Origin of the sequence: Billgrantia desiderata (genome assembly GCF_900108215.1) — a bacterium.
GTDB lineage: Bacteria > Pseudomonadota > Gammaproteobacteria > Pseudomonadales > Halomonadaceae > Halomonas > Halomonas desiderata.
Map to the genome: position 1 here is coordinate 1 of NZ_FNVC01000032.1, position 53045 is coordinate 53045.

General features: G+C 66.0%; 52 protein-coding genes, 1 tRNA gene and 1 rRNA gene. 26 read left to right on the forward strand and 28 right to left on the reverse strand.

Annotation, left to right across the window (positions count from 1 at the left end):
* From C4S71_RS20335 to C4S71_RS20355, 5 genes are all read left to right on the forward strand, one after another.
* Nucleotides 1-296: transposase (locus C4S71_RS20335; RefSeq protein ID WP_200825256.1), on the forward strand; the 296-nt coding region annotated here is incomplete at its 5' end.
* Between the two features lie 100 nt (nucleotides 297-396).
* Nucleotides 397-1980: a peptide ABC transporter substrate-binding protein gene (locus C4S71_RS20340; protein WP_103970392.1), complete on the forward strand. Its 1584-nt coding sequence runs from the start codon at nucleotides 397-399 to the stop codon at nucleotides 1978-1980.
* 51 nt (nucleotides 1981-2031) lie between these two features.
* Nucleotides 2032-2958: an oligopeptide ABC transporter permease OppB gene (gene oppB / locus C4S71_RS20345; RefSeq protein ID WP_086508995.1), complete on the forward strand. Its 927-nt coding sequence runs from the start codon at nucleotides 2032-2034 to the stop codon at nucleotides 2956-2958.
* Nucleotides 2948-3844, forward strand: a complete 897-nt coding sequence (locus C4S71_RS20350) for an ABC transporter permease (protein ID WP_086508994.1) — start codon at nucleotides 2948-2950, stop codon at nucleotides 3842-3844. Before oppB ends, C4S71_RS20350 begins: the two co-directional genes overlap by 11 nt.
* Nucleotides 3845-3856: 12 nt before the next feature.
* Nucleotides 3857-5467 (forward strand): ABC transporter ATP-binding protein, encoded by a 1611-nt coding sequence (locus C4S71_RS20355; RefSeq protein WP_103970364.1) that lies wholly within the window; start codon nucleotides 3857-3859, stop codon nucleotides 5465-5467.
* A gap of 78 nt (nucleotides 5468-5545) precedes the next feature.
* Here C4S71_RS20355 and C4S71_RS20360 read toward each other — a convergent pair whose 3' ends face one another.
* On the reverse strand, nucleotides 5546-6883 hold the full coding sequence (locus C4S71_RS20360) for an OmpP1/FadL family transporter (RefSeq protein ID WP_103970365.1): 1338 nt from the start codon (nucleotides 6881-6883) through the stop codon (nucleotides 5546-5548).
* A gap of 302 nt (nucleotides 6884-7185) precedes the next feature.
* Between C4S71_RS20360 and C4S71_RS20365 the strand changes: the two genes are divergently transcribed.
* From C4S71_RS20365 to C4S71_RS20375, 3 genes are all read left to right on the forward strand, one after another.
* Complete coding sequence (locus tag C4S71_RS20365) at nucleotides 7186-7632, forward strand: MerR family transcriptional regulator (RefSeq protein ID WP_103970366.1); 447 nt, start codon at nucleotides 7186-7188, stop codon at nucleotides 7630-7632.
* Nucleotides 7629-10202, forward strand: coding sequence for a heavy metal translocating P-type ATPase (locus C4S71_RS20370; protein WP_103970367.1), 2574 nt, complete (start codon nucleotides 7629-7631; stop codon nucleotides 10200-10202). The genes C4S71_RS20365 and C4S71_RS20370 overlap by 4 nt, the downstream gene beginning before the upstream one ends.
* Nucleotides 10203-10333: 131 nt before the next feature.
* Nucleotides 10334-10753, forward strand: coding sequence for a VOC family protein (locus C4S71_RS20375; RefSeq protein WP_200825339.1), 420 nt, complete (start codon nucleotides 10334-10336; stop codon nucleotides 10751-10753).
* 137 nt (nucleotides 10754-10890) lie between these two features.
* Here the strand turns inward: C4S71_RS20375 and C4S71_RS20380 are convergent, their stop codons facing one another.
* From C4S71_RS20380 to ffh, 11 genes are all read right to left on the reverse strand, one after another.
* Complete coding sequence (locus tag C4S71_RS20380) at nucleotides 10891-11508, reverse strand: YitT family protein (RefSeq protein WP_086508988.1); 618 nt, start codon at nucleotides 11506-11508, stop codon at nucleotides 10891-10893.
* A 103-nt stretch (nucleotides 11509-11611) separates the two neighbouring features.
* Nucleotides 11612-13417 carry a single-stranded-DNA-specific exonuclease RecJ gene (locus C4S71_RS20385; RefSeq protein WP_235014718.1) on the reverse strand — a complete coding sequence of 602 codons (1806 nt, stop codon included), beginning with the start codon at nucleotides 13415-13417 and terminating at the stop codon, nucleotides 11612-11614.
* A gap of 335 nt (nucleotides 13418-13752) precedes the next feature.
* Nucleotides 13753-15141: a threonine synthase gene (gene thrC / locus C4S71_RS20390; RefSeq protein ID WP_103970370.1), complete on the reverse strand. Its 1389-nt coding sequence runs from the start codon at nucleotides 15139-15141 to the stop codon at nucleotides 13753-13755.
* A 4-nt stretch (nucleotides 15142-15145) separates the two neighbouring features.
* Nucleotides 15146-16462 (reverse strand): homoserine dehydrogenase, encoded by a 1317-nt coding sequence (locus tag C4S71_RS20395; RefSeq protein WP_086508980.1) that lies wholly within the window; start codon nucleotides 16460-16462, stop codon nucleotides 15146-15148.
* Between the two features lie 65 nt (nucleotides 16463-16527).
* Nucleotides 16528-17283: a DsbC family protein gene (locus tag C4S71_RS20400; RefSeq protein ID WP_086508979.1), complete on the reverse strand. Its 756-nt coding sequence runs from the start codon at nucleotides 17281-17283 to the stop codon at nucleotides 16528-16530.
* A 3-nt stretch (nucleotides 17284-17286) separates the two neighbouring features.
* Nucleotides 17287-18189, reverse strand: coding sequence for a site-specific tyrosine recombinase XerD (gene xerD, locus C4S71_RS20405; protein WP_422666863.1), 903 nt, complete (start codon nucleotides 18187-18189; stop codon nucleotides 17287-17289).
* A 166-nt stretch (nucleotides 18190-18355) separates the two neighbouring features.
* Complete coding sequence (gene rplS, locus C4S71_RS20410; protein ID WP_086508978.1) at nucleotides 18356-18712, reverse strand: 50S ribosomal protein L19; 357 nt, start codon at nucleotides 18710-18712, stop codon at nucleotides 18356-18358.
* Nucleotides 18713-18846: 134 nt separating this feature from the next.
* The gene (gene trmD / locus C4S71_RS20415; protein WP_103970372.1) at nucleotides 18847-19635 is read right to left on the reverse strand and encodes a tRNA (guanosine(37)-N1)-methyltransferase TrmD; all 789 of its coding nucleotides are present in this window, start codon (nucleotides 19633-19635) and stop codon (nucleotides 18847-18849) included.
* A gap of 38 nt (nucleotides 19636-19673) precedes the next feature.
* Nucleotides 19674-20231: a ribosome maturation factor RimM gene (gene rimM / locus C4S71_RS20420; protein WP_103970373.1), complete on the reverse strand. Its 558-nt coding sequence runs from the start codon at nucleotides 20229-20231 to the stop codon at nucleotides 19674-19676.
* A 21-nt stretch (nucleotides 20232-20252) separates the two neighbouring features.
* Nucleotides 20253-20501: a 30S ribosomal protein S16 gene (rpsP, locus tag C4S71_RS20425; RefSeq protein ID WP_086508976.1), complete on the reverse strand. Its 249-nt coding sequence runs from the start codon at nucleotides 20499-20501 to the stop codon at nucleotides 20253-20255.
* A gap of 287 nt (nucleotides 20502-20788) precedes the next feature.
* Nucleotides 20789-22198, reverse strand: coding sequence for a signal recognition particle protein (gene ffh / locus C4S71_RS20430; protein ID WP_103970374.1), 1410 nt, complete (start codon nucleotides 22196-22198; stop codon nucleotides 20789-20791).
* Nucleotides 22199-22491: 293 nt separating this feature from the next.
* Between ffh and C4S71_RS20435 the strand changes: the two genes are divergently transcribed.
* A complete protein-coding gene (locus tag C4S71_RS20435) occupies nucleotides 22492-23292 on the forward strand; it encodes a cytochrome C assembly family protein (protein WP_086508974.1) in 801 nt (266 codons plus the stop codon).
* A 75-nt stretch (nucleotides 23293-23367) separates the two neighbouring features.
* Nucleotides 23368-24654 (forward strand): HlyC/CorC family transporter, encoded by a 1287-nt coding sequence (locus tag C4S71_RS20440; RefSeq protein WP_086508973.1) that lies wholly within the window; start codon nucleotides 23368-23370, stop codon nucleotides 24652-24654.
* On the opposite strand, the gene C4S71_RS20445 is transcribed toward C4S71_RS20440, so the two are convergent.
* Nucleotides 24655-25374, reverse strand: a complete 720-nt coding sequence (locus C4S71_RS20445; RefSeq protein WP_086508972.1) for a 1-acyl-sn-glycerol-3-phosphate acyltransferase — start codon at nucleotides 25372-25374, stop codon at nucleotides 24655-24657.
* Nucleotides 25371-25988 (reverse strand): TetR/AcrR family transcriptional regulator, encoded by a 618-nt coding sequence (locus tag C4S71_RS20450; RefSeq protein WP_010630220.1) that lies wholly within the window; start codon nucleotides 25986-25988, stop codon nucleotides 25371-25373. The genes C4S71_RS20445 and C4S71_RS20450 overlap by 4 nt, the downstream gene beginning before the upstream one ends.
* Nucleotides 25989-26149: 161 nt before the next feature.
* Here C4S71_RS20450 and C4S71_RS20455 point away from each other — a divergent pair, with 161 nt between their 5' ends.
* Both C4S71_RS20455 and C4S71_RS20460 read left to right on the forward strand, forming a co-directional pair.
* The gene (locus tag C4S71_RS20455) at nucleotides 26150-26833 is read left to right on the forward strand and encodes an SOS response-associated peptidase (RefSeq protein WP_086508971.1); all 684 of its coding nucleotides are present in this window, start codon (nucleotides 26150-26152) and stop codon (nucleotides 26831-26833) included.
* Nucleotides 26830-29709, forward strand: coding sequence for an insulinase family protein (locus C4S71_RS20460; RefSeq protein WP_103970375.1), 2880 nt, complete (start codon nucleotides 26830-26832; stop codon nucleotides 29707-29709). Before C4S71_RS20455 ends, C4S71_RS20460 begins: the two co-directional genes overlap by 4 nt.
* A gap of 66 nt (nucleotides 29710-29775) precedes the next feature.
* On the opposite strand, the gene sbcB is transcribed toward C4S71_RS20460, so the two are convergent.
* The 4 genes from sbcB to minC form a co-directional block, all read right to left on the reverse strand.
* On the reverse strand, nucleotides 29776-31266 hold the full coding sequence (gene sbcB, locus C4S71_RS20465; RefSeq protein ID WP_103970376.1) for an exodeoxyribonuclease I: 1491 nt from the start codon (nucleotides 31264-31266) through the stop codon (nucleotides 29776-29778).
* 130 nt (nucleotides 31267-31396) lie between these two features.
* Nucleotides 31397-31648, reverse strand: a complete 252-nt coding sequence (gene minE / locus C4S71_RS20470) for a cell division topological specificity factor MinE (protein ID WP_010630224.1) — start codon at nucleotides 31646-31648, stop codon at nucleotides 31397-31399.
* On the reverse strand, nucleotides 31645-32463 hold the full coding sequence (gene minD, locus C4S71_RS20475; RefSeq protein ID WP_010630225.1) for a septum site-determining protein MinD: 819 nt from the start codon (nucleotides 32461-32463) through the stop codon (nucleotides 31645-31647). Before minD ends, minE begins: the two co-directional genes overlap by 4 nt.
* Nucleotides 32464-32516: 53 nt before the next feature.
* Nucleotides 32517-33251, reverse strand: a complete 735-nt coding sequence (gene minC / locus C4S71_RS20480; protein ID WP_086508968.1) for a septum site-determining protein MinC — start codon at nucleotides 33249-33251, stop codon at nucleotides 32517-32519.
* A gap of 278 nt (nucleotides 33252-33529) precedes the next feature.
* Here minC and C4S71_RS20485 point away from each other — a divergent pair, with 278 nt between their 5' ends.
* A complete protein-coding gene (locus C4S71_RS20485; RefSeq protein ID WP_103970377.1) occupies nucleotides 33530-36313 on the forward strand; it encodes a DUF349 domain-containing protein in 2784 nt (927 codons plus the stop codon).
* A gap of 59 nt (nucleotides 36314-36372) precedes the next feature.
* Here the strand turns inward: C4S71_RS20485 and phbB are convergent, their stop codons facing one another.
* Nucleotides 36373-37119: an acetoacetyl-CoA reductase gene (phbB, locus tag C4S71_RS20490; RefSeq protein ID WP_086508966.1), complete on the reverse strand. Its 747-nt coding sequence runs from the start codon at nucleotides 37117-37119 to the stop codon at nucleotides 36373-36375.
* 200 nt (nucleotides 37120-37319) lie between these two features.
* On the opposite strand from phbB, the gene C4S71_RS20495 reads away from it, so the two are divergent.
* Nucleotides 37320-37396, forward strand: a tRNA-Met gene (locus C4S71_RS20495).
* 395 nt (nucleotides 37397-37791) lie between these two features.
* Here C4S71_RS20495 and C4S71_RS20500 read toward each other — a convergent pair.
* The 3 genes from C4S71_RS20500 to C4S71_RS20510 form a co-directional block, all read right to left on the reverse strand.
* Entirely contained in the window at nucleotides 37792-38613 is an 822-nt protein-coding gene (locus C4S71_RS20500; RefSeq protein WP_160113420.1) for a protein phosphatase 2C domain-containing protein, read from the reverse strand.
* 49 nt (nucleotides 38614-38662) lie between these two features.
* Entirely contained in the window at nucleotides 38663-39643 is a 981-nt protein-coding gene (locus tag C4S71_RS20505; protein WP_103970393.1) for a kinase, read from the reverse strand.
* Nucleotides 39644-39759: 116 nt separating this feature from the next.
* Nucleotides 39760-40428, reverse strand: a complete 669-nt coding sequence (locus C4S71_RS20510) for a vWA domain-containing protein (protein ID WP_010630231.1) — start codon at nucleotides 40426-40428, stop codon at nucleotides 39760-39762.
* 198 nt (nucleotides 40429-40626) lie between these two features.
* Between C4S71_RS20510 and C4S71_RS20515 the strand changes: the two genes are divergently transcribed.
* The gene (locus tag C4S71_RS20515; RefSeq protein WP_086508983.1) at nucleotides 40627-41559 is read left to right on the forward strand and encodes a tetratricopeptide repeat protein; all 933 of its coding nucleotides are present in this window, start codon (nucleotides 40627-40629) and stop codon (nucleotides 41557-41559) included.
* Between the two features lie 36 nt (nucleotides 41560-41595).
* Here C4S71_RS20515 and C4S71_RS20520 read toward each other — a convergent pair whose 3' ends face one another.
* Nucleotides 41596-42774 carry a MalY/PatB family protein gene (locus C4S71_RS20520; protein WP_103970379.1) on the reverse strand — a complete coding sequence of 393 codons (1179 nt, stop codon included), beginning with the start codon at nucleotides 42772-42774 and terminating at the stop codon, nucleotides 41596-41598.
* Nucleotides 42775-42807: 33 nt separating this feature from the next.
* Here C4S71_RS20520 and C4S71_RS20525 point away from each other — a divergent pair, with 33 nt between their 5' ends.
* The 8 genes from C4S71_RS20525 to C4S71_RS20560 all read left to right on the forward strand — a co-directional run bounded on the left by C4S71_RS20525 (nucleotide 42808) and on the right by C4S71_RS20560 (nucleotide 47563).
* A complete protein-coding gene (locus C4S71_RS20525) occupies nucleotides 42808-43242 on the forward strand; it encodes a hypothetical protein (RefSeq protein WP_086508982.1) in 435 nt (144 codons plus the stop codon).
* A gap of 20 nt (nucleotides 43243-43262) precedes the next feature.
* Nucleotides 43263-44078, forward strand: coding sequence for a hypothetical protein (locus C4S71_RS20530; RefSeq protein ID WP_103970380.1), 816 nt, complete (start codon nucleotides 43263-43265; stop codon nucleotides 44076-44078).
* A gap of 79 nt (nucleotides 44079-44157) precedes the next feature.
* The gene (locus tag C4S71_RS20535; RefSeq protein ID WP_086508961.1) at nucleotides 44158-44571 is read left to right on the forward strand and encodes an acyl-CoA thioesterase; all 414 of its coding nucleotides are present in this window, start codon (nucleotides 44158-44160) and stop codon (nucleotides 44569-44571) included.
* Nucleotides 44568-45038 (forward strand): Cys-tRNA(Pro) deacylase, encoded by a 471-nt coding sequence (gene ybaK / locus C4S71_RS20540; RefSeq protein ID WP_103970381.1) that lies wholly within the window; start codon nucleotides 44568-44570, stop codon nucleotides 45036-45038. Before C4S71_RS20535 ends, ybaK begins: the two co-directional genes overlap by 4 nt.
* Before the next feature lie 84 nt (nucleotides 45039-45122).
* Nucleotides 45123-45452: a hypothetical protein gene (locus tag C4S71_RS20545; protein ID WP_086508959.1), complete on the forward strand. Its 330-nt coding sequence runs from the start codon at nucleotides 45123-45125 to the stop codon at nucleotides 45450-45452.
* The gene (locus C4S71_RS20550) at nucleotides 45424-45945 is read left to right on the forward strand and encodes a DUF501 domain-containing protein (protein WP_103970382.1); all 522 of its coding nucleotides are present in this window, start codon (nucleotides 45424-45426) and stop codon (nucleotides 45943-45945) included. The genes C4S71_RS20545 and C4S71_RS20550 overlap by 29 nt, the downstream gene beginning before the upstream one ends.
* Nucleotides 45946-46023: 78 nt before the next feature.
* Nucleotides 46024-46581, forward strand: coding sequence for an LOG family protein (locus C4S71_RS20555; RefSeq protein WP_103970383.1), 558 nt, complete (start codon nucleotides 46024-46026; stop codon nucleotides 46579-46581).
* Between the two features lie 10 nt (nucleotides 46582-46591).
* A complete protein-coding gene (locus C4S71_RS20560; RefSeq protein WP_103970384.1) occupies nucleotides 46592-47563 on the forward strand; it encodes an NAD(P)H-quinone oxidoreductase in 972 nt (323 codons plus the stop codon).
* Here the strand turns inward: C4S71_RS20560 and C4S71_RS20565 are convergent.
* Both C4S71_RS20565 and C4S71_RS20570 read right to left on the reverse strand, forming a co-directional pair.
* Nucleotides 47547-48068: a 3'-5' exonuclease gene (locus C4S71_RS20565; protein ID WP_103970385.1), complete on the reverse strand. Its 522-nt coding sequence runs from the start codon at nucleotides 48066-48068 to the stop codon at nucleotides 47547-47549. The two genes, C4S71_RS20560 and C4S71_RS20565, sit on opposite strands and share 17 nt — an antisense overlap.
* Before the next feature lie 55 nt (nucleotides 48069-48123).
* Nucleotides 48124-48642 carry a tetratricopeptide repeat protein gene (locus tag C4S71_RS20570; RefSeq protein WP_103970386.1) on the reverse strand — a complete coding sequence of 173 codons (519 nt, stop codon included), beginning with the start codon at nucleotides 48640-48642 and terminating at the stop codon, nucleotides 48124-48126.
* A gap of 241 nt (nucleotides 48643-48883) precedes the next feature.
* Here C4S71_RS20570 and C4S71_RS20575 point away from each other — a divergent pair, with 241 nt between their 5' ends.
* Both C4S71_RS20575 and yaaA read left to right on the forward strand, forming a co-directional pair.
* Nucleotides 48884-49915: an NADP(H)-dependent aldo-keto reductase gene (locus C4S71_RS20575; RefSeq protein WP_103970387.1), complete on the forward strand. Its 1032-nt coding sequence runs from the start codon at nucleotides 48884-48886 to the stop codon at nucleotides 49913-49915.
* 111 nt (nucleotides 49916-50026) lie between these two features.
* On the forward strand, nucleotides 50027-50806 hold the full coding sequence (gene yaaA, locus C4S71_RS20580) for a peroxide stress protein YaaA (protein WP_103970388.1): 780 nt from the start codon (nucleotides 50027-50029) through the stop codon (nucleotides 50804-50806).
* Between the two features lie 19 nt (nucleotides 50807-50825).
* On the opposite strand, the gene C4S71_RS20585 is transcribed toward yaaA, so the two are convergent.
* On the reverse strand, nucleotides 50826-51401 hold the full coding sequence (locus C4S71_RS20585; RefSeq protein WP_103970389.1) for an isochorismatase family protein: 576 nt from the start codon (nucleotides 51399-51401) through the stop codon (nucleotides 50826-50828).
* Nucleotides 51402-51497: 96 nt separating this feature from the next.
* Between C4S71_RS20585 and C4S71_RS20590 the strand changes: the two genes are divergently transcribed.
* Nucleotides 51498-52310 carry a Tim44 domain-containing protein gene (locus tag C4S71_RS20590; RefSeq protein ID WP_103970390.1) on the forward strand — a complete coding sequence of 271 codons (813 nt, stop codon included), beginning with the start codon at nucleotides 51498-51500 and terminating at the stop codon, nucleotides 52308-52310.
* A gap of 125 nt (nucleotides 52311-52435) precedes the next feature.
* On the opposite strand, the gene C4S71_RS20595 is transcribed toward C4S71_RS20590, so the two are convergent.
* Complete coding sequence (locus C4S71_RS20595; protein ID WP_176342790.1) at nucleotides 52436-52609, reverse strand: hypothetical protein; 174 nt, start codon at nucleotides 52607-52609, stop codon at nucleotides 52436-52438.
* A gap of 283 nt (nucleotides 52610-52892) precedes the next feature.
* Nucleotides 52893-53008: ribosomal RNA gene (gene rrf, locus C4S71_RS20600) — 5S ribosomal RNA — on the reverse strand.
* Nucleotides 53009-53045: the final 37 nt, after the last annotated feature.

Consider the following 53045-nt stretch of genomic DNA (forward strand, 5'->3'; position numbering starts at 1 on the left):
CCAAGGATCGGGAGGAGCTGCTGGCGTTCTATGACTACCCGGCAGAACACTGGGTGCATATCCGCACCACCAACCCGATCGAATCGACCTTCGCCACGGTCCGCCTGCGGAGCAAGCGCAGCCGGAACTGCGGCTCCAGAGCGACGACCCTGGCGATGGTCTTCAAGCTGCTTCAGAGCGCCCAGAAGCGCTGGAAGCGGATCAAGGGGTTCAACAAGCTGGAGCTGGTCGTGAACAACGTCCAGTTCAAGGACGGCGAACCCTTGACCGATCAGTCAGACAGGACTGCCGCCTGACCTGCCATACACAGGATTTGACAATAACTCTACTAGGGTTAAGCGAGTTGGCAGTGGATTAGCCATTCAATAACAAGATACAAGGAGAAACATACTAATGATGTCCAAGCTACGCTTCCCTCTGTCCCTTCCCGTCCTGACGCTGACGGCAAGCCTGACCGCCCTGCCGCTGCAGGCCGACACGCTGCGCATCGCCATCATGGGCGAGCCGGCCTCCCTCGACCCTCACAAGATCAGCGGCACCTGGGAGAACGACGTGGTAGGCGACCTCTTCGAAGGCCTGATCACCGAAGCCGCCGACGGCGAGCGCATTCCCGGCGTGGCCGAGTCGTGGGAGATCTCCGAAGACGGCACCGTGTATACGTTTCAACTTCGTCAGGACGCTCGCTGGTCCGACGGCGAGCCGGTGACCGCCGAAGACTTCGTCTTCGCCTTCCGGCGTATCCTTACCCCGGCGACGGCCGCCGACTATGCCTACCTGCTCTATCCGGTGCAGAATGCCGAAGCGATCTACACCGGCGAGGCCGAGCCAGAGACGCTGGGCATCGAGGCCCTGGACGATCATACCCTGCAGATCACCCTGGAACGCTCGACCCCCTATTTCCTCGACCAGCTCTCCCACTACACCGCCTACCCGGTGCCCAGGCACGTGGTGGAGGAGCACGGCGACCGCTGGTCGCGACCCGGCAGCATGGTCTCCAACGGTCCCTTCAAGCTCCAACGCTGGCAATCGCAGACTCGCATCGAGGCGATCCGCAACGAGCACTTCCATGATGCCGACAATGTCGCACTCGACCAGGTGGTTTACTTCCCCATCGAGGAGCGCAACACGGCTCTCAACCGCTTTCGTGCCGGTGAGATCGACGTGGCGCGGGAGTTCCCGACCCAGCAGTATCGCTGGCTGCGTGACAACCTGCCCGACGCGACCCACACGGCGCCCTTCCTCGGCATCTACTACTACGTGCTCAACTCCCGCGAGGGCCACCCTACGGCGGACCCGCGCGTGCGCAAGGCATTGAGCCTGGCCGTGCGCCGCGAGGTGATCACCGAGCAGATCCTGGGCACCGGCGAGGAGCCGGCCTACAGCTTCGTCCCGCCCGGTGTCAGCCACTACGAGCCGGCGATGGTCCCGTTCGTCGACATGCCTCAGGAGGAGCGCCTGGAGCGCGCCCGCGAACTGATGAGCGAGGCCGGCTATGGCCCCGACAATCCCCTGCAGCTGCGTCTGCGCTACAACACCAGCGAGGATCACCGCCAGGTGGCCATCGCCATCGGCGCCATGTGGGAGCCGCTGGGCGTCGAGGTCGACCTGTTCAACTCGGAAGTCGCCGTGCACTACGCCGACCTGCGGCAGGGCGACTTCGACGTAGCACGCGCCGGATGGATCGGCGACTACAACGACGCCCAGAATTTCCTCAGCCTGCTGGAGAGCGGCGTGGCCAACAACTACGGCGCCTACAGCAACGAGGAGTTCGATGCGCTGATGCACGAGGCCGCCGAGACCCAGGATCTCGACCGCCGCGGCGAGATCATGGCCGAGGCCGAACGCCTGGCTCTCGAAGACAGTGCCACCCTGCCGATCTTCTATTACGTCTCGCGCAACCTGGTGAATCCCGCCCTGCAAGGCTGGGAGAACAACATCGAGGACATCCACCGCTCGCGCTGGGTCTCCTTCGAAGAGTGATCTCTCCATCTAGCCTGACGAGGCCCCGGGCAGCCGGGGCCGGGGGATGCCATGCTGCTCTATGTCTTCAAGCGCCTGCTCCAGGCCATTCCTACGCTGCTGATCGTCATCACGCTGTCGTTCTTCCTGATGCATCTGGCACCGGGCGGGCCGTTCGACGGCGAACGCCAGTTGCCGGCCGAGATCGAGGCCAACCTGCGCGCGGCCTACCACCTCGATCAGCCGGTGTGGCGGCAGTACCTGATCTATCTGGGCAACCTGCTGCAGGGAGATTTCGGCCCCTCCTTCCGCTACAAGGACTTCACCGTCACCGAGCTGATCGCCCAGGGGTTTCCGGTCAGCCTCGAACTCGGCCTGTGGGCCATCGCCCTGGCCATTGCCCTGGGGCTACCGCTCGGCATCGTGGCCGCGCTGCATCGCAACTCGAGCGTCGACTATCTGGTGATGGGCACGGCGCTGGCCGGGGTCGCGATCCCCAATTTCGTCATCGCCCCGATACTCGCGCTGGTGTTCGGCGTACTGCTGGCCTGGCTGCCGGTGGGCGGCTGGAACGACGGGCACTGGCGCAACATGGTGCTGCCGGTGGTAGCGCTGTCGATCCAGCAGGTGGCGTATATCGCGCGCATGACGCGGGCCAGCATGATCGAGGTCCTTGGCACTCACTACATCCGCACCGCACGCGCCAAGGGGCTGTCGGAGCGTGAGGTCATCTGGCGCCACGCACTGCGCCCCGCCCTGCTGCCGGTGGTTTCCTATCTGGGGCCAGCCATTGCCGGCATCATCACCGGCTCGGTGGTGATCGAACAGATCTTCGGCATCCCCGGTATCGGCCGCTACTTCGTTCAGGCCGCCCTGAATCGCGACTACACCCTGGTGATGGGCACCGTGGTGTTCTACGGCATCCTGATCGTGCTGCTCAACCTGATCGTCGACGTCCTCTATTCCGCCCTCGACCCGCAGATCCGCTATGACGACTGAACACACCGCAACCCACCCAGGCGCCGGCGACCTGCCGGCGGGCGAAAGCCTGGGACGTGACGCCTGGCGACGCCTGAAGCAGAACCGCGCCGCCATGGTCAGCCTGGTGCTGCTGATCCTGATTGCCATTGCCTGCGTCGTGGGCCCCTGGCTGACACCATGGGGACTGAACGAGGTCAACTGGAACGCCTTCAGGGCTCCACCCAGCCTTGCCGATGGCCACTTGGCGGGCACCGACGCCAATGGTCGCGACCTGCTGACCCGAACCCTCTATGGCGGCCAGATATCGCTCTCGGTGGCACTGGTGGCCACCCTCGTCTCGCTGGTGATCGGCGTGCTCTACGGTGCCATCGCCGGCTACCTGGGCGGCCGGGTCGACAATCTGATGATGCGCTTCGTCGACATCATGTATTCGCTGCCGTTCATGTTCCTGGTGATCCTGCTGATGGTGGTGTTCGGCCGCAACATCCTGCTGATCTACGCCGCCATCGGCGCCGTCGAGTGGCTCGACATGTCGCGCATCGTGCGTGGCCAGACGCTGGCGCTCAAGCGCCGCGAGTTCGTCGAGGCGGCCCGCGCCCTGGGCGTCAGGTCGCGCACCATCGTCATGCGTCACTTGATTCCCAATACCCTGGGGCCGGTGGTCGTCTACGTCACCCTCACCGTGCCCAAGGTGATCCTGCTGGAGAGTTTCCTGTCGTTCCTCGGGCTCGGGGTGCAGGAGCCGATGACCAGTTGGGGCGTGCTGATCAGCGAGGGTGTGGACATGATGCAGGGTGCCCCCTGGATGCTGCTGGTGCCGTCGACCTTCCTCGCCGTCACCCTGTTGTGCCTGAACTTCCTCGGCGACGGGCTGCGCGATGCCCTCGACCCTCGCACGCGCTGAATGGAGGCGGACATGTCACGATCCCTGTTGGAAATCGAGCGGTTGCAGGTCGCCTTCGAGCTGCCTCACGGCCGAGTGGCGGCAGTCAAGGATGTCAGTTTCTCACTCGCCGAAGGCGAGACGCTGGCCCTGGTGGGTGAATCCGGCTCGGGCAAGTCGGTCTCCTCCACCGCCATACTGCGCCTGCTGCCCGAGTTCGCGGCAACCCGGGGCGCCATTTACTGGCACGGCAGCCAGGGCAGGGAGAACCTGCTCGCCGCCTCGTCGAGGCGCATGCGCCACATCCGCGGCAACGAGATCTCGATGATCTTCCAGGAACCGATGACCTCGCTCAACCCGCTCCAGCGCATCGGCCGGCAGGTGCGTGAAGTGCTCGACAAGCACGCCAAGCTACGTGGCCAGGCGGCACAGCGGCGGGTGATCGAGCTGTTCGAACAGGTCGGCATCCCCGAGCCGGAAAGACGCGTGGCGAGCTATCCTCACGAGCTTTCCGGCGGCCAGCGCCAGCGCGTCATGATCGCCATGGCGCTGGCCTGCGAGCCGCGCCTGCTGATCGCCGACGAGCCCACCACTGCGCTGGACGTCACCGTGCAGGCGCAGATCCTGGCGCTGCTCAAGCAGCTGCAGCGCCAGTACGGCATGGCCATCCTGTTCATCACCCACGACCTGGGCATCGTCAGGCACTTCGCCGACCGGGTCTGCGTGATGCGCCACGGCGAGGTGGTGGAGAGCGCCACTACCCGGGAGCTGTTCGCCTCGCCTCGTCACGATTACACCCGCATGCTGATCGAGGCCGAGCCCCGCGGACGCAAGCTGCCGGTAGCGGATACCGCCCCGGTGATCATGCAGGCACGCGACCTCAAGGTGCGTTTCGCCTTGAAGAAGCGCCTGTTTCGGCCCAGCGACTACTTCGAGGCGGTACGCGGCATCGACCTCACGATTCGTCAGGGCCAGACGGTGGGCATCGTCGGCGAATCGGGTTCCGGCAAGTCGACCCTGGGGCGCGCACTGCTCAGGCTGCTGCAAAGCTCGGGGGACATTCACTTCGAGGATACCGACCTGACGCACCTGGACAGCGGCACGTTGCGTCCGCTGCGCTCGCGCATGCAGGTGGTATTCCAGGACCCGTTCGGCTCGCTCTCGCCGCGCATGACCGTGGGCGAGATCGTCAGCGAAGGCCTGCGCGTGCATCACCCCGAGCTGACTCGCCGCCAGCGCATCGAACGTGTGATCGAGGCGCTCGAGGAGGTCTCGCTGGACCCCGCCACGCGTCAGCGCTACCCGCACGAGTTCTCCGGCGGCCAACGCCAGCGCATCGCCATTGCCCGGGCGCTGGTGCTCAAGCCGCGCTTCCTGCTGCTGGACGAGCCGACCTCGGCGCTGGACCGTTCGGTACAGGCCACCGTGATCGAGCTGCTGCGAAACTTACAGCAGCGACACGGCCTGACCTACCTGTTCATCAGCCACGACCTCGCCGTGGTCCGGGCGCTGGCCGATACCGTGCTGGTAATGAAGGAGGGCCGCGTGGTCGAGCAGGGCGAGACCGAGGCGCTGTTCCGCTCACCCCGCGAGACCTATACCCGCGAACTGATACGCGCCGCCTTTCTCGAACAGGTCGCTTGACAGCCCAACGACAAGACCCGGCAGCTCAGCTGCCGGGTCTTGAACGAACACTTGGCCTACATCAAGCGTTTGACTGACTTAGAAGCGATAGGTCAGCTGAGCACCGAAACCGTGGGCTTCGTTCTTGTAGTCGGCGGTGTAGTTCAGCTGGGTTTCTGCCGCGGTGCCGGCATGATCCGTGCGCGTCTGATCCACATGAGTACTACGCTCGGTCAGGTAGGAGTAGGCGACGTCCAGCGTCAGATTGTCCATGGGCGTCCAGCCGGCGCCGATGGAGAAGATGCGACGGTCATCCGAGGGAATTCGCGCGCTGCGGTACTGATCGCTGGTAGGTGTGAAGTCCAGCGTCACGCCGGCACGCAGCGCCAGTTGCGGATTGAGCTGATACTCGCCGCCCACGGCGTAGGCCCAGGCGTTCGAGTAATCCTGATTTTCCCGGGTGATCGTATCGCCCGCATCGTTGGTTACGTGGATTTCGTCGAAGCGGCTCCAGCGAACCCAGGAGGCACCCGCCATCAGCTTCAGGCGGTCGCTCATCTGCTGAGTCACGGAGAAGTTAATGGTTTCCGGCGTGACCAGGTTCAAGCGTGCGTTATCTTCCAGTGGCTCGAGTGTATTGGGATTAATCGCCACAGAACCATCTGGGTTGGTTGCCCGGTAGTTACCCGTCAGAGTGTAGTCGACCTTCGAACGGTAAGTCAGACCGAAGGTCGTTTCCGGCACCGGTTGGAAGATGACACCCAGATTGTATCCCCAGCCATCGTCGTCACCCTCCACCCGTGAGTCCAGATCCTGGTCAGGATCGGCCATCCCCATACCAGGCTGGGGCACCTGGCGGCGAAGCTCCCCGTCCACGCGGTTATAGGTGATGCCGGCGCCCACCGACCACTGGTCGTTGAAGCGGTAGGAGACGGTGGGCTGGGCGCTGATCACGCGCAGCTCGGTATAGTTGCCCAGGTTGCGCCCGACGAAGTTGTCCTCGTAATCGGTCTTGGAGCCGAACGGGGCATAGACGCCGAAGCCGAAGGCCAGCTGCTCATTCACCGGATGGGCGTAGAAAGCGAAGGGAATCAGGGTGCCAGGCACCATGTCGCCTTCAGAGGACCCGTCCACCGACTGAGGCAAACCGCCAGTGAGCGCATTGGCCCGAGTCGCCTCGGCGTTGCGAATGCGGCTGTTGACGTTCAGGTAGGTGCCACCAGCGGTGAGCTGGGCACGGTCGAGGAACGACATGCCCGCGGGGTTGCCGAAGACGATGGTGGCATCGTTGACGTTGGAGCTCCGTCCAGCGTGGCCATAGCCCTGGCCGCTGACGCTCTGCTCGTTGATCTGGTAACCGCCGGCATTGGCCTGGCTGGCGAAGGCGGCAGCGGCGATGGCCACGGCCCAGGTGATCCTATTGAACTTGTTCTGCATGTCTCGACGTCCTCTTCCAGATACGAGCTGGCGCTGATTGTTGTTCCGTCCACAGCGGAGCGGTGCCCTACGAGGCCAGTTTTCGCCAAACATCCGTTCGGATCAAGGGCAAACGTTCGTTTTAATGCGATAAATCCTCATACTTTAGTCCAGTTTTAGGTTAATTTCGGCTGAGGCGTTGAACTTTACCCACCCTAGCGCAACGCAGCCCGCCCTGACTGTGCCGAAACGCCTGCTTGACCTATGGGTTACCCAAAGGTTTTACACTGCCTGCATGATCCCTATCTCCCAGGAGATCCATCATGAAAGTCAGCGAACTGGCCCGGCGGGCCGAGGTGACCGCCGAGACGGTGCGTCACTACACACGGGAAGGCTTGCTGCATCCGCAGCGCGATCCCGACAACGGCTATCAGCTGTTCGATCAGGCCGATCTCGAGCGGCTGCGCTTCATTCAGCGGGCCCGCACGCTGGGCTTCAGCGTAGCCGAGATCGGCGAGATCCTGACCCATGCCGATCAGGGCGACTCACCCTGCCCCATGGTGCGTGACCTGCTGGCCAGCCGGCTACCGCAGATCCGCGCCCGTATCCGCGAGCTGGAAGCGCTGGCATCGCGCATGGAACAGGCCCTCGATGCCTGGGCCGAGATGCCCGACGGTACGCCCGACGGCCACAGCCTGTGCCGCCTGATCGAAAGCTTTCCCGAGGCGGCGCCTTCCCACTGCTCCCGAGCCGGCGAGGAAAGGCAATGAACACTCACGATCACGAGCGCAGCGTACCGGGCATGAACTGCCAGGGCTGCGTGAAGCGCATGCGCGAGGCGATCCAGACCCTCGATCCCGAGGCCGAGGTCACCGGCTTTCCAGCCGAGAAGCGCCTGGTGGTGAACTCCAGCCTGGATGGCGAGCGCCTCGACGAGGCACTGGCTCAGGCCGGCTACCCGCCTCAGGCCGGGTCTGCCAGCGATGCTGGCGCGGCTGCCAACGAACGGCCGGTAGCCGAGCCTGCCACACCGCCAGCCGACAGCGTCAACGCCCCCCGCCGCGAAGGCGGCACGACCCTGCGCCTGGCGATCTCGGGCATGACCTGCGCCAGCTGCGTGAAGAGCGTGCAGCAGGCGCTGGAGCGCACCCCGGGCGTGGCCACGGCGGCGGTGAACTTCGGCACCCGTGTGGCTCAGGTGCATGGCCGTGCCGACACCGAGGCACTGGTGAAGGCGGTGCAGGCAGCGGGCTACGACGCCGAGCCCATTCTCGACCTGCGCCAGGCCGAGGAGGCCCGCACCGCCAAGGACGCCGAGACCTATCGGCGCCGCCTGCGCGGAAGTTTCTGGTCGCTGGCACTGGCGGTGCCGCTGATGGCCAGCATGTTCGTCTACCATCCTCACCCGATGGGCATGGGGCGGCTCTACTGGCTGGCGATCGGCCTGCTGACCCTGGCCGTGCTGGTGGGCCCGGGCCGTCACTTCTTCGTCAACGCCTGGAAGAACTTCAAGCACCATCAGGCCAACATGGACACCCTGATCGCCATGGGTACCGGCACCGCCTGGCTCTACTCCATGGCGGTGGTGGCCTTCGCCCCTTGGCTGCCGGCGGTGGCCCACGGCATCTACTTCGAAGCCTCGGCGATGATCATCGGCCTGGTGCTGCTGGGCAACGCCCTGGAGCTGCGCGCCCGCGGGCGCACCAGCGAGGCGCTCAAGCGGCTGCTCGACCTGCAGAGCCGTACGGCGCGGGTCATCCGCGGCAGCGACGAGCGTGAGCTGCCCATCGAGGAGGTGCGCGAGGGCGACCACATTCGCGTGCGCCCCGGCGAGCGCCTGCCGGTGGATGGCGTGGTGACCAGCGGCGCCAGCCATATCGACGAGTCGATGCTCACCGGCGAGCCGCTGCCGGTGGCCAAGGGCGAAGGCGATGAAGTCAACGCCGGTACGGTGAACGGCCGCGGCGGCCTGGTCTACCGCGCCACCCGCGTGGGAGCCGACACACGCCTGGGCCAGATCACCGAGCAGGTGGCGCTGGCCCAGAACTCCCGCCCGCCCATCGGCGAGCTGGCCGACAAGATATCGAGCATCTTCGTGCCCACGGTGATGGTCATTGCCGTACTCACCGCGCTGGCCTGGTTCAACTTCGGCGCCGAACCACGTCTGATCCACATGCTGGTCACCGCCACCACGGTGCTGATCATCGCCTGTCCCTGTGCCCTGGGCCTGGCCACGCCGATCTCGACCATGATCGGCGTGGGCAAGGCCGCCGAGCACGGCGTACTGGTGAGAAACGGCCAGGCACTGCAGACCGCCAGCCGCCTCACCACGCTGGTGGTGGACAAGACCGGCACCCTGACCGAGGGCAAGCCGCGGGTCACTGAGAGCCATTTTCTCGCAGGCGACGAGGCGACGCTGCTGGGGCTGGTGGCAGCGCTGGAGCGCGGCTCGGAGCATCCGCTGGCGGCCGCCCTGTTGCAGCATGCCGAACAGGCCGGCGCCGAGGTCGCGGACATCCGCGACTTCGACAGCGTCACCGGCGGCGGGGTCAAGGCCACCGGACCGAACGGAGAAACGCTCCTGCTGGGCAACGCCCGATTGCTGCGGGAAGCCGGCGTCGCGCTCACCGCCGCAGACGAGCTGGCTCGCGATCTCGAGCAGAAGGCTCGCACCGTGGTCTATCTCGCCGTGGGTGGCAGACTGGCCGCACTGTTCGGCATCAGCGACCCGCTGCGCGCCGACACCGTGGCGGCGGTCAAGCGGCTACAGGCCGACGGCCTCAGGGTGGTAATGCTGACCGGCGACAACGAGCACACCGCGGCGGCCATCGCCCGCGAGGTGGGCATCGACGACTTCCGCGCCGGGCTGTTGCCCGAGGACAAGCACGCCGAGATCGAGCGTCTGCAGCAGGCCGGCGAGATCGTCGGCATGGTCGGCGACGGCATCAACGACGCCCCGGCGCTGGCCCGGGCCAACGTCGGCTTCGCCATCGGCCAGGGCACCGACGTGGCCATCGAGAGCGCCGGCATCACGCTGATGCGAAGCTCGCTGCACGGCATCGCCGACGCCATCGAGATCAGTCGCATGACCCTGCGCAACATCAAGCAGAACCTGGTGGGTGCGTTCGGCTACAACGTGCTGTGCATCCCCATTGCCGCCGGGGTGCTCTACCCCTTCACCGGCATGCTGCTGTCACCGATGATCGCCGGGGCAGCCATGTCGCTCTCCTCGATCACGGTGGTGAGCAACGCCAACCGCCTGCGCCTGCTCAAGACCCGTGGCGATGTTGCCCCCGGGCGCCAGGCGGCAGCGGCGGAAACGCAGGAGGCCCTGCCATGAGCTGGATCGTCAATCTCGCCGGCCTGGCGCTGATCGTCGCCATCGTCTGGTGGTTCTGGTGGCGCCGCTGAGCCGAACCGTCGAGAGCACCTGCTAAGCTGAAAGCATATGCCAGAGGGAGAGTGATGGCCATGCCCAAGCTCAACGGCGTACTCGAGACCGCACTCTACGTCGACGACATGGACCGGGCGCGGGTCTTCTTCGAAGGCGTGATGGGCCTCGAGCCATTCAACGCCGACCATCGATTCACTGCTTACGATGCCGGTGCAGGCTCGGTGCTGCTGCTGTTCCTGCAGGGCGAGACGCTGCAAACCGTGGTACTGCCCAACGAGATGGGCACCATCCCGCCCCATGACGGCAGAGGGCGGGTGCATCTCGCCTTCGCCATCGCCGCCGACGAGCTGGCCGCCTGGGAGCGCCAGCTCGACGACCACGGCGTGGTCATCGAAGGGCGCACCCACTGGCCCCGCGGCGGCGAGAGTCTCTACTTCCGCGACCCCGACGGCCACCTGATCGAGCTGGCGACGCCCGGTGTCTGGCCCAACTACTGACAAGAGCCATGCCATCCGAAAAGTCGGCGAGCGAAGGCCAGACAAGGCAAAAATCGGCGCAAAGGCGGAGTTTACGTGTTTGTAAATGAGCACTTTAAGCCGATTTTTAACGCCGTATGGTCGAGCACAGCCACTTTTCAGCTCACGCCCATATAGCGGCCGGGCTTGTGATTGAGGGCAATGATCAGGTTCAGCGCCACCGCGCCCAGCACCGAGAGCCCGACCCTGTCGGCCGGTAGCACCAGGAAGGCAGCGAGCATGATCACCCCGTCGATGCCGAGCTGCACGTAGCCGGCGCGCAGGCCGTAGCGAGCCTGCAGATAGAGCGCCAGGATGTTGATGCCACCGAGGCTGGTGCGGTGGCGAAACAGCACCAGCATGCCGATGCCGATCAGGCTGCCGCCCATCAGCGAGGCGTAGAGCGGATTGAGACTGTCGAAAACGACCCACTTGCCGGTCAGCTCGGAGAACAGCGACACCAGGGCGATGGCGACGAAGGTGCGCAGGGTGAACGACCAGCCCATGCGCTTCACCGCCAGGTAGTAGAACGGCAGATTGATGAGGAAGAACCACACCCCGAAGCGCCAGCCGGTAGCGTACTGCAGCAGGAAGGCCATGCCGGCGGTACTGCCGGTGAGCAGCAGCGCCTGGGTATAGAAGCTGACGCCAAGGGCGACGAACAGCGTGCCCACCAGCATCGCCATCACGTCCTCGTAGGGACGATGGGGATCGGTGGGAAGATCTTGTGGATCCATTCACGATTCCTTGGGATGGCGGGCCTAGCCCCGAACGGCCCGGATTCTAGCGGCAAGCGCCCGCAAAATCATTGACCTCACTCAGCAGGCCACGAAGTTCGCTTCAGCCGTGCAACGGCTCGGCATACTCGATCATGAGCTGCAGCGACTCCTGGCCCCGCCAGCGGTTGCGATTGAGCCGGTAGGCGCAGCGCAGCCGGTCGCCCAGACCGAAGGCCGGCAGCTCACCCGGCGTGAGGGCGCGAAACCAGATCGCCTTGAGGCTCGTCGCGCCCGATGACAGGTGCATCGACAGGTGGTTGCCCTCGGCGCCCACGGCACGTATCGACTCGATCAGGAACTCCCCTTCGAACAGCGGCGCGTCGAACTCGCGCCCGTAGGGCCCCAGCGCCTCCAGCTCGAGCAGGGTGGCCAGCTGCAGCTGCTCGGGGTTGAGCGCTCCGTCGGTCAGCACGTGGGGGAACAGCTCGGCTTCTCCCAACTGCTCGCTCACGGCTTGCAGCAGGGCCGACCGGAACATTTCCAGCTGCTCCACCGGTACACCGACCCCGGCCGCGCCGCGATGCCCGCCGAAGCGCGGCAGCGCTTCGGGGGCCAGTTCATGGGCGCGCTGCAGCGCATTGCGCAGGTGCAGCGCCTCGATGGAGCGTCCCGAGCCGGTGAGCATGCCGGGCGCCGCCGCCGGCGTCAGCACCAGCGCAGGCCGGCCGAAGGCCTGCACCAGACGCGAAGCGACGATACCCTGCACGCCCGGATGGCCGCTTTCGAGGTAGACGATCAGCGCCGGCCGGTCGGCCTCGAGCTGTGGCAGGGCCAGGCCGCGGGCCTCTTCGACCATTTCCGCCTCGATCGCCTTGCGCGACTGGTTGTCGTCGTCCAGCGTCTGCAGGTGGCGTATCGCCGTGGCGTCGTCCCCCGCGAGCATGAAGTGCAGCGCCGCGTAGGGGTCGTCGAGGCGCGAGCGGGCGTTGATGCGCGGCCCCATCTGGAAGGCCAGGGTCTCGGCGGAGAACGGCACGCTGTCTTCGCCCAGGCGTGTCGCCATGGCACGCCAGCAGGCAGCCTCCATGCGGTTGATCAACGTCAGACCATGACTGACCACGGCGCGATTGGCCGGGCTCGCCCCTAGCGACACGCAGTCGGCCACGGTGCCCAGCGCCACGTAGGAGAGCCAGGCGGAGAGCTTGGGCGTGGCATCGGGAATCACGCCCCACTCCACCAGCACGCTGCGCGTCAGCGACATCACCAGCCAGGCCACCATGCAGCCGGCAATGGTACGGTCGGGGTACTGGCAGTCGTCACGGGTCGGGTTGACCACGGCATGAGCGGAGGGCGGCGGCCCTTCCACCGGCAGGGCGTGGTGGTCGCTCACCACCACGTCGATGCCTTCCGCCTTGAGCCGGGCGATGCGCGGCTCGTCGGAGCTGCCGCAGTCGGCGGTGATCACCAGCGTAGGCCGCGGCGAGAGCCCGAGCGTGCGCTCCACCAGCGGCAGGCTGATGCCGTAGCCGTCGTGGATACGATGGCCGATCAGGCTGTGCAGACGCGACTCCGGCACACCGAAGAGCTCCACCAGGGTGCGCCGGATGACCACGTGGGAGGTGATGCCGTCGACGTCGTAGTCGGTGAGGATGCCGATGTGCTCGCCCTCGGCCACGGCGGTGGCGATGCGCTCTGCGGCGCGGCGACCGTCGGCCAGGCGCTCCGGATGTTCGAGATAGCGCAGGCTGGGCCGGGTCAGCGGTGCCAGTTCGCCCTCGTAGTCGGTCAGGCGACCGGCCAACACCCGGGCCTGCAGCTCGGTCAGGCCTTCGGCGAGCGCGCGGGCGTAGAGTGCCTCGTTGCGTGGGCGCAGCAGCAGCCGCGGTTTGAGTCGGGCGTGCAGATCGGGCGGCGCGTTCGCGTCCAAGCGTGGCTCCTGTTGCATGACGGGTTTTGCGGCCGGCTCATGGCATCTCGGCGCGGCCTCTCGGGCTGCCTCGAGACGAGGGGCGCAGGGCCTATCTTCGCCGACACTGACCACCGCCCGGGCTAGCCTCGATGCGAGGAGAGCCGGGACTATCTTCGCCGACACTGACCACCGCTCGGGCTAGCCTCGATGCGAGGAGCGCCGGAGACAGGTCGTAGAGGAGGTTATTTGCCATGGATGGCAAATATAGCGCCCAGGGATGGGTTCACAGCGCCTCCTCGAAGACCTGTCGCCGGCACGGCTCCGAGCCGGCCAGCGACGGTCAACGAAGGTGTTTACCGCCGATTCTCGGCCACGAACGCCTGCACCTTAGCCAGCTCCGCCGGCAGCACGGTGTAACGCTCCTCGCGCTCCAGCAGGTCGTCCATGTGCGGCGGTAGCGGCACACCGGGGAAGCCCGCCTTGACCACCGCCTCGGCGAACTTGGCCGGGTGGGCCGTGGCCAGGGTGATCATCGGCGTGGCGGCATCGGCCCGGGCGCGCTCGGCGGCGCGATAACCGGTAGCCGTGTGCGGGTCGAGCACCTCCTTGGTACGGTGGTGCGCCTCGCGGATCACCTCGAGGATGGTGGCATCGTCGACGCTATGGCTGGCGAACAGCGCCCGCAGCCGCTCCAGCGGCGCCTCGGCCAGCGCCGTCGGCTCGGACTGGAAGCGCCCGAGCAGCGCAGCCACGGCAGCGCCGTCACGCTCGTAGGCCTCGAACAGCAGGCGCTCGAAGTTGGACGACACAACGATGTCCATGGAGGGCGCCAGGGTCGCCTTGAGCTCCTGCTTGGAGAAGTCGTTGTCGGCGATGGTGCGGTGCAGAATGTCGTTGGCATTGGTGGCGATGATGAACTGCTTGACCGGCAGCCCCATGCGGTAGGCCATGTAGCCGGCGAAGACGTTGCCGAAGTTGGCCGAAGGCACGCAGAAACTGACCAGCCGGTGTGGCGCACCCAGCGCTACGCCGGCGGCCACGTAGTAGACGATCTGGGCCATGATGCGCGCCCAGTTGATCGAGTTCACCGCCACCAGGCGGGTGCCGCCGAGGAAGCCCTGGTCGGCGAAGCTGGCCTTGACCATCGCCTGGGCGTCGTCGAAGTTGCCTTCGATGGCGATGTTGAAGACGTTGTCGGCCAGCACCGAGGTCATCTGCCGACGCTGCACCTCGGAGACCCGGTTGTGCGGGTGCAGGATGAAGATGTCGAGGTTGTCGCAGTGGCGACAGCCTTCGATGGCCGCCGAACCGGTGTCGCCGGAGGTGGCGCCCATGATCACCGCGCGCTCGCCGCGCTTGGCCAGGAAGTGATCGAGGATACGGCCCAGCAGCTGCAGGGCAACGTCCTTGAAGGCCAGCGTCGGGCCGTGGAACAGCTCCAGCAGGAAGTGGTTGGCGTCGAGCTGGTTGAGCGGCACCACGGCGTCGTGACTGAAGGTGGCGTAGGCGTCGCGCACGATGCCGCGGAAGGTCTCGTCGTCGATCTCGCCGTTGACGAACGGCCGCATCACGCGGAAGGCGACCTCGGCATAGGAGAGTCCGGCCATGCCGGCGAGCTCCTCACGGGAGAGCTGCGGAATGGTTTCCGGCACGTAGAGGCCGCCGTCGCTGGCCATGCCGGTCAGCACGACCTCTTCGAAAGAGAGCGCAGGCGCCTGCCCACGGGTACTGATGTAGCGCATGCCCTTACTCCTGCTCGTCCAGCGACTCGACGCGGATCCGCGTGACCGGCCCGGCGATGTCGGCCATCGACTCGATCTGGCGGATCGCCTCGTTCATGTGCTTCTCGCGGCACCTGTGGGTCAGCAGGATGATCGGCACCAGTTCGCCTTCGGTGGCTTCCTTCTGCACCAGCGCCTCGATGGAGATGCCCTGCTCGGAGAGAATGGTCGCCACCCGCGCCAGCACGCCGGGGCGGTCCACCGCCAGCAGGCGCAGATAGTAGGCGGTGACGATGTCCTCCATGGGCAGGATCGGCATGCCGCCGTCGTCGTCGCCGATGCCGCTGAAGGCCAGGTAGGGCACGCGATAGTGATGATCGGTGGCGATGTCGCGGGCCACGTCGAGCAGGTCGGCCACCACCGCCGAGGCCGTGGGTTCGGAGCCGGCGCCGGCACCGTAGTAGAGGGTCGGTCCCACGGCATCGCCCATGATCGCAATGGCGTTCTTGACCCCGTGCACATTGGCCAGCAGGCGCTCCTTGGGGATCAGGGTCGGATGCACGCGCAGCTCGAGCCCATGCTCGGTGCGCTTGGAGATGCCCAGGTGCTTGATCACGTAGCCCAGGTTGTCGGCCTGTTCCACGTCATCGAACGTCACCCGTGAGATTCCCTCGGTGTAGGCCTTCTCGAACTGCAGCGGCACGCCATAGGCGATCGATGCGAGGATGGTCAGCTTGTGGGCAGCGTCGATGCCTTCGACGTCGAAGGTGGGGTCGGCCTCGGCGTAACCCAGCGCCTGGGCCTCGGCGAGCACGTCCTCGAAGGCGCGCCCTTCGCTGCGCATGTGCGTCAGGATGTAGTTGCCGGTGCCGTTGATGATGCCCGCCACCCACTCGATGCGGTTAGCACCGAGGCCTTCGCGCAGCGACTTGATCACCGGGATGCCGCCGGCCACCGCAGCCTCGAAGGCGACGATCACGCCCTGCTCGTGGGCGGCCTGGAAGATCTCGTTGCCGTGCACGGCGATCAGCGCCTTGTTGGCGGTGACCACGTGCTTGCCGTTGGCGATGGCGGTGAGCACCAGCTCGCGGGGCACGTCATAGCCCCCCAACACCTCGACCAGCACGTCGATGTCCGGGTTGCGGGCCACCTCGAAGACGTCGTTGGTGGTCTTGATCCCGGTGAGGTCGCACTCAGGGTTGGTGCTGCGCAGCGCCACCTGCTCGATCACGATCGGGCGGCCGGCACGCCGCGCAATCTCGTCGGCGTTGCGCGTCAGCACGTTGAAGGTGCCGCCACCGACGGTACCCAAACCACAGATTCCCACTCTCACCGGTTTCAATGTCCTGCTCCCCATGATGGTGTCAATGTCCAGCGTTCATGCACTCGGCAGCTCTCGGTCTGCCCTCATTCCGCCAGGCCGAGCATGTCGGCCAGGCGCTCGGCGGGCACGTAGCCCGGTACCAGCCGCCCATCGGGCAGCACGATGGCCGGTGTTCCCTGCACGCCCACGGTCATGCCCAGATGATACTGTGCCTCGACCGGATTGTCGCAGTCGGTGCCGCCCGACAGCGTTTCCTGTCGCTTGCCCGCGTTCATCGCCTCGGTCGGATTGCCGTCGCACCAGATCTGCTCGAGAATCCGCGCGCCCTGGGAGTTCATGCCGGCACGGGGAAAGGCCAGGTAGTGCACCTCGATGCCCATCTCGTTGAGGGTCGGCACCTCTTCATGGAACTGACGGCAGTAGGGGCAGGTGGTATCGGTGAAGACGAAGATCTCGGCCCGCTTCTCTGCCGTGCCACGGAATACGACGCGCTCGCTCTCCGGCACGTTGGCAAGCTGCTCGGCCCGCTCGACGTTGCGCGACTGCTCGGTGAGATTGGTCAGCCCACCCTGGCCGTTCTCGTAAAGGTCGCCGACCAGGAAGTACTTGCCTTCGGCATCGCTGTAGAAGGCCTCGCCGGTCTCCAGGCGTACCAGGTAGAAGCCCGGCACCGGGGTCTCGTGCACGCTGGCGACCGGCATGGGCTGGCCGTTGACTTCCAGCCGCTCGGCCAGTCGCTCGGCGGCACCGGCCCAGGCAGCGGCAGGCAGCAGCAGCGACGCCAGGGGAACGGCCAGGGCGAACAGGGAGCCGGCTAGACGATGGGTTAACGCGATCATGATTCAGCCTCGAGGATGATGGTCGGCGTGCAGGGCTTCGAGTCGCGCCTGCGCAACGTGGGTGTAAATCTGCGTGGTCGACAGATCGCTGTGACCGAGCAGCAGCTGTACGACACGCAGATTGGCTCCATGATTCAATAGATGCGTGGCAAACGCATGCCGCAACGTATGCGGCGACAGCGGCCGCGTGATTCCCGCGGTGCGCGCATGGGCCTTGATCCGATGCCAGAAGGTCTGGCGCGTCATGCAGTTGTCGCCACGTCCGGGGAAAAGCGCGGGGCGTGTCGCGTCGCTCATCAGCGCCCCTCGGGCACTGCGCATGTAGCGTGTCAGCCAGTGTACGGCCTCCTCCCCCAACGGGACCAGCCGATCCTTGTCGCCCTTGCCGCGCACCCGCACCACACCCTGACGCAGGTTGACGGCATCCACGCTGAGCCCCACCAGCTCCGAGACCCGCAGGCCGCAGCCATACAGCACCTCGAGCATGGCGCGGTCGCGCAGACCGAGATCGGTGGCCAGGTCCGGCGCCGCCAGCAAACGCTCCACCTCGTCCTCGTCGAGGGTATCGGGCAGGTTGGGCCGCACCCGCGGCAAACGCACCTCGGCCAGCGGATCGCGCTCGATGCGCCCCTCGGCCAGGGCCCAGCGATAGAAGCCACGCAGGCTGGAGAGCAGCCGGGCATTGCTGCGCAGCTGGTAGCCGGCGGCCCGCCGCTCGTCGAGCCAGGCGGGTAACAGCGCCTGGTCCGGTGCCAGCAGGTCGCCGCCCAACTCGGCCAACCGCGCCGCCCAGGCCTCGAGGTCGCGACGATAGGCCGAGAGCGTGTGCTCGCTGGCCCCACGCTCGAGCCACAGGGCATCGAGGAAGGACTCGATCAGCACCAAGGATCGGGCGTCAGGGGGCATGCCCTACTCTCCATACGCAGAGCCGGCACCCATGCACGGGCCTGAGCCCCATGCGCAGGCACGGCCTGAAATGACGAAGCCCCGCCCCGCGTGAGCGGTGGCGGGGCTTGCGGCACAACGAAACCACGAGCGGGCCGGACTCGGGCACGACCCGCACACGCTTTCGTTACGACAGCTTTTCCTTGATACGGGCAGACTTGCCGCTGCGCTCGCGCAGGTAGTACAGCTTGGCCTGGCGCACGTCGCCGCGACGCTTGACCTCGACGGAGTCGACCAGCGGGCTGTAGGTCTGGAAGGTACGCTCGACGCCGACACCGTGGGAGATCTTGCGCACGGTGAAGGCGGAGTTCAGGCCGCGGTTGCGCTTGCCGATCACCACGCCTTCGAAGGCCTGCAGACGCTCGCGGTTGCCTTCCTTGACCTTGACCTGCACGACGACGGTGTCACCCGGGGCGAAATCCGGCACCTGCTTGCTCATCTGCTCGGCTTCGAGCGCCTGGATCACCTTGTTCTTGCTGCTCATGACAATGACTCCTCGTTTCGGCGCCACCGCTCCTTACAAGGTCGACGGTGGCGCGTGATCCCGGCGCCCGAGCCTGGCTCGAGAGCGCGGGAGATGATGGGTGACGCAGGTCCGCGATGCCTGGCCTCCAGGGCTCAGCGTCTCGCGTCCTGCACCTCCGCCCTGCCATTCGACAGGGCGTATTCTTCGATGAACTCCTCGAGCAGCTTCTGCTGCTCGGCGCTCAGCGACCTGCCTTCCAGCAGGTCGGGGCGCCTCAGCCAGGTCCGCCCCAGCGACTGCTTGAGCCGCCAGCGACGAATCTCGCCATGGTGGCCACTGAGCAGCACTTCCGGTACCCGTCGTCCGTCGATCTCTTCGGGACGCGTGTAGTGCGGACAGTCCAGCAGCCCCTGATTGAAGGAGTCCTCGACCGCGGAGTCCTGATGTCCCAGCACGCCGGGAACCAGTCTTGCCGCGGCGTCGATCAGTACCATGGCCGGCAGCTCGCCGCCGCTGAGCACATAGTCGCCGATCGACCACTCTTCATCGATGTCGCTCTCCACGATGCGCTCATCGATACCTTCGTAGCGCCCGGCCACCACCACCAGGGGGGGGCCGCAAGCAAGCTCGCGCGCACCCTGCTGGTCGAGCCTGCGCCCCTGGGGCGACAGGTAGATGACCCTGGGCCGCTGGCCGGTGGCCTCGCTCGCCCGCTGGCGTGCGGCGTGGATGGCCGCGCGCAGGGTGTCGACTTTCATCAGCATGCCGGGGCCGCCGCCATAGGGCCGGTCGTCCACGGTGCGATGCCTGTCGGTGGCGTAGTCGCGCGGGTTCCAGAACTCCAGTGCCACACGCCCCTGACTGACCGCTCTTCCGGTGACGCCGTGCCGGGTGATGGCTTCGAACATCTCGGGAAACAGCGACACCACGCCGACCCACATGTCCGGCGCTGCGCTCGCCCCGGTCTCTGTCTCGAGACTCAAAACTCCGGATCCCAGTCGACGATCATGGTGCCGCCCGCCAGGTCCACCGCGACGATCACCTCGTCGGGCAGGAACGGCAGCAGACGCTCGCGATCGTCGATGGCCGGCGGCTCCCCCTGCGGGTCGCCCTTGACCACCATCACGTCGTTGGCGCCGGTTTCGAACAGGTAGGCGACACGCCCCAGCACCACGCCCTCACGGGTCACGACCGTGAGCCCTTCGAGCTGGTGCCAGTAGTATTCGTCGCCTTCGAGCTGGGGCAGCTCCGCCTTGGGCAGCAGGATCTCGGCGCCGGCCACACGCTCGGCGGCCTCGCGCGAATCGACGCCTTCCAGCAGGGCCACCAGGCCCTTGCCGTGACGCTGTCCCTGCAGCAGGCGATGACGGCTCAGGGTATCGCCCTGACGCAGCACCCACTCGGGATACTCGAGAATGCCGTCCATCGGACCGGTATGGGAGTAGACCTTGAGCCAACCCTTGACGCCGTAGGGGCTGGTCAACTTGCCCAGCACCACATGGTCGTCGCGTTCGCTGCGTGCGGCCTGCTCGCTCATGACGTCACCGAACTGACAGGCTCAGGCCTGCTTGCGGGCTTCCTTGACCAGCTCGGCCACGCGGTCGGACATCTGTGCGCCCTGGCCCTGCCAGTGAGCGACGCGATCCAGATCGACGCGCAGACGCTCTTCCTGACCGCGAGCGATCGGGTTGAAGAAGCCCAGACGCTCGATGAAACGGCCGTCGCGGGAGTTGCGTGAATCGGTCACGGTCAGGTGGTAGAAGGGACGCTTCTTGGCGCCACCACGTGCCAGACGAATGGTAACCATGGCGTTGACTATCCTTCGGTTGAGGTTACGTTTAAATACCGATGCGCCGGCCCCGGCGAACGGCCAGGGTACTCGGCTTCTGCCAGGAAAGCGGGCCCGTGGACCCGCTTTCGCGTCATTCGGTCACTTTCTTGGCAAATGCTTCGTTACAAGCGTGCAGCCGGGCATAGCCACGGTCCTGCCATGAAGACGCAGCATTCTACGGAAATCAGCCCCGCTTTGAAACCCTTTTTCGAGCCTCCGGGCACTGGCCGTAGAATCGACCCCCAGCGCAGCCGCCGTGCGGCTCAGCGCCACGGGAAGCCGCCGGGACCACCCATGCCGCCCATACCGCCGGGGCCACCCGGGCCGCCGCCGCCCATCATGCCGGACATGCCGCGCATCATCTTCTGCATGCCGCCCTTCTTGCCCGCCTTCTTCATCATCTTCTGCATCTGCTTGTGCTGCTTGAGCAGACGGTTGAGGTCGGGCACCTGCAGGCCGGCACCCGCTGCGATGCGGCGCTTGCGCGAGCCGTTGATGATCTCGGGCTTGCGCCGCTCCTGGGGCGTCATCGAATTGATCAGCGCCTCGAGCTTGCCGAGCTCCTTCTCCGGACCAGGCCCCTGGGCCAGCTCGGCCATCTGCCCCATGCCCGGCAGCTTGCCGAGCAGACCGCCCATGCCGCCCATCTTCTTGAGCTGCTGGAGCTGGTCGCGAAAGTCCTCGAGGTCGAAGCCCTCACCCTTCTTGACCTTCTTGGCGAGCTGCTCGGCCTTCTTCTTGTCGACCGTGCGCTCGGCCTCCTCGATCAGCGACAGCACGTCGCCCATGCCGAGGATACGCGAGGCCACCCGATCCGGATGGAAGGGCTCCAGGGCGTCGACTTTCTCGCCCACCCCCATGAACTTGATCGGCTTGCCGGTGATGTGACGCACCGACAGTGCCGCACCGCCACGGGCATCGCCGTCGGCCTTGGTCAGGATCACGCCGGTCAGCGGCAGCGCCTCGTGGAACGCCTTGGCCGTGTTGGCGGCATCCTGGCCGGTCATGGCATCGACCACGAACAGGGTTTCCTGAGGCTGGCAGGCGCGGTGCAGCTCGGCGATCTCGGCCATCATGGCCTCGTCGATGGCCAGGCGACCGGCGGTGTCGACCAGCAGCACGTCGTGGAACTGGATCTTGGCGTGCTTGATTGCCGCCTGGGCGATGTCGACCGGCTTCTGGTCGCTGCGCGAGGGGAAGAAGTCGACGCCGACCTCGCCGGCCAGGGTCTCGAGCTGGTCGATGGCCGCCGGGCGATAGACGTCGGCGGAAACCACCAGCACCTTCTTCTTCTCACGCTCCTTGAGGAAGCGCGCCAGCTTGGCCACCGAGGTGGTCTTGCCCGCCCCCTGCAGGCCGGCCATCAGCACCACCGCCGGGGAACCCTTGAGCGAGAGCCCTTCGTTGGCCTCGCCCATGATCGCCTCGAGCTCCTGCTGGACGATCTTGACGAACTGCTGCCCCGGCGAAAGACTCTTCGATACCTCCTGGCCCACGGCGCGCTCGCGCACGCGCTCGATGAAGGCCTTGACCACCGGCAGGGCGACGTCGGCCTCGAGCAGCGCCCGACGCACCTCGCGCAGCGTGTCCTTGATGTTGTCCTCGGTCAGGCGCGCCTGACCTTTGATGGACTTGAGCGTCTGGGAAAGGCGCTCACTGAGATTCTGGAACATAAGCCACTCCGGCTGTCAGGCTGTCGGCTCGGGGCGATACCTCACGGCGTTCGGGAGGTGTCTGCGACAAGGGGTCACACAGGCGGTGACACGCTGGCGCACGCTGAGGAAACAGCCCTGATAAAGCGGTTTGAAGAGTCTGGGCGACATTATACGCGCTGCGGCGGCCAGTCTCCATGCATGCGCGCCCCGTCCACGGCTGTGCGCCGCAGCGAGGATTGGGTATAGTGGCCTCGGCAGACTCCATCCACCCGAGAGGCACTGACGCTGGCGACGGCGCACGGACGACACTGATGCAGGCGCTTCCCCTGGCCCTCATGGCCTTCATCCTTTATCTGGGCGCAGCCTCCTGGCAAGGGCTCACGCTGTTGCGGCGCGTGCCGCAGCGCCCGGCTCTGGTTCGCGTGCTGGGCCTGCTGGGTCTGTTGTTTCATCTGCCGGTGGCCTTCAAGCTGATCGATCAGAGCCCCGGCCTGATGCCCGGCCTCTCCACCAGCGCGGTGATGCTGACCGCCATCATGGTCATCCTGCTGCTCGGCGTGAGTCTGGCCAAGCCGGTGCTGAGCGTGGCCGTCGGGCTGTTTCCCATCTCCGGCATCGCCCTGCTGCTGGCCGTGGGCCTGCCGAGCCCTGAGCGCACCGGCGGCATGACCCCGGGGATCGCCCTGCACGCCATGAGCTCGGCACTCGCCTTCGGCGTACTCTTCATTGCTGCCTGCCAGGCGGTCCTGCTGGGGCTGCAGAATCATGCCCTGCGCCACCACCATACCCGCGGCGTGGTGCAGGTATTGCCGCCGCTGACCACCATGGAGCGGGTGCTGTTCGAGCTGATCTGGGCCGGCATGGCACTGCTGACCCTGTCGATCGTCAGCGGCTTCGCCTTCGTCGAGAGCATGTTCGCCCAGCACCTGGCCCACAAGACCATCCTCTCGCTGGCGGCCTGGGTGATCTTCGCCATCCTGCTGATCAGCCATCACGTACTGGGCTGGCGCGGCATGCGCGCCGTGCGCTGGACCCTGGGCGGCTGCGCCGTACTGCTACTGGCCTATTTCGGCAGCAAGTTCGTGCTCGAAGTCATCCTCAACCGTACCTGAAGCGTAGGTCGCCTTGACACTGCCGGAGCGAATCCCTACAAACGGGGCTGACACGCCAGCGAGGATCCAACGACCTTGAGCGACGACTTCCCAGTGGGATTGCTGTTCGGCCTGCTTTTCCTGCTCATCTGCCTTTCCGCTTTCTTCTCGAGCTCCGAGACCGGCATGATGTCGATCAACCGCTATCGGCTCAATCACGAAGCCAACAGCGGCGACAGTCGAGCTCGCCGGGTCCTGCGGCTGCTGGCGCGCCCGGACCGGCTGATCGGCGTGATCCTGATCGGCAACAATCTGGTCAACAACCTGGCCGCCGCCATCGCCACCGTGCTGGCCATCCACTTCTTCGGCGAGGTCACCGGTCCCGCCCTCGCCCCGCTGCTGCTCACCATCGTGATCCTGATCTTCGCCGAGGTCAGCCCCAAGACCTACGCCGCGATCAAGCCGGAGCGCATCGCCTATCCCGCCTCGCTGATCCTGGAACCGCTGCTCAAGCTGCTCTATCCGCTGGTATGGCTGGTCAACGCGATCTCCAACGGCCTGCTCAAGCTGACCGGCATCAAGAGCATCGAGGGCGGCGGCGACAGCCTGACCCGCGACGAGCTGCGCACCGTGGTGCACGAGGCGGGCACGCTGATCCCCCATCGCCACCAGGCCATGCTGCTGTCGATCCTCGATCTGGAGAACGTCACGGTCAACGACATCATGGTGCCGCGCCACGAGGTGGTGGGTATCGATCTGGACGATGAGCTGGAGACCATCCTGACCCAGATCCGCACCAGCCAGCACACCCGTCTGCCGGTATTCAAGGGCGACATCAACAACATCATCGGCATGCTGCATCTGCGCAATGCGGCCCGCTTCCTGTCCCGGGACGAAGTGACCAAGGCCTCGATCGTGCAGGAGGCCCGTGAGCCCTACTTCATTCCCGAATCGACGCCGCTGCACACCCAACTGCTCAACTTCCAGAAACAGAAGCGCCGCATCGGCATCGTGGTGGACGAGTACGGCGACGTGGAGGGGCTGGTCACGCTGGAGGACATCCTCGAGGAGATCGTCGGCGAGTTCACCACCGACGTGGCCGGCCAGGATCAGGAGATCCATCGCCAGGACGACGGCAGTCACGTGATCGACGGTACCGCCAACATCCGCGACATCAACCGCACCCTGGGCTGGAAGCTGCCGACCGACGGCCCCAAGACCCTCAACGGCCTGATCCTCGAGCACCTGGAAGCTTTCCCGGATGGCCCGGCCTGCCTGCAGATCGGCAGCGTTCGCATGGAAATCATCGAAGTGCGGGACAACCTGATCACCTCGGCGCGCTGCTGGCAGACGGTGCGCAGCGGACGTGCGCGACAGCCCTGATCAGTGCCGGGGCGTGCCGAGCCGGTGCGGGCAGGCCCAGCCGTCGGCTTCGGCCTTGAGCGCCCGCACGTGCGCCTCCAGCCGGTCGCGCTGCGCCAGCCGCGGCGGAATCGGCCGGCCGAAGTAGAGCGCCACTCGGGCGCGGAAGCGGCTCGGCCGCTTGGACAGCGCCGGACCGTTGCAATGCGACGTCCACGACCCCCACAGGCCGGCCAGACCGGCAGGGATCACCGGCACCGGATCGCGGGCCAGGATCGTCTCCAGCCCGCGTCGAAAGGCATGCACCTCGCCATCCGGCGTCAAGCGGCCTTCGGGGAACAGCATCACCACTTCACCGCTGCGCAGCGCCCGACTGACCTCCTCCAGCGCCCGGCGTACGCTGCCGGGATCGCGCCGGTCGGACTCCACCGGAATCGCTCCCACCAGGCGGAACAGCCAGTTGAGCCAGGGCGACTCGTAGATCGGCCGGTCCATCAGGAAACGCAGCGGGCGCGGGCTCGCACCGCCGATCACCAACGCATCCATGAAGCTGACATGGTTGCACACCACCACGGCCGCGCCCTTGGCGGGAATATGCTCGAGCCCGCGCAGGCGCAGCCGATAGCAGCAGTGGATCAGCAGAAAGATGAGATAGCGAATGACCGGTCGCGGCTTGCGAACCATGCGCCAGCCGCCGGCGGTCAGCATGACGGCAAGCAGCCCGTACAGGACGAGATTCACGCGATATCGGACCTATGCTTCAGGCCGGCGAGGATGGTGGAGAGCAGCTGGTCGAGCAGTTCCGGCACCTCGAGCTGCTGGCCCTGCCAATAGCCCAGGCGCTCGTTGAGGCCAAGCTGTACCAGGCCGTGCACGCTGCCCCACAGGGTGCGCCCGAGGCGCCTGGCCTCGAGATCGCCCAGCGCCGGCTGATACTCCTTCAGCCCGTTCTCCACGCGCAGGAACAGCGCCTCGATCATGTCGGACTGACGCTGGTCGAGCTCGCCCTCCTGCGCCAGCGGATAATCGAACAGCAGCTGCCAGCGGAACGGCTCGCGCTGGGCGAACTGCCAGTAGGCCAACGCCAGGGAGCGCATCTGCCGTTCCGGCGCCACGCCCTCGGTCAGCGGTTCGATGACCATACGCAGACGCGCCAGCGTCTCGATGTTCACATGCTGCAACAGATTGCCGAAGCTGCCGTAGAGCTTGAGCAACGTGCTCGGCGCACAGCCCACCTCACGCGCCAGGGCTCGCAGCGAGAGCGCGTGTACGGGATTGCTCTGCAGCCAGTCATCGCATGCCGCCATGACCTGGGCATGGAGCGCTTCGGGCGCATGCTGTCGGGGACGAGCCATCGAGTTCCTCGCAGAACGTTACCAATCTCGTGGGCGGATTACTTCGCACGGTAGCGTAGGATAGCGCACATCGAACACTGTTTTCGACCATTGCGAGCGAAGCCTTGTTCATTACCCCTCGACTTGGCTACCCTGACGCCACCCCGACACCCGGAGATTCCATGGCCGGCCGCCTGTACATTCCTCAGCTCGACGTCGCTCGATTGCTACCCGGGCTGTGCCAGGAGTCACCGCTGCTGACCGGCGCCAACGTGGCGCCCAGACGCGTACTGACGCACATTCGCCTGGAAGCGGGCAGAGCCTGCACGAGGCCGGTGTTCTGGGGGCTGACCCCTGCCTGGCTGACCGTGCTCGATCATGCCCCCCATTGCGCCCGGGCTGAATCCCTCGACGCTCGCCCCATGTTTCGCGAGGCCTTCGCCGCACGCCGTTGCCTGGTGCCGGTCGGCGGGATCTATCTGTGGAAGATGCAGCCCCGCTTCAAGCAGCCGTTTCTCATCACCCGGGGCGATCGCGCTCCGCTGCTGCTGGCGGGCATCTGGTGCCGCTACCACACGACGCTGACCGAGCACACCGACTCGATGGCGCTGGTGACGGTGCCGACCAACGATTTTCTGGCCCCGCTGGGCGACCGGTTGCCGGCGCTGATTGCTGCCGACGAGGCCCGCAGTTGGCTCGACCCCGACACGCCGGTGGAAACCGCGCGGGCGCTGCTGCGTCCCGCGCCGAGGGAACTGTTGGGCGCCTTTCCGGTATCAAGAAGGGTCAACGATCCCAACAATCAGGATCCCGCCTGCGCACACCCCACAGGCCCCATGTTGCGCTGGAACGAACAGGAGACATGATGCTCAAGCCCCATCCGACTCTGCCAAGCCGTGGCTCTCTGCCCTGGCTTGCCGGCCTGCTGCTTACCGGCCTGCTGCTTCCGGCCCTGGCCCAGGCGCAGCAGGCCGAGGAAGCGGCACATGACTACGAAGCGGCCATCGAGGAGGTCATCGAGCCCCACGTCAGCCCCCATGACGATCGCGACTACCGGGTGCTGACGCTCGAGAACGGCCTGACTGCACTGCTGGTCAGCGACGTCACGGCCGACCGCGCCGCCGCCTCGATGAACGTCGGCGTGGGCAGCGCCCAGGATCCGGACGATCTGGCCGGGCTGGCGCACTTCCTCGAGCACATGCTGTTCCTCGGCACCGAGCCCTTCCCCGAAGCCGATGCCTACCAGGGCTATCTGCGCCGTCACGGCGGCAGCCACAACGCCTTCACCGCACCGCAGGACACCAACTACTTCTTCGAGGTCGAACCCGCCGCGCTGCCCGGCGCTCTGGATCGCTTCAGCCAGTTCTTCCTCACGCCGCTGTTCAACGCCGATCAGCTGGAGAGCGAGCGCAACATCGTGCACTCCGAATACATGGCGCGCATCCGCGACGATGGCCGCCGTGAGAACGACGTGCTCAATCAGGTGCTCAATCCCGCCAACCCCACCACGGGCTTCTCGGTGGGCAGCCGTGAGACCCTGGCCGACCCGCCCGCCGGCGAGCCGACCCTGCGCGAGCGGGTGATCGAGTTCTACGAGCGCTACTACGACGCCAACGTCATGCACCTGACGCTGGTGGGTCCGCAGCCGCTGGACGAGCTGGAAGCAATGGTGGCCGAGCGCTTCGCCGATATCGCCGATCGCGGCCTGGAGCGCCCGGTGATCGAGGAGCCGCTGATCGACGAGACGGCGCTGCCGCGCCATGTGGAGCTGCAATCGGTGCGCGACAGCCGCCATGTGCGCTTCATGTTCCCGGTGCCGGATTCGCTCCAGCACTACCGTCACAAGCCCGCCGACTTCCTCGCCCACCTGCTCGGCCATGAAGGCGAAGGCAGCCTGTTCGCGGTCCTGCGCGACGCCGGTCTGGCCGACGGTCTCTCCGCCGGCGTGGGCCGTGGCGACGAGCGCCACGCGCTGTTCACCGTCAGCGTCAGCCTGACGCCGGCCGGGGCCGAGCGCATCGACGAGATCGAGGCCACCCTGTTCGCCGCCATCGAGCAGATCCGCGAACAGGGGCTGGAGGCGTGGCGCTACGACGAGCAGGCCCAGCTCGCCGAGCAGCAGTTCCGTTTTCAGCAGCATGGCTCACCGCTGCAGAGCGCCATGCGGCTGGCCATGAACCTGGCGCGCTTCCCGGTGGAAGACGTGCAGTACGCCGCCTATCGCATGGACGGCTTCGAGCCCGAACTGATCGCCACCTATCTCGACGCCCTGCGCCCCGAGCTGCTGCTGCGGGTCTACAGCGGTCCCGAAGTGGAGGGCGAGCAGACGTCACCCTGGTTCAATACCCCCTGGCGTGAAGTGGAGCCCGAGGCGAGCACCGCTCAGCCCCGGGCGGGGCTCGCCCTGCCAGCGCCGAATCCGTTCATCGCCGAAGACCTGGCCCTGCTCGACCAGCAGGACGAGCGACCCGCGCAGTTGCTGGAGGAACCGGGCTTCGAGCTCTGGCACATGGCGGATGCCAGCTTCAACACGCCCAAGGTCGAGTGGCGCTTCAGCCTGCAGAATCCCACGGCCAGCAGCGACCCGCGACATGCCGTCCTAGCCCACCTGCTGGCGGGCTGGCTGGACGACAGTCTCAACGAGGAGTTCTATGCGGCGCGACTGGCCGGCCACGATGTCGAGGCCTACCCCCACGCCCGCGGCATCACGCTGGCCTTTGCCGGCTGGCGCGACCGTCAGGACCGGGTGATGCGCCGCACCCTGGAGCAACTGCGCCATGGCGACATCGACGAGGCCAGCTTCGAGCGCGTGCGCTATCGCCTGCAGCGCGAATGGCGCAATGCCCCGCAGGCAGCGCTGTTCCGCCAGGGCCATCGCACCCTGGCCGAAGCGCTGATGCGTCCGCAGTGGCCGACCCAGAGCCTGCTCGACGCCAGCCGAGAGCTGACGGTGGACGATCTGCGCACCTTCCGCGACGCCTTCCTCGGTAAGCTGCGTCTGCAGGCGCTGGCCATCGGCAACCTGGATGCCGAACTGGCCAAACGCGAGGGGCGGCTGGTCGCCGAGATGCTGACCCCAACCCTGGAGAAAGAGGCGATCCCGGATCTGACGCCGCTGCGCATCGACGAGGCGCTGCCCATCCTGCACCCCCATACGACTCGCGAAGAGTCGCTGGTGCTGCGCTATCTGCAGGGCAGCGACCGCTCACTCGACAGTCAGGCGCGGCTGGCGGTACTGGGCCAGTTGATCGACACGCCCTTCTATCAGCGCCTGCGCACCGAGGAGCAGCTGGGCTATGTGGTCAGCGCCGGTTACTCGCCGCTGCTGGACGCCCCGGGGCTCAGCCTGCTGGTACAGTCTCCCGACGTCGCCAGCGACGAGATCAAGCATCACATCGATGCCTTCCTGGTGGAGTTCGGCCAGCAACTGACGGAGCTGGACGACGCCGACCTGGCCCCCTACCGTCAGGCCGTGCATGACGGCCTGCTGCAGCGCGACACCAGCCTTGCAGGGCTGACCAACCGCCTGTGGCGCGCGCTGTCGTTCGGCGATACCGGCTTCGACCGTCGCGAGCGGCTGGCTCAGCGCGTGTTGTCGGTGACGGCAGACGATCTGCGCGAGACCTGGCCGAGCCTGACCGAGCGCGCCATCGCCACCATCGCCTACGACCCGGGCGACGAGCCCAGCGACGTCGCCGCTCTCACCCGGCACCTGGAACCGCTGCCCGAAGCCGACGACTGAAACCGAACCACGGAACGCACTGCGCCCGGCCATTGGCCGGGCGCAGTCATGTCTGGCCGCACGTCGTCAGCCGAAGGCCTGGGCAGGCATCATCGCCTCCACATGCATCACCAGCTCCTCGAGGATCGCCCGGTCGCGGTCGCTCAGCGCCACCTGATTGAAGCGCTCGATCTCACGGGCGAAGTCCCTCAGGGTGAAACCGGCCACGGCAGCATCGTTCAGGCGATCCCAACGATACGCCTCCCAGCGCGCCTGCTCCTCGCTGCTCAGGGTGTCGGGATAGCTGCGCGCGCGATAGCGGAACAGCATCTCCTCCAGCCGGGGGTCCTGGAAGGCAAAACGCGCATCGACCAGATCCCAGGGCGAGGTGGCGCGCACCCGCTGCATCTCCTGGCGGTCGGCGGGGGAGAAGAAGCCGCCGCTGTAGAGCATCAAATCGGGGTCGTGCGGGCCCTCGGGGGGCGCCTGGGCGAACACCGCGGCCACCTTCTGCCCCACCTCGGGGCTGGCCATCAGGCGCTTCCAGTTGGCGCGACAGGCTGGCAGATCGAGTCCCAGGCGCTCGACGATCTCGCCGTATTCGCCCTGGCGCGGACCTTCGACGTCCTTGAGCGCCGCCGCAGGCAGGATCACCGGACTGCGGTTGATGTGGATGACCTTGAGCGGAATGCGCGCCTCGCCCTCGGCGAGGTCGTCGCTGCTGACGAACACGCGCTGGCGAATCTGCTCGGCGCTCATCTCGATCAGCGCCTGAGGGTCCACGGAGAGGTCGTAGACGATCACGCCGTTGGGGTTGGTGGGATGCTCCGCCAGCGGCATCACCAGCGCGCTGCAGCCGCGGCTGGCCGGATAGCGCCGCGACACGTGCAGCACCGGCTTGCGCCCTGGCACATCGAGCCGCTTGGCCACCTCGCGCTTGCTGCGCAGCGCCAGCAGGTAGTCGAACAGGCGTGCGTTGCGTTGTCTGAGCAGCCGCGCCAGGGCGATGGTGGCACGCACGTCGGCTACCGCGTCGTGGGCGCCTTCGTGGGCGATGCCGTTGGCGGCGGTCAGGTCCTCGAGGCGGAAGCTCGGCGAGCCGTCCTCGCGCTTCGGCCAGGCGATGCCGGTGGGGCGCAGAGCGTGAAAGGCGCGCACCGCATCGATCAGGTCCCAGCGCGAGTTGCCGTTCTGCCACTCCCGGGAGTAGGGGTCGAGCAGGTTGCGGTAGAACAGGCAGCGACTCACTTCGTCGTCGAAGCGCAGCGAGTTGTAGCCCAGCGCACAGGTACCGGGCTCGCTCATCAGCGCGTGGATGCGCCCGGCGAACTCCGCCTCGGGCAGGCCGCGGCGACGCGCCTGCTGCGGCGTGATGCCGGTGATCAGGCACGCCTGTGGGTGCGGTAGATAGTCGTCCGCCGGTTTGCAGAACAGCTCGACCGGCTCGCCGAGCTCGTTGAAATCGCTATCGGTACGAATCGCGGCAAACTGCGAAGGGCGATCGCGCCGCGGGTCGGCGCCGAAGGTTTCGTAGTCATGCCACAGGAAGGTCATCGGGGCGGCATCTGGCTTCGCCATGGGCGCGGTGTCTCCTGACTGCGTCCTGAGCGGCACAGCCTAACACAGCCCCGCGGACGACTCAGCCGAGGAAGCAGCGGGCACCGCTCGTACGACTAGCGAGTCGCAGCCGGACTCGTTCAGCTGCCGTCTAACTGCGCGGCAGCGTGACGTTGAGTTCCAGCACCGAACAGTTGTCTTCACTGTCCAGGCTGATGTTGATGGCGTCGTCGTCCACCTGGACGTAACGGCGAATCACCTCGAGCAGCTCCTTCTCCAGCATCGGCATGTAGTCGGGCTGGCCACGCTGGCTGCGCTGATGCGCCACGATGATCTGCAGCCGCTCCTTGGCTACCGAGGCGGTCTTCTTGCGTTCTCGCTTCAGAAACTCCAGCAACTTCACCGGCGACCTCCTCCGAACATACGGCTCAGCAGGCTCTTCTTCTGGAACTCGTGGAAGCGCAGCGGCACCTCCTCTCCCAGCAGACGCGAGACGGTATCCATGTAGGCTTGCCCCGCATCGCTGTTGTCATCGTGGGTCACGGGCACGCCCTGGTTGGAAGCGCGCAGCACCGCCTCGGATTCGGGAATCAGGCCGATCAGGTCGATGGCCAGGATTTCCCGGATGTCGTCGAGGTTGAGCATGTCACCGTGATCGACCCGCGCCGCGTTGTAACGCGTGATCAGCAGGTGCTCCTTGACCGGATCCTCGCCGCGCTCGGCGCGCCGCGTCTTGGAGGCGAGCAGGCCCAGAATGCGGTCGGAGTCGCGCACCGAAGAGACCTCGGGGTTGGTGACCACGATCGCCTCGTCGGCGTAGTACATGGCCAGTTGGGCGCCGCGCTCGATGCCGGCCGGGGAGTCGCACAGGATGTAGTCGAAATCCTTGCCCAGGTTTTCGAGCACCCGCTCGACGCCCTCGGAAGTCAGCGCATCCTTGTCGCGGGTCTGGGAGGCCGGCAGGATGTGCAGGTTGTCGACCCGCTTGTCGCGAATCAGGGCCTGATTGAGTCCGGCTTCGCCCTGGATCACGTTGACCAGGTCGTAAACCACGCGACGCTCGCAGCCCATGATGAGATCCAGGTTGCGCAGCCCCACGTCGAAGTCGATGACAACGGTCTTGTTGCCTCGCAGCGCAAGCCCAGTGGCGATGGCCGCTGCGCTGGTGGTCTTGCCGACCCCACCCTTGCCTGAGGTCACTACGATGATCTTGGCCAAGTTACACATTCCTTTGAATGGACGATGGATGACGAAAAAAGAGCGCGGCCCGACTAGTCCAGCGAGGTGATGCCCAACTGGGCATCGCGCAGCACGACCTGCACCGAGGAGCCCAGCAGATGCGGGTCGATGTCTTCGAGACGCTTGTAGGTGCCTGCCACCGAGAGCAGCTCGGCGCGCAGCTCACGGCAGAAGATACCCGCATCGGTATCGCCATGGATACCGGCCAGGGCACGGCCGCGCAGGGCGCCATAGACATGGATGCTGCCCGCCGCCAGCACCTCGGCGCCCGCGTTGACGGCCCCGATCACCACCAGATCGCCTTCCGGAGCGCTGACCTGCTGGCCGGAACGCACCGTGCCGCGATAGATACGGCCGCCGCTTGCCCCCCCGGGCTGCTTCGCCGTCTCCGGTGCCGACGCCTCGGCAGACGGCACCTCCTCGAGCGTGCGTGCCCGCGTGGCATCGGTGGGTGGGAACCAGCCAAGCCCCAGCGCCCAGGCCGACTGCTTGACGGGGTCGGCGCCACCGCGCACGGCCACCGGCAACAGCTTGTGGGTGCGGCACACGGCACAGATCCGCTCCAGGGCGAGGTGGGGCTCATCCAGCTTTTCTACGCTGAGAACGACAGGTGTATGCTGAAAGAACGCGGGGGATTGGCTGAGCTTGCCTGACAGCTGCTCACGGATACGTTCGGGGTCGGCGCTTGCCAACTCCATGACCGTCATGGGCAGCATGCCCCCCTTGAAGGTGAATGCCATCTCTGCCCTGTCCACTTTGAGGCTCATTGCCGGACTCCACTGGGGTGTTGTCGGGTCGTGGGACTAAAGCTAAGCGACTCCCATCCCCCCTGCAACTGGTGATACGGCCAGCCGAAGCCCTCCGGCGCCTGCCGACATTTCCCGGTACTGACCGATGCCTGCCCGCACCCTGCTGTTCCGACGGACTTTTCCACAGCGGCGGCGCGTGCTTAGATAACATACATTAGTCGAAAGACGCCGCCTCGACAGCAATAAAAAAGGCCTGCGCAGCCTGGCCGCTGCGCCTCTCAATCTCAGGATGCCCCATGCCCGGATTCCTAAGCCGCCTCTTCGCCCCACGCTGGCGGCACCCCGATGCCCAGATTCGACGACAGGCCATTGCTCGGCTCGACCCGGCTCGACCCGACCAGCGCCAGGCGCTGGAAGCGCTGTGCCTCGATGCGGACACCTCGGTCCGCCGGGCGGCGCTGGAGAGGATCGACTCGGTCGACATCCTGCTTGCCCTGGCGCAGCGCCAGCCGGATCAGCCCGAGCTGCAAGAACGCCTGATCGCTCTGATCACCGGACAGGCCGGCAGCCTGGATCTCGCCCAGCGTCTGCGCTATGCGGAATCCCTCGACGACAGCACCCTGCTCTCTCGCGTGGCCTTGGAGGGTGACAACCAGCAGCTGCGGCTGGCAGCCGTGGAGCGTTTGTCGGCGGAAGAGGACTTGATCGAACAGGCCTGCGAGAACGGCATTGCCGCCGTACGCCATGCCGCCGCCGCTCGCGTGACCAGCGAAGCGGGCCTCCAGCGTCTGGCCCAGCAGGCACGCCGAGATCGCCAGGTCATGCGTCAGGCGCGTGAGCGCCTGAACCGGCTACGCACCGATGCAGCCACGCTGGCGGCGGCCCGCGAGCAGCGCGAAAACCTGCTGATGAAACTGGAGGCCCATGCCCGCGCTCCCTGGGAGCCCCTCTATGCCGGCCGCTACCGCCACCTGGTGCGGGCCTGGGAAGCGCTCGACGACCTGCCCGACGCCGTTCAGGAGCGACGCTTCCAGGATGCCAGTCTGGGTTGTCGCAAGACCCTCTCGGATCACGATGCCCACGAGCACGCCATCGCCGAGACCGACCGGCGCCGCGAACGGGCTGCCGAAGCACGCGAGTCATTGCTCGAAGCGCTGGAAGAGAGTCTGGCCGGCCTGCCACGCGGCGACCGCCTCACCGGCCAGGACATCGCCAGCCTGCGCTCCCAGAAGATCCTGCTGGCCAACCGTTGGCAGACCCTCTCGGACCTGCACGTCACCGACGCAGCGCTGCGCAAGCGCTACGACGCGATTCTGGCGGACTATGACCATGTGCTGCGAACCTGGGAGCGCTTCGAAGCGCATGCCGCCGACATCGAACGGGCGCTGCAGGAGCAGGACGGCGAATCTCTGACCGACGCCGTCAAGGCCTGCCAATGGCCGGACGAGCTGCCACCGCCCCCGCTGCTGACCCGTGCCCGGCAGCTAATGACTGGCCACGAGCATGCAACGGAAGAGGATCAGGCGGCGCGACTCACCCGCTTCGCCCAGGACCTCGAGCAGCTCGAGAGACTGCTGGATCGCGGCGAGTTCAAGGGTGCCAGCCGTCTGCACCAGAGCTTGAAACACCGCGCCGACACCCTGCCTTCGGCGAAGCTGCATCCGCATCAAGCGACGCTCAAGCGGCTCGGCGCACGTCTGGCCGAGCTGCGCGACTGGCGCGGCTTCGTCGCCGGCCCCAAGCGCGAGCAGCTGTGTCAGGCCATCGATCAACTGGCAGGCGATAGCGGTATCGCGGATGCCGAACTCGACCGTCGCCACCGCCAACTGGTGCGAGACTGGAAGGAGCTGGGCGATGCCGCGGCCAGCCGCGAGCTCTCCGAGCGCTTTCGCAGCGCCTCCGACCGCATACACGAGCGCCTGGCGCCCTGGCATGAACGGCAGGCCGAGGAGCGGATACGCAATCTCGAGGCGCGTACTAGCCTGTGCGAGCAGTTGGAGGCCCTGCTCGACGCACCGGCCAACGATGCCGACCCGGATGCCCTGCGACGCATCCGCGACCAGGCACGTGAAGAGTGGCGCCGTCATTCGCCGGTGCCGCGCGATCAGGCGCAGGCCATCGGACGACGCTTCGGCCGCATTCGCTTCGCTCTGCAGGGGCTCATCGACCAACGCGCCAAGGAAGTCGCCGACGCCAAGCGCACCCTCATCGACGAGGTTAACGCTCTCATCGAGCAGAAGATGTCCTCTGACACCCGGGCCGAGAGAGCCAAGGCGCTACAGCAGCGCTGGCGCGAGCTTGGCCGTGCGCCTCGCGGGGAGGAGCAGACGCTGTGGCGTGAATTCCGCACAGCCTGCGACCAGATCTTTGCCATGCGTGAGGCCCAGCGCGACGACCGCGCCCATCAGGCGCGTCAGCGCCTGGACGACATGCAGGCACTCATCGACCGCCTGGACGCCTGGCAGCCGAGCCGCTCCAGCGACGGCCACGTGCTGGAGCAGGCGATCGAGCACGCCACGGCGCTGGAGCCGCTGCCCTCGGGCCGCCGCACGGAAGGCATGCGCCGGCGCTGGAGCGGCATCGTGCGTACCCGACGCGAGCGACTGGCACGTCTGGCCGTGGTGGAAGAGATACAGCAGTGGCAGGCCTGCCGGCCGCTGCTCGATGCCCACCTGAGCGCCGATGCCGACTGGCTCGAGAACGGCGTCGCCACCGAGGTTCCCCTCGACTCGGCCGCGTCGCTGCCCGAAGACATGCGTCGCGCGCATGAGCAGCGTAACGCAGCCAGGAAACACCCCCCGTCCGCCGAGGCGGTTCATGAACAGCTGGCACGTCTGCGCGTACATCTCTCTCTGCTGGCCATGGGGCGGGTCAGTCAGCACGACGAACCGCTGCGCCTGGCCATCCAGGTCGAACGTCTCAACGAAGGCCTGGGCCGCGAGTTGAGTCAGGCCGAGGAGGTGCGCATCGTGCTGCGCAACCTGTTGGCCACCGGGCCGGTCTCCCCCGAGCAGTGGCAGCACGAGGTGGGAGAACTCGACTCGCTGCTGACACGTCTGACGCGCCTGCCGCCGCCCTGACAGCGGCGCGCAGACACGAAAAAGGGAGGCCCGCGCCTCCCTTTATTCTGCAGACTCCCTCAGCCCATGAACTGGCCGCCGTTGATGTCGATGTTGGCGCCAGTGATGAACCCCGACTCCTTGTCGGCCAGGAACACCACCAGCCTGGCGATCTCCTCCGGGGTGCCATAGCGCTTGACCGGGATGGTCTCGCGGATCGCTTCCCGTACGTTCTCGGGAATCTTCATGATCATGTCGGTAGCGATATAGCCGGGCGACACGGTATTGACGGTAATGCCTTTGGTAGCGGTCTCCTGAGCCAGCGCCATGGTCAGGCCATGCATGCCGGCCTTGGCCGCCGAGTAGTTGACCTGGCCAAACTGGCCCTTACGGCCGTTGATCGAGGAGATGTTGATGATGCGCCCATACTTATGCTCGAGCATGCCCTCGATGACGCTGCGACAGGTGTTGAACACGGTGTTGAGGTTGGTGTCGATGACCTCGTGCCACTGCTCGGGCGTCATTTTCTTCATCGTGCCGTCGCGGGTGATGCCGGCACAGTTGACCAGAACGCTGATCGGCCCGTGGGCCTCTTCGATCTCTTTGACTCCGGCTTCACACGCCTGATAGTCGGTCAGGTCGACCCCCGACAGGGAAATATTGTCGAATCCATCGGCCTTCTGGCTCTCGAGCCAGGTCTTGGCCTTCTCCGGGTTGTGGTATCCCGCCACCACGTGGTAGCCCGCCGCCGCCAGTGCGCGGCAAATCGCCGAACCGATCCCCCCGGTTCCGCCGGTGACCCACGCTACGGGTGCTGATTGAGTCATATTCCACCTCCCTGATTCATGACGCTTGTATTCGCAGTGCTTGGCCTGGCGCAGCAAGCCAGCCACAACAGGATGCTGGCAGAAGGCATCGCCTTCAAGCTGCCCCCCTAGTGATTATGGACACAAGCGCTGCGCTTGCACTAACAACGTCTTCCACCTTGACACAGCGCAAAAAAAGCGTAGAATTCGCCTCACGTTGATGCGGGGTGGAGCAGTCTGGTAGCTCGTCGGGCTCATAACCCGAAGGTCGTCGGTTCAAATCCGGCCCCCGCTACCAAGTTCGAAAAAGCCGAGGCCACAAGCCTCGGTTTTTTATTGTCCGCCTGGGCACTGAACCGACGGTCGTCGGTTCGCTCACCATTCAAGGTCAGCGGCCCCCGCTGCCAAGTTCGAAAAAGCCGAGGCCACAAGCCTCGGTTTTTTGTTGCCGCCAAGCTTTGACCCGACGGTCGTCGGTTCGCTCTCCATTCAAGGTCAGCGGCCCCCCCGCTACCCAAAACGAAAACCGAGGCCACAAGCCTCGGTTTTTTATTGCCCCCACGGGCACTGACCCGACGACCGTCGGTTCGCTCTCCATTCAAGGTCAGCGGCCCCCGCTACCCAAAACGAAAACCGAGGCCAAAAGCCTCGGTTTTTTGTTGCACGCTATAAAAACTCATGCGGTATGGAGCTTCAGGGCAGATCACGCGCCGCCAACGCTATGCTGCGGTCGTCGCCGCTGGTGCCGCGGCAGAAGGTCTCGCTGTAGAAGCGACGAATCAGGTCGCGCTGGCGCAGCTTGCCCTGGCGCAGGTCGTCGAGCCAGTGGCTGAGCTGTCCCGAGACCTGTTCGCCGTCGTAGGCGACCAGCTTCTCGGCGGCACCGTCGCTCATCAGGGCGATGCCGGTCAGCGCAGCCGTCGTCTCGACGCCGTACTGCACCTGCTCGAAGGCCAGGCGTTCGTCAACGAACAGCGTCTGGTTGGCGAACTCCCCCTTGCCGCGCTCGCCCAGCGTGCGGAGATTCGGCATCAGCTCGGGCGCCTCCTCATTCTGGGCTTCCGACGCCTCTTGCGTCTCTTGCGCCGCGTTCACCGGCACCGCGCGCTCCAGCACGAGTTCGCCATCACCCACCTTGAGCCACAGCACTCTCTCGCAGCCCACCAGCGCCAGCAGCAGCGTGCAGCGCAGGTCGCGCACCGGTCGGCACTGCTCGCCCGCCCTATCGTGCAACGTGCCCTTGGCATGGCGCACCAGCAGCTCGGCCAACTGCGCCACGGCATCGGCCGTGGGCGCTTCGCGACCATCGAGCAGCCAGGCCAGTTGGGCCTCCAGCGTATCGGCCAGCCGCAGCATGGCACTGACCAGGGTGCGCGCACCGAGATCCGAGGCCGGCGAGCTGCCGGCGCCATCGGCCAGCACCAGCGCCGGGCGCGGCGCCGCCACCCCGCCTGCGGCGTCCTGGCAGGGCATGGCCGGCGTTTTCTCCACATGGCCCAGTCCGGCCGTGGCCACGGCCAGAGTCGACCAGCGCGATGTCGTCTCATTCGGAAAAGCGGGTAACTCAGCGGGCATGCAGTACCTGCGAACGTTTGGGCCGACCGGGCGTTGCCAGGTGCACGGTATGCTTGCCGGTCGCCAGCGCGTCGCGATAATCGCTCAGCGCCGCGTGCCACTGCGGCAGCGTGGCGCGCTGAATCGGGGCGTCGGCACCCACCGTGAAGGTGGTCACGAACATGTCGCGGAGGGTGTCGGGCAGCGCCTGCCAGAGCTCGTACCAGACGCCTTGAGGTACATCGCGCTGCCCGCGACCGTAGGCGAAGTTGCCGCGCCTCAGGTTGCGCACCGGATCGTCGCCACCGACGATGTCGTAGGGGTGACGCCCCAGCATCAGGCACTTGAACAGCACGATGGCCAGCGAGAAGGCCTCGCTGCGCGGCGTGCGCACGGTATGGCGAAAGGAGACGCCCTGATGCTCCTTGGGCGTCATGTCGGGGCTACCGACGGGACAGGGGTAGAAGGTGCCGTCGAGGCGCAGCTGGTAGCTGTCGCAGTCGATCAACGTGACCTGGTCGGTGGAGGGCACGCAGAACACGTTGTTGAGGTTGTAGTCGCCGATGCACACCCCGGCCTCGTGCAGCTGCTGCACGATTTCGACGAAGCGGATCAGGTAGCCGACGATACGGCGCCGGTCGAGGCCGGGAAAATAGCGCTGGTAGAGCAACGCGTGGGCGAGGAAGCTCATCTTCACGCCGCGAGCCCGATACATGGCAAAACCGATCCAGCGGTGGCGTTCGTCGAAGACGCGGATCAGCGGCCAGCACACGTCGCGGGTCATATGGGCGTCGCGCAGGATGCGCATGGCCTCGACCTTGCGGTGCAGCTCCTCGCCGCGCCGGTCGAGCACCTCGGGGTAGTACCATTTGACGATCACGTCGGGACGCTCGCGCAGGGCGAAGATCTCACCCTCGCCACCGCGCTCCAGGCGCTTGCCGAGGCGGCGCTCCTTGCCCTGCGAATCCCTCACCACCAAAGCGGGCGTCACCACTCGACCTCCTTCGCCACCATGCCTGTCATCATTATCGAACCTTGGCCGGGCGGGCGGTAGTCAAGTCAGTCGCTGTTGCCGTCGTCTCGTCGCGCATGCGCCTCGATACCCGTTCAGATGCTGTCCCAGCTATCGGTGGGTGGCAGCTTGACCTGCTCGGTCGTGGAAGAGGAGGCCGAGACGCGGCTCATGCTGGCCGACAGCCACAGGAAGAACTCGCGAAACTTCAAACCGTCCAGGCGTTTGGCCGGTCGCGTGGAAAAGGCGCTGAGCGCTTCGAGGTCGGCCTCTTCGACACCCACCGGCATCACCACCAGCTTGCGCTGCTGGGCCAGTGCCCGCGCTCTGGCCGAAACGGCCTGCCACTGATCCGTCGGCACGCCATCGCTGATCACCACCAGCCAGGGCTGGTAGTAGGCGACACCGGCCTTACGGTAGGCCGCGGTACGCTCTTCGAGGCGATCGAGCGCCAGCTCCATGGCACCGCCAAGCGGCGTCAGGCCGGAAGCGGTAAACTGCCGACACTGGGAAATGTTCATGGCCGTGGTGAAGGGCAACTGTTCGGTGACCTTGCCGCCGGCGGTGATGACACCGAGCTCGACGGAGCAGGCTGCCATGTCGTCCTCCTGAATGGCCGAGATGAAGGCCTGGACGCCGGCGTTCAGTTCACGGATCGGCGGGCCGAACATCGACGCGGAGGTATCCAGCACCAGCATGCATGCACAGCGAGGTGATGGGTTGTCGATCAGGTCGCTATCGCCGTTCAGTCGGTAAGTTGCCATCCCACGGATCCTCATGTCTGGGTGCCCGGCCCCGATTCGACCGGACGAACACGAGACTATCACAGCCCCGTCAGGGATGCCGCGCCCACCGTTGCAGACTGACCAACGCGCAGCCAGCGTAGGTCTCAGCCCCTTGAATCCCGCCGCCTTTACCCGCATCTTTCGAACGAACTCACCTCTTTGCGCAAGGCCAACGCCATGTCCATCGTCGACCCTCGCAGCGGCGCCCCCCTGACGGCGCCCCAAGACACCTCAGCACCTTCGCCGCAGGCGGCGCCCAGCGATGAGCAGTTGATCATCGACGTCGACCGCAACAACATCCAGCAGCTGCTGGAGTTCTCCATGCAGGTGCCGGTGCTGCTCGACTGCTGGGCGCCTTGGTGCCAGCCCTGCAAGGTGCTGATGCCGATACTGGAGAAGCTGACGCGCGAATATCGCGGCACCTTCATCCTGGCCAAGCTCAATATCGAGGAGAATCAGGAAATCGCCGCCCAGCTCGGCGTGCGCTCGGTGCCGGACGTCAAGCTGATCAGCCAGGGTGGACTGGTGGATCACTTCCAGGGCGCGCTGCCCGAGAAGGAGGTCCGCGAGTGGCTGGCACGCTACTTTCCGGCACCGGAAGACGCACCGGCCAGCCCCGAGGAACAGGCCGCCGAGGCCTTGGCCCAGGGCGATGCCGCCACGGCCCGTGCCATCTATGAGCAGTTGGTGCAACAGAACCCCGAGCACTACCCCTATCAGGTAGAGCTGGCTCGGGCGCTGGTGGTGGAAGGCCGCGGCGAAGAGGCACTCGCCCTGCTCGACAACCTCCCTCCCGAGGAGCGGGATGCCGCACCGGCTCGTGGCGTACGCGCCAGCATCGAATTCCGCGAAGAGGCGCCGAGCGACGAGGAGCTGGCCGCCCTGGCCGGACGCGACGACAGCGAGGCTCGCTTCAAGCGCGCCATGCGCCAGATTGCCGATGGCGATTATGAAAGCGGTCTCGAGGGGCTGCTAGAGGTGATGCGCAAGGATCGCGGCTATGGTGACGACGCAGCACGCAAGACCCTGCTACGGGTGTTCGACGCCCTCGGCGCCGAACATCCGCTGACCGTCACCTATCGGCGCAAGCTGTTCACCCTGCTCTACTGAGGGCGATGCGCCAGGGACTTCGCCTGGCGCTGCCGCTCACCCCTTCAGCACGCCATCGAGACGCGCCAACGCCGCTTCGAGCTGGGACGCGGTGGTGCCGAAGTTGAGCCGCACGAACCCCGGCCAGCCGAAGTCCGCCCCGTCCGACAGTGCCACCTTCGCCTCCTGCAGCAGTAGCTGTTGCGGCGAACCCTGGCGCTGCGCGAGCCCTTCGGCACGGCGCATATCGAGCCAGGCCAGATAGGTCGCCTCCGGCACGCTCATGCCCACCCCCGGCCACTGGGCGACCCGCTCGATCAGCACCTGGCGATGGCCACGCAGCGTCTTCAACAGCGCCTGTCGCCAGGCATTGCACTGCCCGTAGGCCACCTCGGCGGCCACCAGCCCCAGCACGTTGACGTCCGGCAGCAGACCACGCACTGCCGCGGCGAAGCGCTGGCGCAACTCACCATTCGGAATTACCGCACAGGCGGCGGTGAGGCCGGCGAGGTTGAAGGTCTTGGAGGGCGCCCACAGCGTGATGATGCGTGCCGCAAGCTCTGGGAAAGCCGCCGCCAGCGGCCGGTGCCGGGCGCCTTCATCCAATAGCAGATCGCAGTGCAGCTCGTCGGAGACCACCAGCAGGTCGTGTCGCTCGATCAACGCCGCCAGGCCGGCCAGCTCCTCGTGTCGCCATACCCGTCCGGTGGGGTTGTGCGGTTGGCACCACAGCAGCAGCCGGGTCTCAGGGGTAATGGCCGCTTCCAGCGCCGCCAGATCGAGCCGCCACGGCTCACCGGGGCCGGCCGGCTCAGCCAGCGCCACCTGTTGCGACAGCCGCCCGGTGCGCTCGGCCACCTTGAGAAACGGTGGGTAGATCGGCGTGAGGGTCAAGACCCCGTCGCCCGGCTCGGTCAGCGCCAGGCTGGCCAGATGCAGTGCAGGCACCACGCCGGGAAGCCACAGCTGCCACTCCGGCTCGATGGCCCAACCGTACTCCCGCGAACTCCACTCGCAGAGCGTCTGTTTGAGACTGTCGGGAACCGTCCCGTAGCCGAACACGCCGTGGTCGACCCGCGCTTTCAGCGCCTCGATCACCTGGGGTGGCGAGGGGAAATCCATGTCGGCCACCCACAGTGGCAGGGTGCTGGCATCATAGCGGTGCCATTTCTGCGACGGCCAATCGCCCCCCTCGGGGTGGCGTCGCTCGATGGGCGTGGCAAAATCGAACTCCATGTTCTTTCCTCGGAAGCAGATATGAGCGAAACCATGCCGCAAAGCGGCTTCTATGCCAAGGCACGCCGCGGTATGTCGGCCACTATCGCGCAATGGCGGCAACTGGGGCAGGGCGATCCGGACCGCCTCGCGTTGATCCTGGCCGAAACGGCGCGGGTCGCTCGACTGGGCGAGCCGGATACCACGCCCGACGGCAACACCCTGGCAGCCTGGAGCCGTTCCGAAGCGGGCGACGACATCCCTCTGTGGGCGGCCCGTACCGCCACCTTCCTGTTGGTGCAGATGCCGGCGCGCCCGATACCCAAGAGCGACGACGAGGCCTGCGCCTGGGCTTACTGCTGGCTGCGCAATCGCGATTTCGCCAGCGTAGACGAAGCACGCGCCGCCCTGCCTGAACATCTGCAGGAGAAACTGACCCATGCGGTGGGAGCCGCCTGGGCCGATCGCCAGGGCCTGCGCCTGGTATAGCCTCACCACAAGGAAAACCCATGGACGTTCCCTTGAGCTGGCAGTTGGCCAAGCTCGCGGTATCGATCGGCATCGTGCTCGGCCTGGCAATGGTCGCCGAGCGTGTCAGTACCCGCGTGGCGGGCCTTCTCGCCGGCTACCCGCTGGGCACGGCGATCGCGCTGTTCTTCATCGGCCTGGAGATTTCGCCGGGCTTTGCCGCCGAGAGCGCCGTTTACAGCCTGGCGGGCTTCACCGCCACCATGGCATTGGGGGGCGGCTATCTGATTTGCGGAAGGCGCGACGGCCTGAAGGGGGTGCTCTGCGGCACGGCAGGCGGGCTTGTCGCCTGGTGGCTGACGAGCCTCACGCTGACGCGCTTCGAGCTCGACCGCTTGAGCGGCACGCTGGTGACCCTGGCGGCCATCTTCGTCTTCACCTGGCTCTATCGCCACGTGCCGGAAGCCCGCACCAAGGCACGCTCCGGCGGCTCGCGCTGGCGGCCGCTGCTGCTTCGCGCCGGCCTCGCCACCGCCATCGTCTTCCTGGTCACCGGCCTGGCTCACGTGCTGCCGGCGTCCTGGGCCGGCATGCTGGCGGCCTTCCCGATCTCGATGTATCCGCTATTGGTGATCCTGCATCTCACCCATGGCGCGTCGCCGGCCGCCACGGTGATCAAGCACTATCCGGCCGGGCTCGGCGCGCTGCTCTGCTATGCCCTGTGCGTGTCGCTCACCTATGCCACCCTGGGTCTGCTGTGGGGCACTCTCGCGGGCTTCGCCGTGGCTACGCTGTGGCTGCTCGGATGGATGCGACTTCAGACCTGGTACGGAGCAAGGCAAAAGTCCGGCACTTGACCTAGCGTTTGCTCGGGGCAATGCTGTCAACCTGCCAACGGCATGTCACAAGACCACAAGACAGCAAAGGGACTCTCACATGTTCGTGCGTACCGTCGAACCCGCCTTCTACGACACCGACGCTCTCGGCCACGTCAACAACACTCGCCTGCCGGCCTGGTTCGAGCTGGCACGCAACGATCTGTTTCGCCTGTTCACGCCGGATCTGGATCCGCGCAAGTGGAAGCTGATCATGGCACGCATGGAAGTCGACTATCGCGCCGAGCTGCACTATGGCAACGAGATCGAGATCCGCACCTACGTCTCGCGCCTCGGCAACAGCTCCTTCACCGTCACCCAGGAGGCGTGGCAGAAAGGCGAGTTGACCAATCTGGGCCATACCGTGATGGTGCACTTCGATCATGACGCCAAGCGCGCCGTGCCCATCGAGGGCGAACTGCGCGAAGCGCTCGAGGCTCATCTGCAACCGCTCCCGGAGCCGGCCGACGCATGACGCCGGCAATCAAGGCACTGGAACGCGACGGCGTCCCCTTCGAGCTGCTCAGCTACGAACACGACCCGCGCGCGCCGGCATACGGCGAAGAAGCCGCCAACGCCCTGGACCTCGACCCGCGAAGCGTGTTCAAGACCCTCATCGCCCGTCTCGACGATGGGCGCCTGGCGGTGGGCATTGTGCCGGTGACCGGCCAGCTCGACCTCAAGGCGCTGGCCAAGGCAGCCGATGCCCGGCGGGCGAGCATGGCCGAGGCCGCCGAGGCCGAACGTGCTACTGGCTACGTACTCGGTGGCATCAGTCCGCTGGGTCAGAAGAAACGCCTGGCGACCTTTCTCGATGCCAGCGCCAAGGACCTCGATCGGCTGCACGTCAGCGGCGGGCGTCGTGGTCTGGAGATCGCCCTGGCGCCTGCCGACCTGATCCGCCTGTGTCAGGCGCGCCTGGCCCCTCTGGCCCGCCCCTGATTCCTCGTGAGCCGAATTCGGCCTCCCGGGGTCAAACTTTCATGCCCCGTCAGACGGGACATTCATCGCCGGCAGGAGTCTGTCATGGCCATCCGCTACAACCTCTGGCTCGAGCCCGACAAGGTCGCCCAGCACCGCGCCGTGGAAGCCGACCTGGAGCGCTACTTCATGGAGCGTTTTGCCGACTACCCCCACATCCGCTTGTTCGGCGCCGACCCCTACGATTATGATGCGCCGTTCAATCGGCTCTACGACGTGCTGATGGCACGGGCCAACGAGTACTGCGAACGCCAGTGGCGCGGCTACGTGCCCACGCCCGAGCAGCTCAACCGCACCTTCTTTCGCGCCGTGGGCCGCTCCAACAAGTTCATCCGGGACCACAACGATGGTGATCCAAACCGACCAGACGCCTGATGACCGCCAGCTCGCGATCATTGCCGAGCAGCTGGGGCGCGCACCGCGCGGCATCGAGTCCGTCGCTGCCGTAGACGGCGAAGGCACCCCGCTGGTGCTGCGCATGGCCCCCATCGTCGACGGCAAGCCTTTCCCCACCCTGTACTGGCTGAGCTGTGCACGCCTCAAGGTCGAGATTTCCCGCATAGAAGCAAGCGGTGCCATCAAGCAGCTCGAGGCAAGACTGCAGGAATACCCCGATTTTCTCGCCGTCTATCACGCCAGTCATCGCGACTACGTGGACAGGCGCTGGCGCTACATGAGCGATGTCCAGCGAGCCGAAGTCGAGCGGCTCGGCTATGCGGACGTCATGCGCGAGCGCGGCATCGGCGGCATCGCCAACTGGGATCAGGTGCGCTGTCTGCACACCCAGTATGCTCACCACCTGTGCGGCAACAACGTCGTCGGCCAGTGGCTCGACGCCGAGTTCGGCGTGGCCGACTGCCTGCCCTGATTCTCTTCCCCGACGCTTCCACAGCCTCTCCCTGACGGCCGGCAGCTGCTACGATAAGGGCTTGCCAAGGAGAAGCGCATGTCGAATTTCTGTGTCTATCTGGGCTCCCGCGATGGCCGGGACCCGATCTTTCTGGAAGCCACCCGCGCCCTCGGGCACGAAATGGCCGCACGCGGACACGGCCTCGTCTATGGCGGCGCCCGCATCGGTCTGATGGGAGCTCTGGCCAACGCCGTGCTGGAGAGGGGTGGCAACGTGATCGGTGTGATGCCCGACCACCTGGTGGAGCGCGAGCAGGCCCACGAGGGGCTGCCGACCCTGATCCGCGTGAACAACATGCACGAGCGCAAGGCCAGCATGGCCGCCCATGCCGATGCCTTCATCGCCCTTCCCGGGGGTATCGGCACCATGGAGGAACTGTTCGAGGCCTGGACCTGGCAGTACCTGGGGCTGCACGACAAGCCCATCGGCGTGCTCGACATCGCCGGCTTCTACAGCCCGCTGCTGGCTTTCCTCGACAGCACGGTGGAACACGGCTTTCTCAATGGCCGTACCCGCGACAGCTTGATCGACGCCGCAGAGCCTGCCGCTCTGCTGGATGCCCTGGAGGCACGGCTCGCCAGCCCCGTCACCTAGGAGATCGCCCATGCACGCCATTGCCGTCGATCAGGAGCGCCTGGCCTGGCGCGAACACCCCAACCCGCCAGGCCCCGCTGCCGGAGAGGTACGTCTCACGGTGGCCTGGGCCGGGGTCAATCGCGCCGACCTGATGCAGCGCGCCGGCCATTATCCGCCGCCGCCCGGGGTCAGCGACATTCTCGGCCTCGAGATCAGCGGCACGGTGAGTGAAGTCGGCCCCGGCGTCGACACTCTGCGCCCGGGAGAGCGGGTCTGCGCCCTGCTGGCGGGCGGCGGTTATGCCGAGGAGGTCGTGGTCGATGCGCGGCAGGTGCTGCCGGTGCCCGAGGGCTTGGACCTGCGCGAGGCGGCCGCACTGCCAGAGGTGTTTGCCACTGCCTGGCTCAACCTGTTCATGGAGGGACAGCTGGCGGCCGGCGAGCGCGTCCTGCTGCACGCCGGTGCCAGCGGTGTCGGCACTGCCGCCATTCAGCTTTGCCGGGCCTTCGGTCACCCCTGCTTCGTCACGGCGGGCAGTGACGCCAAGCTTGCCGTCTGCCGTGAGTTGGGCGCCGATGCGGTCTTCAATCGCCACGAAGGCAGTTTCGCGGATGCCGTGAAGGCATGGGGCGGTGCCGACCTGATTCTCGACCCCGTGGGTGGCGCTTATCTGGCCGACAATCAGCGCGTGCTGAATGCCGACGGACGCCTGGTGCTGATCGGCCTGATGGGTGGGCGACACGCCGAGCTCGACCTGGGCCGCATGCTGATGAAGCGACAGCGGCTGATCGGCTCGACCCTGCGCGCCAAGCCGCCGGCGGCCAAGGGAGCCATCCTCGATGCGCTGAGAGCCCATGTCTGGCCGCGCCTTGCAAAGGGAGAGTTGCGCCCGCTGATCGATCGCACCTGGCCGATCAACGAAGTCGAAGCCGCCCACGCCCATGTGCAGCGGGACGCCAATATCGGCAAGGTACTGCTTGCGGTCAGCGGCGAGAGGTAGGGGTGTCGGCGCTCTCGCCGTCTTCGCGGGTGCGCAGATAGGTGAGTTGCAGCAGGCGGGCATCCTCTCCGGCGCGATGGCGCCGAATTCCCAGCTCTTTCACCAGCGCTTCCCGGGTTCGGTGCCACGCACCGAGCTGGCGCTCGCTGAGCAGAATGCGCAGTGCCTCGAGGCGAAAGGCGGGCAGCATGCCGGCATGGTGAAACAACAGCGATAGCCAGGTGTTGTCATAGCCCCAGCTGTCGCTATAAGCCACACCGATCTCGCTCAGTTCATCGTTGAGCCAGCGCGCCACCTGAGCAATGGGTAGACCTTCACGCTGCAGACGTGCACGGGAAATACCGTGCAGCAATTCGGCCTTGGGGTCCCAGTGCGTCCACTCGTCCAGCGGCTGCACGAGGAAGGCGCAGCAGCTACCGTCGGCCCGTGCCAGGCCAATCTCAATGGGGTAGCTACCGCGCCCGAATCCGGACGCCTCGATATCCAGCAGTGTCGGCAGCGTCACGAATGGACGTATCCTCGAAAGCAGAGCCGCGTGGCAGAAGCGGCGGCAAGTGGGGTTAGTGTCGGGCTTGAGCGTCGTCCCTGTCCAGCTCGCTACACTCCAGGCCCGCATGTCGGTCGGCGAGCGCCTGCCAATGGGCGGCTTGAGCGCTGTCCACCGGCAGCCCCAGCTCACCCAGACGATAAGCCTTCGCCAAGCGCACAGCGGCAAGCGGATGGCCTGCCTCGGCGGCACGGGCATACCAGGTCACGGCACGCGCCTCACGGCGAGGATACTGGGCACAGCCGTGCTCGAGGATCTGCCCGGCCTGGTATTGGGCCTTGAGATTGCCGGCCTGCGCAGCCTCGAGCACATAGCGAGCGCCACGCGCCTTGTCCTGAGGGCTGACCCCACGCTGGAAAAGCATATGTCCGTAGAGCGAAAGCGCGCCGGGGTGACCGGCATCGGCGCAGCGCTCGAAGAGATGCATGGTCAAGCGCTGGGTACGCGGAGAGCGTGGCAACCAGCGCGTGTGAAACAGCTGTTCTGCAAGACGGTATTCGAGCCGGGTGAACAATGATGATGCCTGCGTCATCGTGCAAACAACCTTGGGTTCGTCTGAAACCAGCCTGATGACGTGGCACCACCCTGTGGTCGTCGTCATGGCCTGTCTGAACTCGCCGCGGGACTCCGCCGGGGCCGCTTGAGGGTGGCCAGCATACGCCCGCCCCGCCGGCGACTCAACCCCTAGATTTGCTGCCTTGGTAGGGCTCGGCTAGCATGGCTCTGGATAGGCAACGAGCTCGCCACCGATTCGACTTTCTACAGGAGCGATGATGCAGACGCGACCGCTTGGCGACACGGGCATCGAGGTCAGTCGCCTGTGCCTGGGCACCATGACGTTCGGAGAGCAGAACAGCGAATCCGACGCCCACGATCAGCTCGACCGCGCCGTAGCCTTCGGCATCAACTTCATCGACGCGGCCGAAATGTATCCTGTACCTCCCCGAGCCGAGACGCAGGGGCGCACCGAGGCCTATATCGGCAGCTGGCTCAAGCGCCGTGAAAGCCGCGATGACGTGATCATCGCGACCAAGGTGACCGGCCCTGGGCTCGAGCACATCCGCGGCGGCCCACGCCTGAACCGGGAGCACATCCATCAGGCCATCGATGCCAGCCTGGAGCGATTGCAGACCGACTACGTCGATCTCTACCAGCTCCACTGGCCCGAGCGTTCGACCAACTACTTCGGACGCCTGGGCTACGAGCACGACGAAGAGGAAAATGCCGTCTCGCTGGAAGAGACCCTCGGTGTGCTCAAGGAGCTGGTGGATGCCGGCAAGGTTCGCGCCATCGGCCTCTCCAACGAGACCCCTTGGGGGGTGATGAAGGCACTGCAGCTCGCAGAACGGCTCGGTCTGCCGCGGGTTGCCTCGATCCAGAACCCCTACAACCTGCTCAATCGCTCCTTCGAGGTCGGCCTGGCCGAGATCGCCCATCGCGAGAACGTGGGCCTGCTGGCTTACTCGCCGCTGGCCTTCGGCGTACTCTCGGGCAAGTATCTGGATGGCGCCCGCCCCGAGAACGCTCGCCTCACGCTCTTCGAGCGCTTCAAGCGATATACCTCACCGCTGGCCGAACAGGCCACCCGCGCCTACGTCGACATTGCCCGCGAGCACGACCTGGACCCGGCCCAGATGGCGCTGGCCTTCGTCAATTCGCGCAGCTTCCTGACCAGCAACATCATCGGCGCCACCACCATGGAACAGCTCGAGGACAACCTCGCCAGCGAATCGCTGAAGCTCGAACAGAGCGTGCTGGAGGCCATCGAAGAAGTGCACCGGCGCATCCCCAACCCCTGCCCCTGAATGGTTCTGCCGGTATCGGCGAGGGCTATCGCATCGATAGCCCCGTCTTCGCGCAGCGGTTGATATAATCACGCTTCGTTCGATTCGTCCCATCTGGTACAGGAGTGCCCCATGCTGAGCGTGATCTCGCCGGCCAAGACGCTGGATTTCGAGACCCCGGCCACCACGGCCATCCACTCGCAGCCGGATTTTCTCGACCATAGCCAGCGCTTGATCGAGATCCTGCGCGACTACTCCCCCCAGCAGCTCAGCGAACTGATGGGCATCAGCGACAAGTTGGCCGGCCTCAACGCCGCTCGCTTCGCCGAATGGCACCCGCGCTTCACGCCCGACAACGCCAAGCCGGCGGCTCAGGCCTTCCAGGGCGACGTCTACGTGGGTCTCGAGGCCGCCTCTTTCAGCGACTCCGACAACGAGTTCGCCCAGCATCATCTGCGCATCCTGTCAGGCCTGTATGGCCTGCTGCGACCGCTCGATCTGATCCAGCCCTACCGCCTGGAAATGGGCACGCGGCTGGCCAATCCGGCCGGCAAGGATCTCTACGCCTATTGGCAAGGCACGCTCACCGAGGCACTGGACCGCGCCATCGTCGAGAGTGGCTCCAAGGTGCTCGTGAACCTGGCCTCGAACGAGTATTTCAAGGCCGTCGACACCAAGCGGCTCGACGCTCGGGTGATCACGCCGGTGTTCAAGGACGAGAAGAACGGTACCTACAAGATCATCAGCTTCTATGCCAAGAAGGCACGCGGCCTGATGGCGGCCTGGATGATTCGCCAGCGCCTCGACGATCCCGAAGATCTAAAGGGCTTCGACGTGGCGGGCTACGCCTTCAATCCCGCCATGTCCGAGGGTGATACGCTGGTCTTCACGCGCCGCGAAGCCCAGCATTGAGCCAGGCGGAAGCCGGGTATCAGTAAAAGCGCAGCGGGCGCGAGGCACGTGGCTTGAGAAAACGCCGGTGGATCAGGCGGAAGCGCTCGTCGTCACAGCGCTCGAGCCACTCGTAAGCCACCATGTCGGCCGTTACCGGTGTGGCGCCCGCCTGCGTCATTCGCTCACGGGCAAGGCAGGCCTCCTCGGCGCGCCGGCTGACGGACGCCTCGCTGAGCCAGTACACCTCATAGCCCGCTTCCAGCAGCCCGAGACCGGTCTGCATCACGCAGATGTGCGCCTCACTACCGCACAGTACGATCTGACGCCTGCCGCTCTTTTCCAGCGCAGCGGCAAAGTCCGGCTCGGCATGGGCATTGAAGTGCACCTTCTGCCACAGCCGATAGTCCGGCAGCGCCTCCAGCAACCGCGGCTCGCTGCCACCCAGCCCCTCCGGGTACTGCTCGGTCAACCACACCGGCACGTCCAGCTCGCAGGCGAGCCCACCCAGCCACTGTGCTTCGCTGACGGCCTGGTTGCCGCCATCGATCACCGGCAGCAGCCCCGCCTGCAGATCGACGATCAGCAGCAAGCTGTTTTCACTCTTCAAGCGCATGGCTTTCCCCATTTTTTCAGCACTTTCCCCAGCATAGCCGCTAGAATGGAGCATCCAAATTCTACTTTCCCCTCAATCCTGAAGAGGAACCAAGCGATGCGTCACTTCCTGGTCATGCTCATGGTCGCCGTGATGGGCTTCGGCCTGGCCGTCGAACATGCCGAAGCCCGCCGCATGGGCGGCGGCGGTAACGTCGGCAGCTTCTCCCGCTCCGCCGACCGCCCGGCAGCCGCCCCCAACCAGGCCGCCCCGGCACGCCAGGCTCAGCCCAACCAGGCCGCCGGCTCTCGCATGCCCGGCATGCTGGGCGGCTTGCTGGCAGGGGGCCTGCTGGCCGCGCTGTTCTTCGGCGGCGCCTTCGACGAGCTGCGCCTGATGGACATCCTGCTCATTGCCGGTCTCGGCTTCCTGCTGTTCCGCCTGTTGGCGCGTCGCCGCACCGCCGTGGCAGGTGGCCCGCAGCCGGCCGAGCGTCAGCCGCACGTCGCTCCCCAGGCCTTCCAGCCGGCCCCTGGCGCCACCCTGGGCGGTGCCTTCGACAGTCCTCCGGAGTGGTTCGATCGCGAGCGCTTCCTGTCCGGCGCCAAGGAGCACTTCATGACGCTGCAGCGCGCCTGGGACAACAATGACTTCAGCGGCATTCAGGAGTACGTCACTCCCGAACTCTACAACCTGTTGCGCGAGGAGCGCAGCAAGCATCCGGCCAACAATCGCACCGACATCGTGCGCCTGTTTGCCGAACTTGGCGACGTGCGCGAAGTCGGCAAGCAGGCCGAGGCCACGGTCATCTTCCACGGCATTCTCGACGAGAACGGCGAGCAGACCGAATTCAACGAGACCTGGCACCTGATTCGTGAGATGCGCGATGGCGCCCCGTGGTATCTCCAGGGCATCGAACAGAACCGCTGAGTCACAGAACATGAAAAAGGCCGACACTGTGTCGGCCTTCTCTTTGCATTCTCACCAGCCAGCGACTAGGCCACAACCTCTCGACAGCCAGCACCTTCATCTGGCGTAAGTCGAAACCTACCGACTCATGCTCGGTTCTCTTTTTTCGCAGCCTCTTCGCGGACATCCTCTTGAATATCCTTTCCCACCGCGTCCCACCTTTCCTGCAGATTTTCCATAGAGCGATCGATGTTACGCTCCATTCTCTCGCCGGCTTTGGGCCCATCGCAGCCGCCAAACCCGCTCAGGGCCAGCAGCATGATCAATATCGGCAGTATGGCTTTTCTCACAGTCTTCATCCTTGGCTAAGCGGCCATTGAATGGCCTCCTTTCAACCGACTTTCTCCTTTCAGTAACGTTCCCAGGCCCCACGAAAAAGAACGAAACTCCTTATCTCACTCACATTGTGCCCTGATCGCTCGACCACGCTCGGGGGGATGGCAGACAAAAAAACCGAGCACTTTCGTACTCGGGGTTTTGGCTAGATAAGGGACCTAAAACGGCGAAACCCAGCCTCTCTCGAAGCTGGGTTTCTGAAGAAGTGCCTGACGATGACCTACTCTCGCATGGGGAGGCCCCACACTACCATCGGCGCTGAGCGGTTTCACTGCTGAGTTCGGCATGGGGTCAGGTGGTTCCCACTCGCTATGGTCGTCAGGCGAAAACGGTTGGAATCATGCTGACGCGATCGTCTCG

Excerpts from the sequence above, each read along its gene's own strand:
- rimM (WP_103970373.1), bottom strand. The coding sequence starts at position 20,231 with ATGAGCGAGCAGGCCGCACGCAGCGAACGCGACGACCATGTGGTGCTG.
- C4S71_RS20585 (WP_103970389.1), bottom strand. The coding sequence starts at position 51,401 with ATGCGCTTGAAGAGTGAAAACAGCTTGCTGCTGATCGTCGATCTGCAG.
- C4S71_RS20515 (WP_086508983.1), top strand. The coding sequence starts at position 40,627 with ATGTCCATCGTCGACCCTCGCAGCGGCGCCCCCCTGACGGCGCCCCAA.
- C4S71_RS20595 (WP_176342790.1), bottom strand. The coding sequence starts at position 52,609 with ATGCTGCTGGCCCTGAGCGGGTTTGGCGGCTGCGATGGGCCCAAAGCC.
- C4S71_RS20510 (WP_010630231.1), bottom strand. The coding sequence starts at position 40,428 with ATGGCAACTTACCGACTGAACGGCGATAGCGACCTGATCGACAACCCA.
- C4S71_RS20450 (WP_010630220.1), bottom strand. The coding sequence starts at position 25,988 with ATGGCTCGTCCCCGACAGCATGCGCCCGAAGCGCTCCATGCCCAGGTC.
- C4S71_RS20525 (WP_086508982.1), top strand. The coding sequence starts at position 42,808 with ATGCCGCAAAGCGGCTTCTATGCCAAGGCACGCCGCGGTATGTCGGCC.
- sbcB (WP_103970376.1), bottom strand. The coding sequence starts at position 31,266 with ATGGCGAAGCCAGATGCCGCCCCGATGACCTTCCTGTGGCATGACTAC.
- C4S71_RS20380 (WP_086508988.1), bottom strand. The coding sequence starts at position 11,508 with ATGGATCCACAAGATCTTCCCACCGATCCCCATCGTCCCTACGAGGAC.
- C4S71_RS20485 (WP_103970377.1), top strand. The coding sequence starts at position 33,530 with ATGCCCGGATTCCTAAGCCGCCTCTTCGCCCCACGCTGGCGGCACCCC.
- C4S71_RS20545 (WP_086508959.1), top strand. The coding sequence starts at position 45,123 with ATGGCCATCCGCTACAACCTCTGGCTCGAGCCCGACAAGGTCGCCCAG.
- rplS (WP_086508978.1), bottom strand. The coding sequence starts at position 18,712 with ATGAGCAGCAAGAACAAGGTGATCCAGGCGCTCGAAGCCGAGCAGATG.
- thrC (WP_103970370.1), bottom strand. The coding sequence starts at position 15,141 with ATGCGCTACATCAGTACCCGTGGGCAGGCGCCTGCGCTCTCTTTCGAA.
- C4S71_RS20435 (WP_086508974.1), top strand. The coding sequence starts at position 22,492 with ATGCAGGCGCTTCCCCTGGCCCTCATGGCCTTCATCCTTTATCTGGGC.
- C4S71_RS20535 (WP_086508961.1), top strand. The coding sequence starts at position 44,158 with ATGTTCGTGCGTACCGTCGAACCCGCCTTCTACGACACCGACGCTCTC.
- C4S71_RS20560 (WP_103970384.1), top strand. The coding sequence starts at position 46,592 with ATGCACGCCATTGCCGTCGATCAGGAGCGCCTGGCCTGGCGCGAACAC.
- C4S71_RS20520 (WP_103970379.1), bottom strand. The coding sequence starts at position 42,774 with ATGGAGTTCGATTTTGCCACGCCCATCGAGCGACGCCACCCCGAGGGG.
- C4S71_RS20455 (WP_086508971.1), top strand. The coding sequence starts at position 26,150 with ATGGCCGGCCGCCTGTACATTCCTCAGCTCGACGTCGCTCGATTGCTA.
- oppB (WP_086508995.1), top strand. The coding sequence starts at position 2,032 with ATGCTGCTCTATGTCTTCAAGCGCCTGCTCCAGGCCATTCCTACGCTG.
- C4S71_RS20365 (WP_103970366.1), top strand. The coding sequence starts at position 7,186 with ATGAAAGTCAGCGAACTGGCCCGGCGGGCCGAGGTGACCGCCGAGACG.
- C4S71_RS20400 (WP_086508979.1), bottom strand. The coding sequence starts at position 17,283 with ATGATCGCGTTAACCCATCGTCTAGCCGGCTCCCTGTTCGCCCTGGCC.
- minC (WP_086508968.1), bottom strand. The coding sequence starts at position 33,251 with ATGAGCCTCAAAGTGGACAGGGCAGAGATGGCATTCACCTTCAAGGGG.
- C4S71_RS20460 (WP_103970375.1), top strand. The coding sequence starts at position 26,830 with ATGATGCTCAAGCCCCATCCGACTCTGCCAAGCCGTGGCTCTCTGCCC.
- C4S71_RS20370 (WP_103970367.1), top strand. The coding sequence starts at position 7,629 with ATGAACACTCACGATCACGAGCGCAGCGTACCGGGCATGAACTGCCAG.
- C4S71_RS20590 (WP_103970390.1), top strand. The coding sequence starts at position 51,498 with ATGCGTCACTTCCTGGTCATGCTCATGGTCGCCGTGATGGGCTTCGGC.
- C4S71_RS20570 (WP_103970386.1), bottom strand. The coding sequence starts at position 48,642 with ATGACGCAGGCATCATCATTGTTCACCCGGCTCGAATACCGTCTTGCA.
- C4S71_RS20555 (WP_103970383.1), top strand. The coding sequence starts at position 46,024 with ATGTCGAATTTCTGTGTCTATCTGGGCTCCCGCGATGGCCGGGACCCG.
- yaaA (WP_103970388.1), top strand. The coding sequence starts at position 50,027 with ATGCTGAGCGTGATCTCGCCGGCCAAGACGCTGGATTTCGAGACCCCG.
- C4S71_RS20575 (WP_103970387.1), top strand. The coding sequence starts at position 48,884 with ATGCAGACGCGACCGCTTGGCGACACGGGCATCGAGGTCAGTCGCCTG.
- C4S71_RS20550 (WP_103970382.1), top strand. The coding sequence starts at position 45,424 with ATGGTGATCCAAACCGACCAGACGCCTGATGACCGCCAGCTCGCGATC.
- C4S71_RS20530 (WP_103970380.1), top strand. The coding sequence starts at position 43,263 with ATGGACGTTCCCTTGAGCTGGCAGTTGGCCAAGCTCGCGGTATCGATC.
- ybaK (WP_103970381.1), top strand. The coding sequence starts at position 44,568 with ATGACGCCGGCAATCAAGGCACTGGAACGCGACGGCGTCCCCTTCGAG.
- trmD (WP_103970372.1), bottom strand. The coding sequence starts at position 19,635 with ATGTGGGTCGGCGTGGTGTCGCTGTTTCCCGAGATGTTCGAAGCCATC.
- C4S71_RS20375 (WP_200825339.1), top strand. The coding sequence starts at position 10,334 with ATGCCCAAGCTCAACGGCGTACTCGAGACCGCACTCTACGTCGACGAC.
- xerD (WP_422666863.1), bottom strand. The coding sequence starts at position 18,189 with ATGCCCCCTGACGCCCGATCCTTGGTGCTGATCGAGTCCTTCCTCGAT.
- rpsP (WP_086508976.1), bottom strand. The coding sequence starts at position 20,501 with ATGGTTACCATTCGTCTGGCACGTGGTGGCGCCAAGAAGCGTCCCTTC.
- C4S71_RS20350 (WP_086508994.1), top strand. The coding sequence starts at position 2,948 with ATGACGACTGAACACACCGCAACCCACCCAGGCGCCGGCGACCTGCCG.
- phbB (WP_086508966.1), bottom strand. The coding sequence starts at position 37,119 with ATGACTCAATCAGCACCCGTAGCGTGGGTCACCGGCGGAACCGGGGGG.
- ffh (WP_103970374.1), bottom strand. The coding sequence starts at position 22,198 with ATGTTCCAGAATCTCAGTGAGCGCCTTTCCCAGACGCTCAAGTCCATC.
- C4S71_RS20355 (WP_103970364.1), top strand. The coding sequence starts at position 3,857 with ATGTCACGATCCCTGTTGGAAATCGAGCGGTTGCAGGTCGCCTTCGAG.
- C4S71_RS20360 (WP_103970365.1), bottom strand. The coding sequence starts at position 6,883 with ATGCAGAACAAGTTCAATAGGATCACCTGGGCCGTGGCCATCGCCGCT.
- C4S71_RS20340 (WP_103970392.1), top strand. The coding sequence starts at position 397 with ATGTCCAAGCTACGCTTCCCTCTGTCCCTTCCCGTCCTGACGCTGACG.